Genomic DNA, 42,466 nt, shown 5'->3' on the forward strand with positions numbered 1-42,466 from the left:
GCTCGACCACATCATTATTGGGAAACACAGATTTGTTAGTTTAAGAGAAAAAGGTTATTTAAGATAATAAGGTCATATGTAATATTTTTTTGAGGCTGGTAGATCTAGCCTCAAAAAAATTCCAAAAGGAAGCGACAAAAAAACACATGTCGCTTTGATTAAAAAGCAAGCTGAAGCTTGCAAAATACATAATTCCCAAAATAGATAATAAAGCATGAGTTTATTTTAATCACATAAAATAGGAAAATGAAAAACTAGGTAAATACGCCTATTTTCAGTAAATTTTGTTAATTTATGACTGATTTATGTTATAATTAAATTATGGAAATGAAGGGAGGTGATAAAAGAAAAACTAAGGAAAGGAGGTGTAATCTTGGGGGAGTTGGAGAATCTTTTAAAATTGTTGTTAATGGTTGCAACTATTCTTTCTACAGTAGCAATAGCATTTACCAATATAATTACCGGTATAAAAAACCTACAAGAAATGAGAAAGAATAGTGCCAACAAGAAAAAAGACAAAAATAAAGAGCAACGAAACCGTCCAAAGAAACGTTGCTCCAAATAACCATTTAATTGCAAAGCAGGAGGAAGGTCTTAGGACTTTCTTCCTGTTCTCCAACTTAATTATAACATATGACAATTAAAAGAGGAAAATTCCATACATCTAACTTCCAAATGTTGTTTATATTTTGCATTATATTTGCTGTTGTTGTTGATTTTCAGTCTTTGGGGGCAAAAGATTATATATTCATTGTGTGTTTTGGTGTTTGGATTTTCAGTTTACTTACAAATATACTTTTAAAGAATTGGATCAATGAGAAATGACAATAATTAAGTGTACGGTGCACTTTTCTTGTATCGTACACTTAATAATTATTTATTAATAACGGTAAAATATGCTATTATATTAGATATAGTGAGACGATCACTATTCTTCAATTTATTAATAAATCGGTTAGAGCCCTCTGTTCGGAAAAACAGGGGGTTCTTTTTATACCAAAAATATCATAATTACTATACAATATATGATATTTTTGGTATAATTAAGTTAACGGCAGAGGGAGAAGAAAAGACCAATAAAAAGAGGAATGAAGAGTTTATTTAATTCTTTAACACAATTGGGAGGAATGGAGAATGCGTAATAAAAAGCTAATGGAAAAGGTAATAGAATTAGATACTCAAACTTTAACAACGAGGGAACAGAGTGCGAGAGTAATGGTACAAATTGCAATAATTAGAAAGGCATTTGGTGTAAAAAACGATGAAACCAATAAGCCTGTTAAAGACTATGAGAGAGAAATTGTCTTATCTGATGATGATATTAAAAAAGAATTTAATGAATATGTATCATTTTGGAATAGGACTAAAGAAAGAAATGATATGGACAAAGCCAAGGAATTTGAAAACCTAATTTACTATTTTATTGAAGCTGTAAGATTTTTTAATGATAATTTAGCGGATGTTTACGAAAGAGAATTTGAAGATATTGAGCCAATTTCTTGATATTCATGTAAGGGGTACTTTGTACCCCTTACAAAATAAAAAATGAAGTAGATCAGGAAGAAAAGCCACGCATGGATGCGACATAAAAACACATGTCGCTTTGAAGTAAACGCTGGTATCGAACCAGCGAGGGAATTACTTTTTGCTGAAGCAAAAAGTAATTCCTTGAAGGCCCATTCAGAGAAGAAACCCCATACCTCAAAAAAAGTAAAAAATTCTGATTATTCACTACCATCTTAGACAGATTCATGTTACAATTAAATTGTAAAATACTTTTCTAAGGTGAACATATGAGTAAAAGACAGTATAACTTTTCAATTGATGAGTCGATATTTAACTTATTTAAAGAGAAATGTCCAGCTCGTCTCCAAAACAAAATGATTCAAAAAGCTATTCCAAATTTATTAGCACAAAAGGAAATAGATTTTTGGAATATTAGAAGGGAAGTGAGAAAGCCCGTATCATGCCCTTTTCGCCTTGATATAGAGAATAGCAATACTTTAGATAGGCTAGTTGAAAAGTACGCTGTAAAAGGCAATAAATTAAACCGCTCTGTCATTATGGAATATGTATTATATCAAATTGCTACAAGCGAGATTGAACAGCGTGAAAGCAAAATAAAAACTTATTACATCGAAAAACATGTTCACGAAGAGATACAAAAATATTTAGTAGGTGAGCATCTAAATCATGTAATTGAGGACTTTGTTTTAAATGGTTATACGGAGATACAAAGTGAAACCTCTACATTAAAAACATCCAAGGATTTATTACAGCAACTTAGTACATATTTTGATGTTAGGGTTTCAAATAAATTAAAAGAGATAGCTAACGATCATGTTCCGAAAATCTCAGAAACAATGGTTTTTCGAGATATGACGAGACAGCTTATAACACATTTACAAGAAAAAAAATTGCAGAAATTAAAGAAGAAATTCAACATCAAATATTAATTCTTCAAGATTTAGGTGAAGATCCTAAAGCATTCTTAAAAAAATTAATGGATGAGGAGAGTTTGTAATGTATCAATATCCAATTCAAGAGGAACGCATTATTGTTCCTACAGATAAAGAAGAACGTATTTATGTCGTTTAAGTCAGAAAATTCACCTCTATAGCGACCCCACAGAAAATACTTGAAATGAACTTTTTAAAGGTATTAAGAACTTAAATAACATTAAGGTCAAGAATATTTTAAAAACGAAATGGAGAGATGAGAAATGACAGTATTAGGAGTAGAAACTGTAAATCATAAGATTGAATTAAGCGGTAAGCATAGCGGGAATGTGTTGGTAGGAGGTGCAGCAGGTAGTGGTAAAAGTGTTTCGTATGTTCGGCCAAATATTTTATTAGAACAAGAAAAAAGTTTGCTTATCTTCGACTTGCGGAAGGAAGAGTTCACATATACACATAAGGAAAAATTAAAACAAGGTTATAGAATTCTAGAGTATGATCTTGCCAGTGAGACTATTTTTGAAGATTTTCGTAAAGATTTAATTTCGTATGGTTCTGATAAATTGGCTATATATATCAATAATTCTGATTCATTTTCAGATGGGAAAACAGTGAAAGAACGAGGGTTATTGGTGCAAGAGTTGTTCAAAACTCTTCTGAATGATGAAGTATGGTCACAAAAATTGCATATTATTTTAGATGCTTATGAAGAATATCCTTTACCTAATATGGATGAAATCTTATCTATTGTGAAGAAATATAATATTGAATGTTCAATTATATTACAGATGATTAGTGAACTCGAACATATCTATGATGAAAATTTTGCGTTGAGTATTATTACTAATTGTGAAGCTATTTTATATACTGGTGGTCCTTCAATGCGAGATGCTGAATTTTTAAGCCGTTTAACTGAAGATACAGTTGTATTAACAGCTAATGAAAAGCCTTATATTACTAAAGAAGAAATTTTACGTATGGAGCGCAACGAGGCCTTACTAATTGTACATGGTGAAAAGCCAAGAATCATTACTAAATTGTTTGTAGATTATCTAACAACACAAAAAAAGAACGATTTCTGGGAAGTATTAACTAATCAATTACTTGAAGTATTACACGATTATGTTGTACAAGAAACAAATGTTGCAGCATCTTCTAATGACGCATTATTAAAAGTAAAAGAATTATTAAACACTATAAATAGTGTAGAAGAACTTGAAAAAATAACTTCTGCTCTTGAAAGTTCAAATATCTTTAAAATTGCATGGATTACATGTAAACCAAAGGAAGAGCACTTAATAAAATCAGTAATTGAATCAGCAAAAATTAAAGTTGAATCAATGATTATGTAGCTGTTCTTTGATTTATTATCAATCGGTTATATAGGCTTACGATGTAAATTCGTAAGTCCTTTTTTTATTTGGGCTCATGAACAGTCTGTAAGTCAGCACAAAACGCTGACTAACAGGCTGATAACACCGCTCCACACCTACGCCACCCGCTAACCCGCTCTTGTAGGCAAGGAAGGAAATACAAGGTAGAAACAATAGCTGGGTTCCAGGTTGTCGCTTAACGGCGTGGCCGGAGCGTTTTTCTAAGATCAGTTCGAAGAAGAAAAGACTTGAAAGTAATTCAAGAAGTAATGAAAACCAAACCCGCTCCACAACACTTGCACTTCTTGGCCTGGCTGCCAAATGAGGCTATCATGGGGAAACGCTCGGCAATTCGCTAAACCCATGCGAATTGTTCCACTACGCTTACGCTTCGTTTCGGGCAACGCTAGGTAGTATTTTTTTGAAAACCCCACTCAAAAAAATCTCCACCCGCTAAAAACGCCCCCTTTGCGCACTCTCCCCATGATTCGTTGCCAGTGCGCCAGGACCCCTCCGTTCCAGTGTTATTACGCTCAGTTGAAATCCCTTGATTACAAGTTTTGTCGAAAGTTGTCTATCAAAACATACCAAAAATATCATAAAATACTACAAATAATATGATATTTTTGGTATAATTAAGTTAAGGAAAAGGGGGAAGGGAAATGGCAAATAACGTTTATGAAATCGTAACAAACAAAATTATTGAGAAGTTGGAACAGGGAACAGTGCCTTGGCAAAAACCTTGGATAAACGGAAATGTAGCCGTAAATTGGAAAACACAAAAACCGTATAGAGGTATTAATACAATGCTTTTAGATTCAGGTGAGTATCTCACGTTCAAACAGGTTAAGGAGGCAAAAGGGAAAATCAAAAAGGGGGCAAAATCAGAAATTGTAGTCTTCTGGAAATGGTTAGAGAAAGAAGATAAAGCATCAGGGGAAGTTGAAAAAATTCCGATGTTGAGATATTACAGGGTTTTTAACATAAATCAATGTGAGGGAATTGAAAGTAAGCGGAAAGAGGAGGAGACTTTTCAACATAATCCAATTGAAGAAGCGGAGAACATCGTAAAAGGATATATAAATTCTCCAAGCCTTAGCTGGAACAGTGGAAGGGCATATTATCAGCCAGTTATGGACCATGTAAATGTACCACCAATGAAGGATTTTCCAAGAGTTGAAGAATACTATTGTACTTTATTCCATGAATTAGTTCATTCAACAGGCCATTCCAATAGATTAAAAAGAAGCGGAATTACGTCAGCAACGGCTCATTTTGGCTCAGAAGATTATTCAAAAGAAGAATTGGTTGCTGAAATTGGGGCCAGCATGTTAACTGGGTTATCAGGGTTTGTAGATGTAACATTTGATAATTCAACGGCTTATATACAGTCCTGGTTACGAAACTTAAAAGACGATAAAACATTAATTGTTAAGGCAGCCAGTCAAGCGCAAAAGGCTATAGATTATATTTTAGGAGTTAGCTATAACGAAGAAAATAAAAAATAAATGAGGATATAATGTATAAGGGGATTAAGTCCCCTTATACACTAATAAATTAGTAGATCAGGAAGGAAAAAACACGCATGGATGCGACATAAAAACACATGTCGCTTTGAAATAAACGCTGGTATCGAACCAGCGTGGGAATTACTTTTTGCTTTAGCAAAAAGTAATTCCTTGAGGGCACATTCATAGAAGAAACCCCATCCCTCTTAAAGAAGTGAATGAGCTATAAATAGTGTCGAAGTCCTTGGAAGAAATAATTAATGCTCTTGAAAATTGGAATTCATCTAAAGATACAAAATTTAAAGATGGAACAAAGGTTGTAGTATTAAAATCAGTACTTGCACAATTAAAAACTAAAGTTTCATTAATGAATATGTAGTTTATCATTGATTTATTATCAATCGGTTATATGTAAGTTTGCGATGCAAAATTGTAAGTCTTTTTTTATTTGGGCTCATGAACAGTCTGATAAGCCAGCACAAAAACACTGGCTAACAGACTGATAACACCGCTCCCCACCTACTCCACCCGCTAACCCGCTCTTGTAAGCTAGGAAGTAAAGGCAAGGGAGAAACAATAGCTGGGTTCCAGCCTGTCGCTTAACGGCGTGGCCGGAGCGTTTTTCTAAGATCAGTTCGATGAAGAAAAGACTTGAAAGTCATTCAAGAAGTAATTAAAAGCAAGCCCGCTTCACAACGCTTCCACTTCTTGGCCTGGCTGCCAAACGAGGCTATCATGGGGAAACGCTCGGCAATCCGCATCAAACCCCATGCAGATTGTTCCACTTCGCTAACGCTTCGTTTCGGGCAACGCTGGGTAGTATTTTTTTGAGAACCCCACTCAAAAAAATCTCCACCCGCTAAAAACACCCCCTTCGCGCACTCTCCCCATGATTCATTGCCAGTGCGCCAGGACCCCTCCGTTCCAGTGTTGCTACGCTCAGTTGAAATCCCAAGTTTACGAGTTTTGTCGAAGAGTATCTATCAAAAATACATACTAAAATTAGCTTAAATACTATACATTTTGTGATAATTTTAGTATAATTAAGTTAACGAATCTTTACCTGAAAAATATTAATTTAGGGGGAAGGGTTATGACTGAATATCATTTTGATGATGAAGTATATACAGATTACACAGAATTCAAGAAGGTCCTTGCAAAAGATTGGTATAATCAATATAACAAATACATGATTCAAACCTTTTTTACAGAAGGTAAGGAATTTAAATATGAAGGGCATTTAACAGAAGTAATAGAAAATAACTGTTCAGATCCAAAAGGGTGGTTATATTTAAAAAGTTATTATGGAGGGGATAGAACTGTTTCATTCAGGGTTCATCCTCGTAAAGTACTTAAAGCAGAACCTTTATTAAGAGAGAAGTTAGAACAAATGTTAAAAGATATTGATTTAAATGAAATAGAACTATATGAACAAATAGAGCTATTTTGAGTTTTGTATAAAAGGAGATGTAGAAATTTATGTATGAAAAGGAAATTATTTTTATGTTAAGTCTTTGTGTAGTTTTAATTGCAGTAATAGGAGTAACAGTACTTCTGAAAAAACTATTTAATCCAGGAGAAATACACATGACAGGAAAAGATGTAGATAGGGTTATTGACTATATCAATGATAATGAATTGAAATCATGCAAATTAAGTTTGAGTGAGAATGAAATAGAAATATCTAGCGATGAAACAAGTGAGGTTAGGAAGTTTAACAGAAATTAGTGAGTAAATTGTTGTGCTGAAGAAAATTATAAATGAGGGAAATCTGATTTATGTTGAAAAGGCGATTATAAAAAGTAACAACTGGTACAGTCTTGAGGGCTTATAAAATTAAGAACAAGGGGGATTTATATGTTCATTAATGAAAGATCCAAGAGAATAGTAGTTACAATGGTATTTGGAAGTATATTCTTTTATATAACTCGGATAATGTTTAAGTTTATGTTTTCTACTTTTGAAGTAAGTGATGCACTTCTCACTTTCACTACACAAGCAATGCGAGTACTTGATATTATTGGTGCTTTAGCACTAATTGTACTATCTTTTTTATTCCTGTTGAGTTTATTTGATATTGGAAACACTGTTACAGAAAGTCCAAAAAGAAAACATCAAGTTTCTGAATCCAAGCATATAAATTTGAAAAAAAATGGACTAGAAAAGACTGTTATACATGGTACAGCTTCTATAAATAAAGTACATGGTAATCAGTATCACTCTATTAAAGATAATAATGATTTATTCGATAATATTTTAGAAAGTAGTGTATTTACATCCGTGTACAGTGACGATTCAAGGGGAAGTAGTTGCACTCGTAACAATGATTCGGGAAGTAATTGGGATTTTGATGGTGGTGGAGGGGATTCTGGCGGTTGTGATTAAATTCTAGTCCATAATAAATAAAAGTTGCTTCACAGATTTACTTGTGAAGCAACTTTTTTATTTTACAGGTAGTTATAACCTATCTTCAACAAGATAACCTGAATACCTAAATAAAAAAAGTTCAGTCTCTTAAAGAATAATTTCAAAAACTGAACTGTCCACACTATGCATTCTACAGCATAGTCCTGTATTAAGGAAAAAAGTCGATCGCAAATCCATCGTAGCATAATTTGGAAATAATTCAAATTAACAAAAGATAAATCTTTAGGTCCAAAAATCTGTATAATCTAAGTTTTTACCAGTAAGTTTACGAAGTGCTTTAAGAATTTTACTAGCATTTTTAGCCGTGGGCGATACACTACTTATATTACAAACACGACTAAGAGTCGCTTCCTTTACACCGCTTGCTTTAGCAACTTCATTTTGCTTCAGATCATGTGCATCTAAAAATTTCCCTAATTTTGAACGAGGTTTTTTAAACCAGGACAAATGAGTCACCTACTTTTTCTTTTTTAATAGTAACTTGTCCATTTATTTCATTTTTTAAACTTAAGAAAATGGAATTAAATAAAAATGAGATTCATATACTAATAACAAAAAGACGGAAAATGTAATTTTTTTTAGGAATATAGCATACATATTAATAGCTACAAGCTGCGAATAAACTGAAGTATAAATTGCAACTTGTTGCAATGGATATTCTTATAAAATAAATCAGCCCAAACCATTGATACATAAGGATTTTGCCCTTTATATAAAATGAGCAATTTTAACTCATTAAAAATGAAACTTTAAAATTTCACGTACCACAATAGAAAATAAAAAAGAAAAAACTCGAAATAAGGGATTCTTTTACTTAACCCATAAGTTAGCCGGAAATGGAAGCATATAGTTGCCGAAAATTGCTTGTTTTTAAAGACATTTATTCAATTATTCGAAGGAAATGGAAGCATAAGTTGGCCGTGAATTAATTATTAACCCATAAGTTGGCCGTGAATTTTCCAAAATAATAAATAAAAATACCTATTATAATTGTAGGATATTCAAAATGATGAGCTTTTTCACTAGAATCTTTATGTTTGCTCGTATATTTTCGTTAAAAATGCGAATGGGAACCCTATATATAGTTGGAAGCATAAGTTGGCTGTAAGCAAAAAGAAGGATAAGTTGACCGAAACGGCCAACTTATCCTTCTTTTTGCAGATTCTAAATGGGGTGTTTTTGCCCATTCTCCAAAAAGGGGGAGTAAGACAGAATATACCAATTATTCATTAGGAAAAATAATACTTGGATGGGAGTTCAATATATATTATTAAAATTAAAGTGGTTATCAAGTCGGAGGAAGGCACCTTAGGGTGTTTATTTACTTCAAACTGATTGGTGATATGATATATAAATAGATTAATAAACATAAAGAGGTTATACATAAATTAATGAGATAACAATAGCACTTGAAGAGGTGCTTGCATTATTTAATTTTTGGAGGTTATTATGACAAATACAGAACAATACTTGAAACGTAAAACATCAGGACTTCATACACCTGCTGTAACTGAAATAAAGAGCTTAGCTGAGTATATAGATTTATTCTCGAGTGGGAAATTTACAAATTATTTATTTAGGGGAGAGCCGACCAATTATGACGAAACCCTATCTTCAGGTTTAAGAAATATAACACACCCTGGTCATAGACCAGAACATGGAGTCAAAAACGGAAATACATTTCTTAATATGCAAAAAGAATTTAAAAGAGAAGTTTGGCATAAATTAACTCCCGATGAACGTACACATTTTTCAGCTTTTTCCCAACATCATGGGATTCCGACAAATCTCATCGATATAACTACATCACCCTTAGTGGCACTATATTTCGCATGTCAAGATTATAAAAACCCGAAAAATACAAATGAAGTGCAGCTTGATGAAGAAAAAGGAATTGTGTATTTATTTAAAGATCAATTTGTTGACATTACAAATATTTTAACAAAATTTGAAGACGTAAATATACTAGAACTTTTTGCGACTTTTGAAAATGATATGTTCTTAGATATGTATAATTTATTTTATAAATTTAAAAGAGAACACCCTGAAGAATTTTATAAATACTTCAAAAAACTATATATTGATTTGCATGTATTCTTAAAGTCGCCCCCTTTATCTATTCCTGTGATAGATGTAAATAAGTTCCCTCCTTACGAAGAAGGTAGATATGAATTGAAATTCTTTGGAAATTGGGAAGACTTACTAAAATTTGATACGCAATTATTAAATTTCGATAAAAAGATAAAAAAAATTTCTTATCCGGTATTTATCTACACAGCTTATCTACAAATATTATTAGCAAGTCTGCATTATAATCCAGCGGTAGTTGACAAGAACACATATTTAAATCTATTTCCTAACTTTAAATATGCTCCTATATTATCTTTTGAACGGGGACGAAACCAACAAGGGTTATTTATATATCAAAATTATCTTCAGAGTGATGAATATACAGAAAGCCCTTATATTGAAGGTATACAAAGGATTGTGCCTGATAAAGTAGTTGTCATCAACAACAAAGAAAAAATACTTGAGGAACTTAATTTTATAGGGATTAATGGGAAATTTATTTATGGAGATTATGACAATATAGCGAAATACATAACAAGTAAATTTCAATAAAATATAGATATGAACCACATTTCTCAATGAATAAAACAACTTAACATGGTAAAATAATATTTGGATGGGAGTCCAATACATATTATTAAAATTAAAGTGGTTCAAGTCGGAGGAAGGCACCTTAGGGTGTCTTTTCTTTTGTATATTAATTTGCTATATTTTGTCTTATTCCCCCTTTTCGGGGGATGGGCAAAAACACCCAAATGTAGTTATTGAGTAGTAATAATAAAGTTGTTTAAATCTAAACTTATGAACCTCCATTGCTGGCGATACCCTTGCTACGTCTAAAAATTAGCTACATTAAAAATAAAATCGTTTAAATTTGAATAGAAAACAACAATTGTGTAATAAGAAAAGCCTGCTTATTCAGCAGACTTTCCATCGACTATATCTTTGTATTTTTTAGCTTGTTTTAGTGTCCAAATTGGCGTTGAAGCTAGGATTTGAATTGGTTCAGGTAGTAATGGTCTTACTTTTTTCCCGCCTCGTTGTCGAGAATACTTTGTGCTTAAACGGGCTTTATCCCAGCCGAGTATCTCAGCAAATTCTTTTAAACCAACGAGAGGGGGAATTACTCCCCCAATTCATCACTCCATGTTTGATAAAATCCACCACCAACAGTTTCAAGTACAGCGTCATCCTCTTGGGGGGATACTCCGTACCAATATGCCGTTGTGATAACTTCGCCATCTAAAGTTTCAATTGTGATTTTTTCTTGAGTGTAGGCAATACCTTCTGTGGCAACTTTCTTTACTTCGTTTAAATCATTAACTTCAACTTCTTCTGTGATTCCAGTATGATAGTTCACAATATACTTTTCCATTTATAACATCCCCTTCAAAAGTGATAACTTTGTTATCTCTATTATATCAAAAGTGATAACTTTGTAAACACTTTTGAAAAGGAAAATAAAAATATTTTTATGTGTTAATGTCACATTACGATTATTAAACGATTTTATTATCATTTTTAAACAACAATATTATTTTTTAATCATCTTTATTATTTGTAGACAAAATTAATATGCTATAATTTTAGTGGGTATATTGTAGCTGTTTTTTTAACAACTATAATAAAAAAGAGACAGGGTAACCTTGTCTCTTTTATTTATGCAGATAACACATGCTTTTTCTGAAATGCTGTAAATCCTACATTACTTTTTATTTGGATGTATTTCTTTCATTTGAATTTGGAAAATATCACTGTCTTTTATACCTAGGACCAGCATCTCATCTTTTAATGAACGCCAGGGCTCAATCTTGATGGATTTAGTAGTTCTATCCCGTAAAGTATATTCGTGAATATAATATGATTTTTCATTTTTCTTCATCGTAAATCCTCTTTTATTTTATATCAACTAATTCATCAAATTTAAATTGTATATGTGTATTGAAAGCATCAAGACAATGAATCAATTTGTTTCCTGGATCTATAGAAGCTACTGTTATATATTGGTGATGTATATATCCATTTCTGTAATAAGAGAGGAATATTTCTTCATTACATGTCAGGGATTGTTGTAAAGATCGCTGGATTCGTTCTTTTGTATCTTCAGTAAGTATAGGCTTATTCACTTTGTTTTGGTCGATTATCATCCGATTAATTTCATCGTATTGTTCGATCACAGATTTAAATGGATTCCATTTGACCATACCACGCCCTTTAATCTTTGGTGCTCCCCAATTTTCCATGTGATGTCCTCCTGAAAATGATATATCTATATTATACAAGAACATATGTTCTTTGTAAAATTACCATTAAAATATGTAGCTATATAAAAACTACATATTAACCAACATTAATAACATGATTCTTTTTATTTAACAAGATATTCAGTTTCCTCTAATTCACCTACGCCTTTTACATAGGGCTCAATCCAAATTAATTTACGCTTCAACAGACCTTCTCCATAAGGCTGATTTCTCCAATGGCCTCTAACAATCCATTGCCCGTTAAATTCTTTCCTTTTTCTAGGTTGATCTTTAAGGTAATTAAACTCTCTATATACTTGTTTATGTTTATTATCAATAGTTACTTTTTTTCCAATACGAATATAAGAAGTACCAAGCGATTTCTTATTTCTTTTCTCTTTCTTTTTTACTTTCTTGTTCTTATGATGTTCTGTAGGCTCTCCAACATGTTCCAGAATTGCCTTATCAGATTGTAAGTATAACAGTGTATTTACAATTAAAATTGAAAATTGTTCAGCTATAGCTCTACTGTTTCTATTTAAATAGTAATCAGCAGCATCTACGGTAACAGAATTTTTAGGGAAGTGTTCGTCTAAAACTGTAGTAAGTGAATCAAATATATTTTCATGATCCAATATCGGTAATCTAATCCCTATAGATACTTCACCATGATTAGGGTTTCCAGTTTCCGTCTTTTGGACTTTTAGAAACATTGCAATCCACCAATGCATCTTATTATCTTTTTTTACTTCTGATACATAAGCTCCTTGAGCTATTGTTTGGTATAAGCATTCATCGTTATCATCAACAAATTCAATACCAACTAAATCCTCAGGAACAGTAAAATATACAACTGGAAATGGTAATTTAAGAAAGGAAGAGTTTACTTTATGAATATCTGTTTGAACTAATTTATTTGCAAGATCATCCTCGATATGAAAATGCTTTTTTCCTGATAACCAATATAAATATGCTAATTTGAATTCATTTATCAGTACTTCAAACGGCCTATCACTATTACGTAAAAAGTTTACTTTTGTAATAACTTCAGTACTTTGTATGTTGATCCAATCATTAACATGCTCATGCTCAATCGAAAGAAAATCAACATTTTGAATCCTTTTATCCTTAACATAATTATGAAAACGTTGAAAAGAATTTCTTCCAAATAAAATTTCATATCTTTTTTCTAGACCATCAAAATGAGTATTCATAAAAAGCCCCCCCATGACTTATTTACTCTTTATTTAATTGTTTTCTTTTTTCCCGTTGTAAGGTGCTTACACTAATTCCTGTTTTTCTCTCCACTTTCCTATAAGATTCTGTTTCTAATAAATTTAGAGCGTGTTCCATTTGCTCTTTATTATATTTCTTTGGTCGTCCCTCTTTAAAATTAGGATTCAACTTGGCAATTGCTTTTCCTTCTTGTGTACGTTCTACAATCATATCTCTTTCAAATTCAGCAAATGCACTCATAATATTAAACATCAACCTACCAGTTGGTGTATCTTCCACTATCCCCATATTAAGTATGTGAACTTTAACCCCTTTATCAAATAACATTTTAATCGTTTGGATTGCGTGTTCAGTTGAACGTGCAAAACGATCTAATTTTGTTACAACAAGTGAGTCCCCATTTTCTATTACAGAAAGTAGTTCCTGGAATTTTGGCCGATCAAATTTTGTGCCTGTAAATTTTTCAGAGTAAATTTTCTCACATCCTTCTTTTTCCAACATTTGAATTTGGGATTCCAAATCCTGGTTTAATGTACTCACCCTAGCATAACCATATTTAACCAAAAAATCACCTTTTCTACGTTCGCTTTTGACCATAAGTTTTGATGTATGTCAATGTACTGATTTTATCACATCTCAACATCATGTTCAAAACTTTTAAGTTATGAACATGATGTTATTGAAACTCTACATTTTCTTAATAAGATGTAAATAAAAAATTCAGAAAAAAGAAATAAAACTATTTATATTTTATGATACTTTTGTTATAATTTAATTAAAGGTAAATATTGTAACGTCAAAATTTCAGGAGGGGTAATTTTGAAAAATATATATACATTTGTAGTAAAAAAGGATAATACTATCGTGAATTGTAATAGCTATCTATTAGACAGCGAAGATGATGCTGGTTATATGGCGAATAATCTCTTAGGTAATTATTTAGAGATTAATGAAGATGTTAATAAAATAGAAATTTTTAAATACGATAATGTTAGCTTTAGGTTTATTGGGACTTTTGAAAATGTAGAGGATTAGTATACAATTTGAATTTTATAGAGAACGAGGGGGGAGGAAATGCATGTTTTTTATAGATTGGACACTGATATAAAAGTAAATAGGGAATTAAAAGAACCATATGTAATTTATATTGAAATTCATTATTTTAATGATGAATTTAAGCGGAGAATTCAAAATGTAGTTAAAATGTATGAACCAACCTTTGAAATTAAATATAAAAATTTTATTATGAAATATTTACAGAAAGATCAGTTCAAGATAAAACTTGTGAGTCATAGTGCTAAAGAATATAAGGCTGTTATGACAGGTGATAGCTCTTGTTTATATAATTTAAACTATTTTGATTTTCAAAGCGGTCAGTTTTCATTTTCAGAACGTAATGAAGCCGAAGAAGCAATGTATAAAATAAAAGAGATTATTAGAGAAACTTTAAATAAGGAAGCATTGCTTTTCCAACGGATATTATAATACAGTTTGAAATTTATTAAAAAATGTTTCATCAAATTTGAATCTCATATAAAGGAGATATTTATTATGGGGCTTATTTTTCAATGTGAAAAATGTGGTGAAGAAAAAAAAGATTCCGCTACTAATGGTACATGTAGAAATTGTGGTAGTAACAGCGTTGTACCTTTAATCGTGGTACCTTTATGTGATATTTGCAATGGAAGGATTAGAAATGGAGTATCAACAAGCTTTGGTGAGCATTATTGTAGTTCATGCTACAACAAATTACTGCATGAAAAGAGAGCTAAATAAATCTAAATAAAAGGGGATGTTTAATGTGAAAATTCTTTTTCAGTGTGAAAATTGTAATAACGAAAATGATATTTCAGATATTAATGGTACATGTGGGAGTTGTGATAATAACACATTTGAAAATTTCGAAATCATTATACCTAAAGGAGCGTTGAAAGGCATGAGTGGAATGTACGCTCTGTCTACAGCAGGAGAAATGTTAAAATCTGCATTGAATAAAGCAAAAGTTTTAATAATAGATCCCGAAGATAGTTACAATAATTTGTAGTATTTTATTGTTCCGTACTTATTAATTGAACAAATCGGATTTTCAAAGAATAAAAGTGTTATTTTGTAGAGTTTCATCAAATTTGAATTTTATGAAAAATGGAGGTAGTGAGCATGGGAGTTTTTAAAATTGCGCATTTTTATAATAGAGATCATGATATACAATCTGTTTTTGTTAAAACAAATATAGATAAGCTAACATTAGGTGAAATTATTGCTTGTATTCAATTTAAGTTTGAAGAATTAGTTGATGAATCAGGATGTATAGATGAGCGACATTTATTAGAGGTTTTAACAAGGTTTTATGAGATAGAAGATGTTACAAACGAGTTTCAATTATTTTTACCGTATACACAATTAGAGGATTCGGAATGGGATGTAGTAAACTTGTTTGCTATTTATAATGCATATGACGAAATAAGTGAATTACGTGATACTCCTATTAATCAACGTGAATTGTATATCGTACAGATAGATCAGTATTCCATGAGGGAGTTATGTTGCGGGCAAAATGCGAATGAATTAATGAAGCAAAGGTTACCTGACAGTGAAGATTTTGACAAAGCAATTAAAGATTCAAAATATAAATAGAGTTATTAATTGTTATAAAATCGTTATTTTGTGAAGTTTAATTAAATTTGCGATTGCTGTAATAGAAATAAGGGAGCATATGCTTTTGCATTTTCACCCTATGAAGAAACTAAGTATTATTGTGAAAAATGTCATAACGAGCTAGTATGCAGCAAATAAGTATTCATTCTGGGTGTTAAGTAGGTATTATCCCTGAATGTTATAGAAAGGAATTAGGATAACAATGACTAATTTAGCAGAGTACGCTGGTTTATTAATTACGGTAGTTTTAGTTATATGTGCTTTATATTCATTAACTGGTTCAACAAAAAACCCAATAGTAACGTATGTGGGGTTAGGAGTTATTTTGTCCGGAATACTAGTTTATTACTTAGCATATTAAAATTATGGCTTTAACTTTCAAAAGATGGATTAACGTGGGTTTTACGTCATTTGGTTGGTAGGACCCCTATTGTAAAGATACTAGTGGATTTATGCATGCCGTTCAAATTAAAGAAGGGGATTGGACCCGTAACTTTTATGAAATATAAGGCAAAAGAAGTAATATAAAGAAAAGGGAGAGTTGAATGTATGAAGTATGGAGTATATGGAGATAAAATAGCCAATACTTTGAGTGGCTGGAATTGAAATGAATCTGATATTATATACATTCATAATGGTAACAACTACAATCGTTATAAATGTATTTTGGTTTTATAAAGGTAAAATTCTTACATTATTTAAATTTCAACGAAAATCCAAAAGCAATGAGTGTAAATAAAGTATGGAAATATAAAAGACACAAACAGGAAAAATTGTTTTCGATGTACCAGTAAATATATTCATAGATACTACTAATAATGATTTAGGAGTAAAACATATGAAATTTAATAAGAATTTACATGGTGATGTGGAAATATACCGATTTGATAATAAAGGTTTTTTTTGCAAACCTTATAACTCTGACGCATATGATCATATTTTTGAATTTATAGATGTCGAGGTAACAGATCTCACATTATTTAATCAAGCTATACTGAAAGAAAAAGTCCATAAACCACAGTGTAATGATACTAAATGGTCAGGTTGTTTTTGTTTTCTAGGTGAATATGCGAAAAACATTACCAATGATGATGGCCCATTATCAATGAGAAAAGGCAATAAACTCAATATCGCCCTATTACCTAGAAACACAAAAATTTGGGTTAGAAATTGCAGTTACTTAGGTGAAGCAGATACCTTTTATAACGAATTCACCTATCAAATTGAACATGAAGGAAATTTATTTTGGACCTCCAGCAGTCAAAGTTATAATTGTTATTGTTGGGTGCGGATGAGCGTTGAATTAGCGTTAGAACGAATTAAATTATGGAAAACATATAATGAAGGGTATGAACCACCTGAATGGCTAACGGAATTCTATTTAATGGAGCATCAATTAGAACTACTCTACCCTCTTTCCTTATGGGATAAAATCGCTTTATATGTACAAGACTTTAAAACGTTTATTATAAAAAAGTAGCAATATAGAAAAGATAGGGGCACTATGAAAAATAAATATGGAGTAACTAAATCAACCACCCCCAGCCCCCGCCATCTTGGCAGGGGCTCGCTCGGCGCTAGCCAGGGCAAACGGGTTAAGAAGATCGTTTAACCCATTTGCATGGGTTCTAGCTTCTTTGGATAGATAATGTATCAACTCCTTATCCTCCTGGTCCCTTACGGGCTCAGTCCGGTATCGCTGACACATACCATATTTATGGCCACTTCCTTTTAATCCTGGAAACCGTAATATACGCCGGGGGCGAAAACACATCTATCCATATTTTATAGGCCAAATTTATATACTAAATTTATCATAAAACGCTTTACATTTAATGATATTTTTAGTATAATTTAATTAAAGGGAGGGAGATAAGTTGAAAAAATGTAGATCTTGTGGAGGAGCTGGAATTTGTTTTTCGTGTTCAGGTAGCGGCTTCCTTAAAGGAAAGGAGGAAGAGTGCAAGAGAAAAGAAACTTATACAGTAGTAGCCTGGGATAAAATAGAGGTTTTATCATCTAAAAAGGAATTAGAACAAAAATATGGCAGATTTTATTGCGGAGAAGTTGAAGGCTATTCGGCTCTTGTTAGTTATAAAAGTTGCCTTACTTATTGCTTTGTAAATGCTACAAAAGATTTTATAAATGCAGCATACAAAAGGTATATCCGTGAGCTCCAAAATGTATTAGACGATTACAACGGTATTTCTGAAAAAGACCCGCTATTTATCGCACAGATTCATGAAAAGATAAATACATTTAAGAATTTCTTAAATAAAGAACCTATTAGCATATAACCGATATATTAATAAATTGAAGGGAGTAATGACATGTCAGTATTATCTTGTAACATTGGTAAGTCTTTTCTTGGAGGAAAATTAACATTTCTAACTTTTGATATTTTGGCTAATTATTTAATTAAAGTTGGACGTATCACTAGAAAAGAGGAAGTACTTCATATTCCTTCAAATGAATTAAATAACTTTTTAGATGAATTTGTTTTATATATGGTTCGTTCATTGCAAATACAGAAGTGAAATAAGCGGTTTATAAAACGGGAGGGTGATTATAAATGTTTTGTCGATATTGCGGTATTGAAGCGAAAGTAAATCATGCTGGTGTTTTAGAAGAAGCAAATTGTAATTTCTGTGGAGGAAGCCTTGTTGATGAAGATACTGGACATCCGAAACTTTGTACTATACAAGGAGATCGTTTTGAGTTTCATAAAATGATGCCTAATGTGTTTATTGAGCACGTAGAGCAGCCAGTAGGCGTATTAGAAACATATCATACCTTTGACTTGTACCTTCTCTTAAAAGAAGTTAGAAGCATGCGGAGTACTACGTATTATGGAATGCGAGTGTTAAACAACGCCTCTGAAGTTGATGATGATTTTAAGGACCTTGCTCAAGAGCATGGAAAAGATTATGAATACTGGACACGTCGTAAATTTGTAATTGAAAATATTCTCCTAGAAAGGCAGGGTTATTTTCCTGAAAGGATAACTGTTAAAGTATTAGAATTTATGGCCGATCAAATCAAAAAATCAATGAAACAAAAAATGAAAATTTCTCAAACTAAACAAGCTGTTAAATAAATCAATCCCTTTTCTTATCATAAAAGGAGTGTTGTGTTAATGAAAGAAGGTTATGTAATTGAGATTGAAGATGGTTTCTATAATAAAGATACAGATGGCCCTACTACCCTTTCAAACGCTGAATTCTTTGATAACGAAGGAGATACAGACTTTTATATAGATATACTTACTCAAATGGGGGTTGAAGTCATAGACGTTTCCCATGCAAGGCTAAAAAAGGAACATCTAAATAGGAGGGGAAGAAATGTCCGATTTGGAGTTAATTAATATACTTATTTCATTGTCTGGTGTAATTGGTTTTGGCTTACTCATGAAACATGTTGTGACCACAATAAAAAAGAGTGCTAATACTAATGCGTAATTACTTTCCAATGTAACTGATACAAAAAAGCATTTTCAGAAATATCAAATCTCAGATCTTAGCAAAATAATTAAATACGCAATTACCAACCATGAACCCGACCTCAAAATTGCTAAACAGTTTAAAGCTCAAAAGCAAAATATCAGTAGATAAACGCATCAAGGGATTTTAAGAACCATATCGACTTAAGTCGGTAATATAACTTTAGTTATTTCAGGTAATAATGCAAACGCTTAAATGTATACTGATTAATCTTTTCTTTAGGTTTATATATAAATTATGGTACGTGAAATTATTGCATGAACCGTTTTATTTCCGCTTATTCTTTCTAATCGAAAATTTTAGACATATCATATACAAACGTATGTTAAGAACTTTTAATTAAGGAGGAAGTTACATGATTTTATCTAAATACACTTTGCGCTATATTGTTACTGGTAAAAATCGTTTCTATAAGCATACTTTCCCTGTTATATCTCTATCCGAAGCCGAAGCATTACAGAAAGGAGAAGATGAGTTAAAACGCAGATTTGGGGAGAATTATTACGAAGATCTCCGAATACAAAATGTAGTTCCTTTAAACAATATTAGCCCAAATAATAAAACTATTTCTCGTACAAGTTAGCATAAACATTTACTCAGTGTGATATTTTTAGTATAATTAATTGAAATTATATTGAAAATAAACTCATGTGAAAATGAATTTATATAGAACCTACAAGGAGAATTTTTATGGTAAAAAAATATAATCAAGATCAGTATATGTTTGCTGTTAACAAAGAAGTGGTCAAACGTTTTCAGGAGAACTGTCCGAAGTATTCCAGGAGTCGTGCTATTAGAGATGTACTTGTAGAATCACATAATAATCCAAATCTTAATATACGTAATGAAAGAGAAAATATTAAACCTTATAAGTTAAACCTTGATGATGATTCAATTAATATTGTAAATGATATTGTTCGTTTTTATTCTGTAAAAGAGGGTAAAGCTGTTAATAAATCTCAGGTTGTTGAAGCTATTTTAGATAAGGTTGCAGACCTGGATATTCCTGAAAGAGAAGAAGCAAAAAAAGTGTTTTATGTTGAGAGTCATGTGTTAGATGAAATTAGATCATTAACTGAAGGTAAAATTTTATCTCATGAATTAGAAGATTTTATTTCTGATTACTTCACAAAAATTAACAGTACCATTGATTCTTTAAAAATAGACACAACTGATAAAGATGCATCACCACAATATCGTATTAATATTGATAAAAAAGTATTAGAAAAACTAGAAAAAATTAAAAAAGAAACGGCACATGAACTAAGCGCTTTGAAAATCAAAGGTATTACTCTTCAGATTGTTTTTAGGGAGGTACTACGTCAATTTCTTAGCCACTTAAAAAAACATGATTTCAGTCAAGAGCAGCTTCAAAATGAAATTGATGCAAGAAAAAAGCTGTTGAGTGAACTACAAAAATAAGGAGGCAATTAGTTTCATGGTAAGCGAAAAGTCTTATGCTATTACACAATACTATGTAGAGGCTAAAATAATGGCCGAGATTAATAAGTTTCTTTTAGGAGGGAGTTTGCGGGAAAAGATTGAGTGGTTTGTTACAAATGAATACAATCACGTTCACGACCCTTTGGATAGCTTGCAAATCCCAATAAGCAACCTAGTGGCCCGAACGGTAAACCTTAATCCAAGTGTAATCAACAAATTAGAACAAATGGCGAAAGATACCGGGGAAAACGTTTCACAAAATATGGTGTTCCGTGACATGTTACGGCAGTTGTTGATTAGACTTAAACGAGATGCAATTATTCAATTAGAGCAAGAAATTAAAGATCGTGAAGAAAAAATGCATCTAAGAAAATTACAGATAGAAAGACCCCATAAGACAGATCCCAAAGATGGAGTTGAGTAAAATTACAATTTTACTTACTTCATCTTTTACTTTTAAATAACAAAAACGCACTTATAAGTGCGTTTTATTCCAAGCTCTAAATATGAACTTTTTCTTTTTTCCTACGAATAAACCACCACACGAAAGCTAGAAGTAGTATGAAGAGCGGTATTGCCTCAATAAAGAGAAATCCCTTCCAAAAATCTAGCATAGTGCTATGTGGGGAATCTGTCGCCATCACACCTATAAAAAATGCGACTGGACTTGCAAGTATATTTATCCCTAAACCAATCATTACGAATGACAGATTTTTAGCTTTAATTTTTGGTGAATCAGCCTTAATCATTACGAAAATTGCTGTGCCGATTATAAGGAGAATTGTCCCATAAAATGTAATATAAGATAAGCCAACTTCAAAAGGTCCAGATTCCATATGATTTCTCTACCCTTTCCATACTTGTAAGTGTTTTATATTTCGAGGCTTCCATTAACAGTTGTAAGCATTAGTTTTACGTCTTCTAATTGGTTTGCTTGATTGTTAGATGTGTTTCTTTTTTGCTGATTCTTTGGCTTTCTAAGCGCTTCTAAATACTTATCAATATCAAACCAATATTTTTCCCCGTCGGAATGGAATTTGTATCTTGGATGCTTAGTTAAATCATATTTTTTATCTTTAAATGGCCTTTTGCCGATTATTTGGACAATACACGTATCACGTTCCATTGTTAACAGCTCGTCTTGTGTCATTAATTCTCTACCTAATTTTGAGTAATTTTGCCCGAAACTATCATTGTTGGATCGTGTTTTATTTTCGTTGTAGTCATTGATTGTTTCTTTACCAAGTTCTTCACTTAATGCTTTAATTGTTGTTTTTTCTTTACCCCCTAAGAATATAGACGTATCACAGTTCCCGATTATCGTTTCAGCACTATCTTTATAAATTTGTTTCAACTGTGAGGCTGCTTGTAAAATAGGCATTGCTGAAATATTACGTGAGCGGATTGTCGCAATTAATTTTTCGAAGTTTGGAATCAATCCAATATTGGCGAATTCATCTAATATAAATCGCACATGAGTTGGTAATGAACCTTTGTATTTTTCGTCTGCAATTGTAACCAACATGTTAAACAGTTGTGTATACATTATGGAAACAATAAAATTAAATGTTGCATCTGTGTCTGGTACAATAACGAATAATGCTGTTTTGCGCCCTTTATCTCCAAGTGTATCAAGGTTTAATTCGTCTTTTGAAATCAAATCACGAAATGCAGGAATATTTAATGGAGATAACCTTGCACCACAAGAGATTAAAATACTTTTTGCTGTTTTACCCGCAGCATTTTTATATAATTTATACTGTTTTACAGCAAAGTGATTACTATCCTCTTTTTCTAATTCTTCAAAAAGGTAATCTATAGGATTTTTATAGTCTTCATCATCTTCTTTTACCGTTGAATATGAGATTAAATCAATCAATGTTCCAAGATGTTGTTCTTCTTTAGGAAATTTTGAAACGATTAAACTTAAATACGCTTGATATAGCAATCTTTCCGCTTTTACCCAAAAATCCTCCCCTTTTTTTGCGCCTTCCCCTTCTGTATTCGAAATAATGGTATTAACAAGTTTTAAAATATCTTTTTCATTGTAAACATATTTTAATGGATTGTATCGCATGCTTTTAGAAAAGTTTATGGTATTAAATATCTTAATTTTATACTTACCTACATTTTTTAATGCCATGCCTATTTCATTGACAATCGTCCCTTTCGGATCAGTGACTATAAAACTTGCATTCATTTGCAACATATTTGGTTTAACTACAAAGCGTGTTTTACCACTACCTGAACCACCAATAACAATCACATTTTTATTACGTCTTACATCAAAAGGAGCGTCTTTATCATCTAGTCTAAGCTTTGTATCCTGTGAAAATATAATGTTATTATCTTGATCTTGTTCGTCATACATATTTTTCAAATCTTTTTGAACGCTACCCCATTGCGCTGAACCATGTTCAGCGCCTTTTTTATATTTCTTTTTATTATTTTTCTTGTCAATCATAACAAATACAGCAAATGCTACTGTAAACATTGGAATAAACAAGTCAATAACGTTAAAAGATAAAGGAAAAGCATATAAAAGATATTGCGGTTCTGAAAACAAATAATCGAATGCAGCAATTGTATTACCTTCAAAAGTCACTCTAAAGTAATAAAAAAGGTAATTTAATAGAATAAACAAAATTACACCAAGAATAATATAGGTTTTATTTTCCTTGATTTTATCCATTTTAATACTCCTTTTCTAATTCTTCGAAAAATTCCTTTTCTGCTTCTTCATATATTTCGTGAATCTTATCTACTGTTAAAAATATTTTATTGATTCTTTCTAAAGTTAAATCCTCAATTTGAAATCTTACTTCGTCATCGTCCTCTTCAGGTTCCATTTCTACCCATTCTCCATCATAAGTCATTGGAATAAATCGGATTTCCTCTTCTTTTGATGGAAAAATGAATGAATTTATTTTTTCAAAAAAACTAGATTTTGCAATTTCTATATTTTCCGCTACAATATCAACTGAAAAATCAATGGACCTAGAATGATTCGGATGTTTTTTTTCTGCACGAATTAAGAAACTGTACAGAATTCCTTTTGTCTCTTCTTCATAAGCATCGCCTAAAATGAATAATGCCTCAATGTTTTCTTTTGTCTTGTCATGAATGAAAGATTTATTCAACGTGATTCCTACACATTTTTTCATCTCTCCCCCTGAATTAACACCGTCAATATCATTAACTTTAAAACCTTGTTTCTCAACTAGTTCAAGAATGTTATCTAAACTCATTACCTCTACACCTGTATAAAGTGTTACTGGTCCATCTCCATGAAGCGAAAGCTCTACTTCAAATTCTTTTGCCCCTGGTAAAAGGATATTTAAAGTTTGTTTTAATTCGTTAAGACTTAGGTTTTTGTATGTCATTTTCATATTTTAATAGTCTCCTTTTTTAAAAAATGATTTTACTACCCCACACGCCTTTCCCAGCGTTTTTATCATATATGAATACAATTGCATCACTTTAACTTTTAAAACGCTGTGACGGGCTTAATATGACTTTGAATTTTCTTTGTTTTACTTTTATGATCCTTATATATAAAGGAAGGACGAGTAATTTTACTCGCCCTCTTTTTATTTAACTTTGACTTAACTGAATAAAGATTTTAATTGAGGTACAAGTAACATTGCGATTAGAACAATACCAGCACCACTCATAAACTGTTTCATCCCTTGTGACTTTGCCCCTGGGTTATCATTACCATAGCCTTCTAATAAGTTTACAACTCCCCATACCCCTAAACCTGCACCAATTAAGATAACTAATTTTTGTAATACATCCACACCAGTCGTGAAAAATTGCATTATTCATTCGCCTTCTTTCTTTTCTTTTATTTTGTTTAACTTTGATTTTGACTTAGCTGAATAGAGCTTTTAATTGAGGAACTAGTAACATTGCGATTAAAACAATACCAGCACCACTCATAAACTGTTTCATCCCTTGTGACTTTGCCCCTGGGTTATCATTACCATAGCCTTCTAATAAGTTTACAACTCCCCATACCCCTAAACCTGCACCAATTAAGATAACTAATTTTTGTAATACATCCACACCAGTCGTGAAAAATTGCATTATTGTTTCCCCTTTTCTTTATTAGTATTTGGTAATTCATTTTTTATAAGAATAGATAGTAAAGTATCTATTTTATAGCCCTTTATAAGTTTTAAACCGCCTCTTATTAAAAACACTGAACCTATCACAAGCAAGACTACCTGAATGACAACATATATATCTACCATAGTCTTTACCGCCTTTTACATATTAATATTTTGGTCTTTATTTTTTCTCTTTTTAAGGATTAAAAGAGTTCCTAGAATGATACAGATCACAGCGATTGCAACTAAAGTAATTATAAGAATTTGAGTATTTGAATCTTTCTTTTGGCTAGTTTTTTCATCTTTTTTATATAAAAAACTGTTTGAGTTATTCTTTGCCGTAGTCGGAAATATTTCTGTTATTTCTGCTGAATTTACTTGAATACTTCGTGTATCCAGCCCCAAAAATGTTGAACCCTTATTAACATATCTTTCTGTATCCAAGTTAATTGTAGTATCTTGTCTAACTGCATATTCTTCACGAGGAGCTTCATTTTCATCTAATATTTTAATTGTTCTTCCATAAGGTAGCGTTAAACTGGAAACAAATGCGCCATTTTCATCTAAAAACTTGACCATGTATTTCTCACCAACATTTTTATTCTTAAATACGTACTTTGTTTCAGTGTATACACTAACTTTATTGCTGTTTAAGTTGTTCGAATTGTTCGGATTGTTTGAAGTCACACTATCTTTCAACTTGGTATCGTTTTGTATTGAACCTCCCCACGGATTACTTGTAGGGGGAGTAGTGTTACTGTTATTCGTCTTTGTATTATCTTTAGTATTGTTAGTATCCGATTTTTGATTGTTGTTTGTGGCTGCACCTTTGTTGTCATTGTTGCTGTCTTTAGGTTTTTCAGTTGTTCCAGTTGCTTCTTTATTTGGTACTTCTGTTGTAGTTTCATTAGGTTTTTCTGCGGTGGTTTGGCCGTCTTTTAGTTCTTTAAAACGTTCATTTAAAATCTTTTCAACCTGATCTGAAACATCTTTATCTGTAATTGGTTTTTTTTCAGATTCAGTAATTACTTTTTCAGCATCTTCCCATTTTGCATAAAGAGTAACGGACTCTTTTAAAGTGTCATTGCCAAATTTATTTGTTAACTCAGCATTTGTATACCAACCGATGAAAATCTTGTCTTTATTAGACAATTTTGGAGCTTTAATTTTTTGACCAACATTCAACTTTACCGGTTCAATTTGTTCTTCTATATTTGTTACAAAGTTCACTGTGATTTCTTCTGTTTTATCGTCAATACCATTGTTATTAAAATCAGAGAAGAATTTAGCGTAATATTCGCCTTTAGAATCGGTAATTTTTCTATCATCAATATTTTGTACTTTTTCTTCTACCTTTTTTCCATCGCCTTTATCTACCATTTCAAACCAACCTGCAAATTTATAATTTTTGCCTGGACTTATCTCTGGTAAGACATCTTTTAGCTTTGTATCTTTAGTAGCACTTTTAACTACTTCTTTTATTTGTTCGTGGTTTTCTAATAAATTTCCACCTACATCTTTAACATAGAACTTTACTGAAAACTCTTCTTTAGTTGTTAAAACTGGCTTAATAAATAATTTGCCATCTTTCATTTCAATGGACCAATAACTCAGCATCTTCCCATTACTAACCTTCGGTTTTTCAAGATTCATTTCTTTATCACTAGTTAAAACAGTACTTTCAATTACCTCATTATCTTCATTAAGCACCTGGATTATCGTTTTCGATGGTACTTGTTCATGGAATAAAACTTTATTTTCATAGCTCACTTTCAAATAATTCCGAGCAATATTTTCATTTTCTTGTGTTTGTGTAGGATTATTTACAGCAGCAAGGACTGTTGTGTTACCTATTAAAGTAAGTGATAGAACACTACTGACTAAAACTCGCTTTGATTTTTCCCACATATCATTAATCCCTTCTGTTTAATTCTTTTTGTGCTTTATTTAGCCAATTTAAACTAAACTCAACATTTTCAAAAACGGAAGCCTTCTTGTTTTCGTTTGCTTTTATCATTTGATCCGGCATTTCGATTACTTCAGAAGGCTCCTCTGTATCAGGAGATTTCAAATACTCCATAATGTTTTTTTCTAAATCATCAAAAGGTACATTTTCTAATTTTAAATTTGTTTCTTCTTCTAATCTTGAAATGATAAACCCGTTATTATAATACTCTTGAACTGTAATGTCTTTTTTATTGTGATTTAATACCATAAGCAGTAAGTTGAGTAAGAATATATTGGTACGTTGCTTTTCAATTAAAATATTTTCGTTATCCTCTATTTTTGTAAGGGGATATAGCTTGAAAACTTGCGATTTATCAACTTTTATATTTAAATCCTGCTCAACTTGTGCTTCTAATATCTGATTATCTAAAGTAGGAAGATGAAACATATGTTTTTTTATATAGGCTTTAATTAGCACTATTAATCTTCCTTATCGTGTTTCTTTCTCTCATCTTCGAAATTATCTTCATAAAGGTCATCTTCCATTACTTCTTCATCTTCATTTGATTTATTTTGATTTTTTTTCTTTTTCATAACTAAGAAGTAATATCCAGCAGTCCCGACAATAGCAAGCCCGAGTACAATCAATAAAAACGTGTTATTGCCACCTTCTTCTTTTGGTTGTTCTGCTGTTGGTTTAGTACTTGCTGTTGTTTTTTCAGTTTCTGCTTGTTTCTGATTTGGTACATTCGGTTTAGCACTTGCACCATCTTTACTAGCAGTTGCAGTTGCAGTGCCATCTAATGTTGTCTTTTTAACATCTGATAAAAAATACACATTATTTTGGGTTTTATCTAAATCCACAATCAAGTAAAATACGTTACTATCTTTGTCGGTGATTGTATAAAATGCTTTAGAACCGCTTGTTGTAAAGTCTGTTACTGTTCCTGTACCATCAACTTTTTTCCCGTTAACACTAGCAGGTGTTTGGGCTTCAACTTCTTTCTCTTTCTTTTCAGCTGTAACACCTGGTCCAGAAGGTGGCTCTCCTACTGGTTTATTTTCTGTTACCTTTTGTGTTTCAGCTTTCTTTTCCTCTGCGTATGCAAAGTTGGAAACACCTGCGAATGACAATGAACACATTAATACCGTTGCGAAAAACGATCGTTTAGTAAGTTTTAGCATAACCTTGAGCTCCTTCTCGCATAGTACTGTTATTTGAGTTATCTTCCTTCACTTCAGTTTCAACTTGGTTCTTTTCTCCTCCACTAACAATTGCTTTTAGTGCCTCGTCAGGGCTTACTCCTGTTTCTTGAATCCGTTTAAACACTTCACTATATTCCAGGTTAAACAGTAATTCTTTATCTGTAGCTAATCGGCTTCTTTCGTCTTTCAAATTGTCATTTAATTTTTCAATTCGTTGTTCTCTTTTTGCGATTTTTTCCTTTAATCTTTTGATGCGATCTGACAAAAAAACCACTCCTTAATACTTTTTTAAAACTAATTATCTTTTCACTCTGTGGATTCCAGCAAAATGTTGTTGCCAGTATGGAGTTTTCCAGCTATGATAACCAATCCCAGCATTTTCACTGTCATACATAGTATTTTCATCAATGTAGAATCCAACATGAGAGATATGGTCGGGACTTTGATAAGTACCTTTGAAGAAAATTAAATCCCCTGGTTGCGCTTGACTTGGATCAATTGGTTCAGTTAGCTCATATTGACTCAGGGCGTATGAAGGTAAATCTATGCCAATTTGTTTTAAACCCCAAGATGTTAATCCGCTACAATCGAATCCTTGAGTCGGATTTTTACCGCCCCATACATACGGCCATCCTTGAAACTTCTCAATTTCTGTTAATACTGTTTTGAAATCTCCTGAAATATTTGCACCAGAACCACCAATGTATTCACTGATTAACTCACCGTAATGAAAGTTTCCTCCATCAACATATCTATAGGGTTTACCTACTCGGAGCGATGTTTCGTTGACGTAAGATGTTGTAATCCCAGTAGTATTCCCTAAACTTGGGGCTACTACAGTCCGTGAGTATTCTTCAGCTACCTCAAGGGAATAATCTCCCCCTCTGTTACCAAGCCATGTTGCAAAATAATTACCATAATTGTAGGCTTGTGCTAATGCTTTAACATTATTTTCATAGCCTCTATTAAAGGCTTTTAGGGCAAGTAAACAATCTTTTAAATGTTTTACACCTTGTCGAACTGACTCTTCCTCTGTTTGAAATACATTTGGTCTACCATAACCAGCAGACTCCGAGGATTGCATAATATCCGGAGTGCCGCGCCCTCCTGACTCGATCTGGATGATTGCTAGTAAAAGAGAAATATAGTCTTGCATGCCTTGTGCAGCAGCCTCTTTTTCAACTAACCCTCGCCATCTTTCAACGTCAGGATCTAAGTTTTTCGAACCACCAATGTTTCCACTGATTTGTTCTTGTTGCTTTGCCCCCCCTGCACCCAACATACCCGCTATCAATAAAAGGATAATTCCAACAAGTATTATTGGAAATGCACCAGCAAATCCACCACCAGCTATCGCTGCAACCTTAGTTCCTATTGCCTTTTTGATGGTCTGAAGATTAAATTTACCTAAGCTTTTAAACAAATTAGCTACTCGATCCTTAACGTTAGATGCCATACTAGAAAGTGCTCTTGCCTTATTCTTATCTCGATGTGGAGCGTACATTTTCTTTTTAATAACTTTTTTCTTTAAGATACTCCTAGACTCTACTTTGAGCTTTTTATCTTTAGAGAAAGGTACTAGCTTGCCTTTTTGCTTACCCATTTTCCCTAATTTCGCATTTGCTTTAATTCTATTTTTAACGAGCTTCTTTGTAGCTCTAGCAATTTTCGTAGCACTTTGGCTCGCTAATTTTACGCCCTCGTCACCTTTTTCTAGTTGTTCTTGATACTTTAAAGCACTACTTCCTGCTACATTTACTGTTGTTTTCGCTAACTTTTTTGCTGTTGCTTTTGTTAACTTTTTGTTTCCGTTAACTTTCTTACGCTAATCTTTTTGTTTGGCCCTTTTAATTTTTGGAACCTTTCAATTTTCCCTTTATCAAGTTTTTTTATATAAAGCTTTTCTTGCCTGCTTTTCCTTAATTTTTTTACGCTAGTCTTTTTGTTTGGCCCTTTTAATTTTTGGAACCTTTCAATTTTGGCTATATCAAGTTTTTTTAATTTTTGAAAACCCTTTTTGGCTAATCCAAAACCTTTTCTGGTTAATCTATAACCTTTGGTAACTCCTTGACTGGCTACCTTAACGCCATCATCACCCTGTTCTAATGCTTTTTGATACTTTTTAATACCACCTTTTACAGAATTTTTTGTGGTACCTCCAAGTTTTTTAGTACCATATTTCAAAGTGTTTTTTGCTTCAGTTAAAGAATTTTTAGCTTCAGCTTTTATAGCAATCAAGGAATCTTTACCGAGTTTTCCAATAAACTGTATTCCATTTTGAACTTTTGGATTATCAGTTAATAATTTTTTAGAATTTTTCTCGCTTGCTTTTAAAAATGATTTCTCAGTTTGGCCTAATTGCTTTTGTTGAGATGTTTTTAATGCCTCTGGTTTCTTAACATTTTTGATTAGATCTTGTTGTCGAATATTTTGATTAATATGTTGAGACTGTTTAGAAGTTTGCTTTTGTAATTTCTCTTGCCCTGTTTCTTGTGAGCTTTGGAGAACACTTTTCCCTTGTCTTTTTTCTGGTGGGCTCTCAGTAGCATTTATAGTTTGTGAAACTTGTTTTTGCTCAGCTGTTTCAACTGTCTTATTTAGTACCTTTACGGTACTTTCTGGTTTCTGAAATTCTTGGTTGATGTGCTGTGACAGCTTAGAAGATTGTTTTTGTAACGTTTCCTGGCCTGTATTCTGTTGCGGACTTTGTATAGTACTTGTAGTTTGCGAATACTGTTTTTGCTCAGCTGTTTCAACTGTCTTATTTAGTACCTTTGCGGTACTTTCTGGTTTCTGAAATTCTTGGTTGGTGTGTTGTGACAGCTTAGAAGATTGTTTTTGTAACGTCTCCTGGCCTGTATTCTGTTGTGGGCTTTCTAGAGTGCTTGTCGTTTGTGAATACTGTTTTTGTTCAGCTGTCTCAACTGTCTTATTTAGTACCTTTGCGGTACTTTCTGGCTTCTGAAATTCTTGGTTGGTGTGTTGTGACAGCTTAGAAGATTGTTTTTGTAACGTTTCCCGGCCTGTATTCTGTTGCGGGCTTTCTATGGTGCTTGCCGTTTGCGAATACTGTTTTTGCTCAGCCGTTTCAAATGTCTTATTTAGTACCTTTGCGGTACTTTCTGGTTTCTGAAATTCTTGGTTGGTATGTTGTGACAGCTTAGAAGATTGTTTTTGTAACGTTTCCTGGCCTGTATTCTGTTGCGGGCTTTCTATGGTGCTTGCCGTTTGTGAATACTGTTTTTGCTCGGCTGTTTCGTATTTCCTATCTATTACCTGTACCGCACTTTCTTGTTGCTGAAATTCTTGGTTGATGTGCTGTGACAGCTTAGAAGATTGTTTTTGTAACGTTTCCTGGCCTGTATTCTGTTGCGGGCTTTCTATGGTGCTTGCCGTTTGTGAATACTGTTTTTGTTCGGCTGTTTCGTATTTTCTATCTATTACCTGTACCGCACTTTCTTGTGCTTGAAATTCTTGGTTGGTGTGTTGTGACAGTTTAGAAGATTGTTTTTGTAACGTTTCCTGGCCTGTATTCTGTTGTGGGCTTTCTATGGTGCTTGTCGTTTGCGAATACTGTTTTTGTTCGGCTGTTTCGTATTTCCTATCTATTACCTGTACCGCACTTTCTTGTTGCTGAAATTCTTGGTTGGTGTGTTGTGATTGTTTAAAGGATTCTTTTTGTAATTTCCCTTGATCTGTTTCTTGTTGCGGGCTTTCTATGGCATTTTTAGTTTGTGAGATATTTCTCTGCTCTGCTGTCTCAACATTTTTATCTAATTCCTTCATAGCACTCTCTTGTTGTCGAAAATTGCTATTTGATTGATCAGATGTTTTTTTCCTAATCAAGTTTCAGCAGCCCCCTCATCACTCATTTGCGGTTGCCCTCAAATGCTTAATTTCCTCTGGTTTTGTTGTCATAACCGGATATAAGGAATTATTCTTAGGGAACTTATCCTTAAATGGTAAAATGACACCTGAATAAACAATTAAACCTTCGCCCTCTTTAGAGTTAGTTATATAGTTTGCTTGATAATCACTAATACCGAATTTACTCTGTAAAATTCTTCTATCACTTTGTGCTTGATTTAAAAGGTAAACAAAGTCTGTATTATCAATGATTGTTTCAATCTTTGGACTAGATAATAAATCTTTAACGTTTTGCGTCATACCTGTTGGTATACCGCCCCATTTTCTAAATCTCTTCCAAAACTCTACGCTATAATTTGCTGTTTGTTCTTCTGCTAAAAGTTTGTGGAATTCATCCATGTAATACCATGTCTTCTTATCTTGATTACGGTTTATCGTTACTTTGTTCCAAACGTGGTCCTGTAGGATTAACATGCCTAACTCACGTAAGTTAGAACCCAACTCTTTTATATTGAAACAAATCAAACGATTATTAACGTCTACAGATGTAGGATGATTAAATACATTTAATGAACCATGAACATATAATTCTAATGCATCTGCTAATTCTCGACCTTCAGCTCTATCGTTATTAAGTAAAGCATTATATAAATCCTCTAAGATAGGTATGTTCTTAAGTATTGGTTCTTCAAGATAAGGACGATAAATAATACGGACACATTTATCTACAATTGTTTTTTGTTTTGCTGTTAGTCCCGATTTCCCCCCTGCAATTACTTCCATCATGGTAAGAACGAACTCCGTCTTGTAGGAAATTGGATTTTCTCCTTCTCCGTAATCTAATGAAATATCTAGCGGATTAATAAATTGCTCTGAATTTGGAGATATTTTAATTATTTCCCCGCCTAGCCTGTAAACGAAAGCACTGTACTCGGCTTCTGGATCACAGATCAAAATATCATCTGTAGTTCTCAAGAAGGTATCTATTATTTCTCGTTTTGAAGAAAATGATTTCCCCGAACCAGGTGTACCCAAAACCAATCCATTTGGATTTTTAAGGGCTTTTCGGCTAACTTGAATCAAGTTATTACTTAGAGCATTTAAACCGTAATATACAGGTTCTTTTTCTTCTTGATACAATTCTATTGTTGTAAATGGTACGAATATGGCAGTAGATGATGTTGTTAGTCCACGCTCTAAATCTGTTTCAGTAATATTATCGCCAAACGGTAAGGCACTGATTAGGGCTCTTTCTTGCTGTAGTTTCAGTTTTTTCAATGTACAGTTTTGCTTTTGTGCGACAGAATTCAATCTGAAAATCGCATTATCTAAACTTTTTCGATCATTTTCAAAGACTACAATAGTAAAGGTTAAATAAAAATATCTTTCATTTTCCCTTTGTAAGTCTCTTAAAATTTTTCTACTTTCTTCAACGTGCATATTTAAATCTGTCGGAAGAATATCCATGTCATAACCACTACGTAAAGCCTTTTTTTGCTCCTCGATTTTAATACTATCGAGGTCAGATGCTTTTGATTTAACCATTTTGACAGCCTGTTGTTGCCCAAGACTACGAACGTGCATACTAACAAGTATTTCGAGGTCTAAATCTAAAAAGTCTGCTAAAACTCTATCTGATAACTCCGTTGCTTCAATTTTCAAATGTAAAACAGATGCATGCTTATTATTCACTTTAAATTCATCTGCATAGGACTCAAAATCTATATTTTTAGGTGCAATCAAATCTTTAGTTGTTCCACCACTTAATTGTTCCTTTGATAAATTTTCTAATTCGATATAGTGTTTAGAATTATTATTTAACAGGTAATTAATAACTGATAATCGTTCAATACCGTTTAATTCCTCCACGCCTACGCCCAATGTTTTAAAGTGATCTTTGATATTCTCTTCGATACTTGCTAAACGTCTAACAGCATTATCATAGGATTCATCTGTGATTGAAAAAACCAAGTACTTATTTCGGACAATACCATTATTTCCTTTTTGCCTTTGTTCCTCTAAAAATGAAAAGTATTCTTCTTGCATTGTTTCAAAATCTTCAATATTACTCATACTTTTACTGTAGGCAAGCACTTCCTCATTCTCTTCACCATTCATACGATAATTGATAAAGCAAAATTGAATTTTAATCTTGTCATCGAATGAGTTTAGTAATGTACTATATTGTGCGAAAATCCTTTGTTTTATTTCATCTTGTGATAACTGATACGATATATCCGAAAAACGAATCATTCTGTTATATGTTTTCTGTCCAACATGACAAACCCCATTGGGATACATTTTGTTGTAATTTAATGTATCTTGTGTAGTCTTTCTTATTGGCCGTTTTGAATCAACTAGTTTTTGCAACGCTTGAAACAGATTTAGTTTTTCTAACCTTGCGTTTTTCATTCATCATATTCCTTTCTGCTGCAACTTTAACGTTTCTTTTTGATACTTTAAAGTATCTCTTTTGCGGATTCAGATACTTATATTCTAAATACAGCTTAATCCACGTTTCAGCAGGCATACCATCTTTCGAGAAGATTGTAGCGAAGATCGCTGGGCATGCTGTAAAGAAAAGACCATATAAAGCAACATCCAAGCTGAAGCTTTTTAGTAAGAAAAATACTGGTAAACTTATCGCTAAAGCGATTGAAAATCCTATCAATTGTCTTTTTGTTAATCCTAAAAACAATTTAGATTTTATGGTCTTTAACTCTTTGGGAATAGATACAACGAAATTATTATTCATTCTTATCTAACCCCTTCCTAAGTTCATTAGGCATATCTTTCAGAAATCTGAATTCTTCCATAAATAAGGCTCCTTGTAATGCCTTTTTACTTGGAAAAATGATTTTCATAAAGATAAACATAAATATAAATGTCCAAATAATAAGCAGTGTAATATCAAGCATACCTACTAAACCAACAACCTCTAAATCATCTGAAATAACTTTTGTTTCTGCATATTCCTTTAAACCGTCAGTGTTAGCAGCAATTAAGTTTATTTCAATTAATGTTACTATCCATGTCACGAGTGAAATAACACCAAATGTAATTAATAAAGTTTTATTTTTCTTAATCCATAGTTTCATTTAAATTGCCCCCACTACAGATTTAGCAAGTGAATGTGTTCTTGTTAATGAGACTACTAGAATCGCCATGGAAACGAGCATTAACATTAATCCGAATAATCCATCTTGTTCAGCAGCCATTAAACCACTTGCTTTTTCGAGTAACCCAGCATATATGATTAAACAAACTATCATAAAATATCCTTGGAGCATTAGGGCCAGTAAATTTTTAACATATGCTTGCCCGATACTTCCAACCCAATCACGATTTAAAAATGTAGCAAATGGAATTGGAGCAACTGAAATATAAAGCAAAATTGCAACCATACGACTCCAAGCTACTAAATAGATAATTATACACATTGCAAATGATGCGACTAAAGCTATAGCTGAAATAACCCACATTGATAAAGCAGCACCAACATCCCCTTTTTCCATTGAATTAAGAAGATTATCTGTTATAGTATCAGGTAATTTTAGTGCCGAGGCTGGAATATGATCTGTTATCCATTTACCAAGATCGAATACAGCAAGTGTTATATCAAAAGCGTTAGTCAACAATAAAATCATTGCACTTGTTTTAATGATTAAAAACATTAATTGTCCCGCATCAAAATCGTTACCTCGATTTTTTTCTACAACTAATTGATATAGTTCATAACAAAATACATATGTTAAAATCAGTCCCGCAACGGGCAGTATGGCCGTGTCAGATATTAACCTAAGATTATCAACAATTGTTTGGGAAAACTGTGTTGGTGTTTCCGAAACATTTGCTTGAACTGTATCAACGCTTTTTTGGAACAATCCGGTAATCCAACCAAGCAAGAGTTTTATACCGCCATGGAACATATCAAAAATTTTGTCAAAAATAGCATCAACGATTGCACTCATTATCTGTCCACCTCGTTCAGTTCAAATCAATATAAACGAGTTTATTTGCACCGTCTATTTTTTGAACAAGTTTTAATTGCAAACTTTTGTTTTTGGCGTACTCATTCGGAATCGCTAACAAAATGTTTCCACTATCTTTTGTTGTTCTTCCCACCATATATGCAGTTGTAATATACGTTTGCTGATATTCTAAAAATTGATTCCCACTAGCTAATTCTTTATCGCCTATCACAAGTCCTGAACCTTTATTTAATACAAATCCTTCAAGTGGACTACTTTTTGCTTTTTCGTTTATTTCTTGTTTCATATTAATGATTAGTAGTTTAAAATCATCTTTGAGCTTTAAATTTTTATTACTTACATAACTGTTATATCGATCTCGAAAATCAAGTTCAGATGATTCATCAAAATCTTTTATTTCTACACTAGTAATGTTGCGAGTGAATATAAATTTTTCCATTGCAATATCATAGTTACTATTTTTAAAAATATTGACAGGCAAGTTTACTGATTCATTCTTTTTGACAATTTTTTTTGCTTGTGTCTGTTGTTGTTCTTTTACAACATTTTCACTTTTACCACTACAAGCTGATAACATTGAAACTGATAACATTATGAATAAAGCTTTTTTGTTAACTTCAGTTTAATTTTCTCCTTTCTCAATTAAATTTGGGATTAACATGCATTAACTTTGTGAAATTTTTAATTACAATATAATGTAGGAAGTGTAGTGTAAACATGTTGAGTACATCATAGTGAATAACAATCTTTTATTCTTCTTTTTTTGCACTATACGTATTTGGTTCAAACAGATATTCAAGGGGTTCTTGCAGACACAGGCTGATGGCCTCCGCTCTTTTTGCATTTACTCCACTTTTACCAACCTCGATTCCATACAAAGTGTTCTCAGGCACTTTGGATGAACGAGATACATCTTGAATAGTTAGACCTTTAGCTTCTCTAACCATTCTTATAACTGTTGAACCTTCTTTCGGGATATTGATCAAGTTACCACCCCCTTGTTTATATTTTATTGGATAATTAATCCAAAGTCAACGATTAGTTCATTTTTTTTGAACGTTTATTTGATTTTTTTAATAAGTTAGGTATTAATACTATTTGAAAGGTTGATCTACTTGGAAAACAATACTTTTGGACAGAATCTTAGAAATTTAAGAAAACTAAAAAAGATTAGATTACACGAATTGGGTAAAGAGTTAGACGTAACAGCAAGTGCAATATCTGCATGGGAGCTTGGGAAAAAAGAACCCAGCTTTGATATGTTAAAAAAAGTCGCAAGCTATTTTATCGTTAGTACTGACTATTTACTGAATCATCAAGTTCTGGACAATGAAGAACAAAAAAAGGCAGTTGTTACGCAGTTAGCAGATGAATTGTACGAGAAAAGTCAGGACATTCCCGTATTCAAAGAAGAACTACTTTCTTATATTTCTTATTTAGATTTCAAGAAAAAGTCTGAACAAACAGCATTAGAGAACAATGAAAATGAAATTGAGGATGAGAATACAGAAAAAGATTCTTAAAGCAATCTATAATCACAATTGAAATTTATAGAAATAGAGCATCTGTTAAGATGCTCTCCCCTCTTTACTTTCTATATAATTTAGTACAGTTAATAGTTCATAATAAAATTCCATCGGATTATTTTGGTCATTTAATACTTCTTCAAGTAGAGCTTTAGTTATATTCCCCTTATTTCTTTCCCCTTCATTTGCTCGCATCATCTCTTTACATCCCTTCATATGTTTTCGATAACTCCCCTTACTTGCAAGTGAACGACTGTTAAGTTTCTAATTTGATGTAATTTCTTGATGTTAATTAAATTTAAGGATTGGTACTCGTCTTTGTGTATATGAATATTATATGACTTCATATCGCCGTTGTACAGAACATACATTCGTGTTTATATTGTGAAAAATGAGCATTCGGAATAAATAACCCCTATTTTTAGAAATTTATTCCACCCCTAAAAGTACAAAATGACACTGCAACAGCAGTGTCATTTTTTACATATTATAGAATTATTAAAGTTTTATTCATAATCAACCACCGCCGACACCAGGGCCAGCATGCAAATATTGTACAACCATAACAACAAGAGGACTAGATAAAATAGTATATGTAGTAATTTGAAGAGCCTTTTTAAATCTTCCCATTTTTGTCACCTCCTGTAAAGTTCTATCGCTATTATAACTTATCTTGGGGTAATTTTGCATAATATGGATTTTTCGTACGCAAAAATTCAAAGAGGGATTTTTTTAGCATTTCTCTATCGCCAGTTGCAATCCCCCAATAATACATCCAAAACGATGAAACATTAGGCGAATTTTCTCGTATTTCTTTTAATATTTTAATTGCTTTCTCTTTATCTCCCTTTTGAATGTACAAGTACGCTACTTCCTCTGGATCTGTCGGATTAATTTTATCTAAGTTTACTTTCCAGTGAATGTGTAAAAAATCTAATGTGTTTTTAACTTTTAAATATCTATACTTCATTTTTTCATTACATGGATTTTCAACACATTGTAAACTTCTTTCCAGAAAATGTTTTGATTTTTCAAAGTCGGTTAGTATATATGACTCCCCAATCAGCCCATAAGCTATAGCCTTTGTTAAAGGGAAATGGTTTTTTTCATTATTAATAATTTTTTCGCATAGTTCTCTACATTCTTCCAGCTTATTATCTTTATGTAAACAAGATGCTAGCATTTCATTTTTTCGCAAACATAATGTGAAGTGGAAATTTTTATTTGTCACCTCATTAATGAATGGTTCTAGTCCCTTAGTATATTCGTTTACTATTTCATACTCCTCTAAATCAAAAAATGCATAAATTAACGCAAATTCTAATAGAATTTTGATCTCTGCATTCACTTTATTTGTATTTGTATTTTTGACTATACTTCGTACTTCTTGAAGATACTCTTCTTTAGACTTTTTTTCAGTATTACGTAAGTATAATAATTCGTATACTCTACAAAAATCTCTATTAGTTTTATTATCGGATATCTTACCTTTTTCAATTAGAATTTTCATTAATTCTAATTCACCAGTTAAGTTTGTATATTCTAACTCTAACGGGAGATTGTTCTTTCGTTTCGTTGTATCGCAAAAATTATAAACTTCAGTTTTTATTAATTGATGATTATCAGGATATAATAAGTTAAGAATTCCTGTGTATATAGAGAAATCAAACTCTCTTTTCCCTGACAACATATCATTAATTGTTGAATGACTAATATTAAACATATCGGCAAGTTTTCTATTACTTATTCCCTTGGAATAAAGATCTTTATGAATTTTTTCTAAAATCATAATTGAATTTCTCCCCCCTTAAATACACAGTCAATCTAATATTTTGAAAATCAGAATATTTAGATATCTTTTCATGTTTTATTCTATTAGTCCAATTATACATGAGATTAATAAATGCTCTATAATTTTTTCTCAAAATTATCCATATAAAAATCTTGAGAAAAAATATACTGAATTTTCTGCATTTTATTTATATTAATACGCAGCATCATTCTCTCTTTCTATATCTTTATACATATCTTTTTAAAATATATTTTATCAAAGTTAAAGAAAACTCTGTTTAAATATGCATATTTGCATTTTTTAAGCGCATTTCAGAATGTTATCACGCTACATTTACATTATTAAGGAGGATTTAATCTAATTGTGAAATACATATTTTCATTTGGTTGATATTTCAAGAGAAAAAATATAAAATATATAACTAAGCAGTATACAATTTTGTGGTATAGTTGTTTCATAGAAGAATTATAACGAAGAAAAACAAAAAAGATTTCAGTTAATATAAAAAAAGACAAAAAAAAACTCCACCCTCAGTTTTTAATTGGTCTAGGTCGGCAAACTTTGAACCAATTAAAAACTCCCATTAGCGGAGTTTTTACTCACAAAAATTATTTATTGATATTAAATTACTTACAAAAGTTATTTATAAGTGAATTATATCATAAGTAATTGTATTTTGTGAATAAAAACCTCTCTAATTTTCCGATATTCGGGTGGAAAAAATAGGGAGGTTTTTTTAATGGTATCAAGTTATGAAAATATAACAGCTGCTGATTTCATTAGTGGCATTCAAGTAAACTCACAAACTCCAAAAACAAATATGAATCTTTATAAAAAGATGACAAAACAAAAGTTCCTCATGCGTGGTCCAAAGTTTTTTTATGGACTCCTCAAACTTCTAAAAAGAGAAGATGAACTCTCAGAGCTTCCAGCATCCGCATTAGCTGTATATGTTGGTATGCACTACATGGTAGATGATATTGGACTATTACCAAGTGATTTTACTATTGCTCAAATTGCTGAAAAAATCCAACTACCTTATACGACTGCACATACAGGATTTGAGATCCTTTTACAACGTAAACTCATTCAAGAAAGAATTACGGAAAAGGGATTACCAGTGTACGAGATTTGTCATTATGCGTTAAACAATCGTACAAAGAGTGAAGGTAATCAAGAATGCAAAGAAATATCCTATTTCCGTATTCCAAACTCACTACTGGATACAAATATCTTACGTGAGTTAGTTAGACATCGTAACCGTAAAGGTATTTATTTATTATTAGACCTATGCATTAACTTTACACACAAGCTCTATCAACTCGGTCATGATGATGTACAACTATACACTGTTGAAAGAACAATGAAAACATTAAAAATCTATTTTAATAAGAACGCCAAAAAAGTACGAGAATATGCAGACTTACTATCACCAATTTTTTCTTTTGTTCCTACACATAAAAAGGTACGAGAAGCAAAAGAATCACGCATTACACGTATTCGTAAAGCTGTAAACCAAATTTTAGTTCCTAAATTTGAAATCCATATGGCTGCATCATGTGTAGTGGAGAATACTGATACTGATGTGAAACAAAATGAAGCAAAAATGAGAAAAGAAGCGGTATCACGTTTGAAATCTATAGGGTATCCACTTACTAATAAAGACCGTAAAGATCTTGTAGTTGCATTCCAAAGCGAAATTTCTAAGATTGCGTATTTATTAGAAAATAAGACTGCTAGAACGCAACTAATGACCTATACAATGTGCTATGCGCTAGATGCATTAGAAAAGTACGTGAATACTACTAATCAAAAAGTGAAATCTATTGGTGCTTTTGTTCGTACAAAATTACGTGAGTCACTTCCATCTTGGCGTATTACATATTTAAGTGAGCACGACCGTTACGAATTGTTTATTGCTTTTAGTAATAAACAATTCGATATTCCAGAATGGTTATATATGGACTACAAACCAGATTTGGTTACAGCTGTATAAGTTAAAAATTTAAAAACAAAATACTTATTTTAGCTTTGTTCAAAAAAAATTAAGTGAACAAGGCTATTTGTCATATAAATAAACGAGTATCGCAAGTTGTTCTGTATTCCTGAATGAAAAACAGTAGGTTTTTAACTCGAAATCTACTGTTTTTTTATTTTGTCTGGATACGATACTAAACTTGTGAATTTGTTGATACTATGTATCACATCTTGTGGAATATAGAATAATTGGTTTCTTAACTTGTGAATTGTTATTTTTTTGTTATTTCACTTGTAGATATGTGAGTTTTACATTTTATGAATTATTAAATCTTTCAAATCCCTTGCGCCCCAAGAAGTTCAGCGATTCTCTTTTTGCTTATATATATATTTGGTTCTTGTATATATTTCTTTGATTAATTTATATATGTATTTGAAAATTGATACTTAATGTATGTTATTTATACTTAAAAAATGAAAAATAATAATAAATAGAATCTCTTCAATAACAATTCAATTCTTCAAGCAATTTAGGGAATCTTGATATTCTTTGTAAATACGCATGATTTTTTTAGGGAGGATTGACTTCTTTTAGCGAAGTACAAGGGTTTTCTTAAACTTCCTAGAATTGCTACAGCAACTCACGTAATCTTTAAATCTTATTTTAGGAGTTGATTGTATGAGTCAAGTTATCCACTTAGAACGTTTACAACGTCCATTAAACAGTTCGGACGTTGCAAACACACTAAACATACCTCCTAGTACATTACGGACGTATACAGGGCATTTCAGACGTCTAGGGCATCCGTTTGAAAAAAAGAATGGCCGTATAGTGTATTCAATCCGTGATGTAGAACTATTTAAAGAAATGCTAAAGCTACATGAACAAGGTTTTGGAACAATTCGTGAATGTGTTTTAAACGTTGTAAACGTCCAAAACAACGGTGTAAACGTTGAGGACACCCAGGACAGCGTGGACAAACAAAACAAACAATGTAAACAAGCTCAGGACACCTCTTCGCCAATTGAAACAGCAAATGAGATAGCAAGGATCAGGCAAGAAATGGAGGAATTACGGAAATATGTCGATGAAAGTATAAAAAAACGAGATGAATTGTTGCTGCAAACATTACGAG

51 protein-coding genes and 1 pseudogene are annotated in these 42,466 nt (G+C 32.1%); 26 read left to right on the forward strand and 26 right to left on the reverse strand.

What is annotated here, in order from left to right; all coding sequences use genetic code 11:
• Nucleotides 1-373: 373 nt before the first annotated feature.
• The 9 genes from CDB3_RS30660 (at nucleotide 374) to CDB3_RS30695 (ending at nucleotide 7,722) form a co-directional block, all read left to right on the forward strand.
• Entirely contained in the window at nucleotides 374-565 is a 192-nt protein-coding gene (locus tag CDB3_RS30660; protein WP_000504239.1) for a hypothetical protein, read from the forward strand.
• Nucleotides 566-1,134: 569 nt separating this feature from the next.
• Entirely contained in the window at nucleotides 1,135-1,503 is a 369-nt protein-coding gene (locus tag CDB3_RS30665) for a hypothetical protein (protein ID WP_128857079.1), read from the forward strand.
• Nucleotides 1,504-1,793: 290 nt separating this feature from the next.
• Complete coding sequence (locus tag CDB3_RS30670; protein WP_256869990.1) at nucleotides 1,794-2,456, forward strand: hypothetical protein; 663 nt, start codon at nucleotides 1,794-1,796, stop codon at nucleotides 2,454-2,456.
• Between the two features lie 266 nt (nucleotides 2,457-2,722).
• On the forward strand, nucleotides 2,723-3,808 hold the full coding sequence (locus CDB3_RS30675) for a type IV secretory system conjugative DNA transfer family protein (protein ID WP_128857080.1): 1,086 nt from the start codon (nucleotides 2,723-2,725) through the stop codon (nucleotides 3,806-3,808).
• A 683-nt stretch (nucleotides 3,809-4,491) separates the two neighbouring features.
• Nucleotides 4,492-5,337, forward strand: a complete 846-nt coding sequence (locus tag CDB3_RS30680) for an ArdC family protein (RefSeq protein WP_128857081.1) — start codon at nucleotides 4,492-4,494, stop codon at nucleotides 5,335-5,337.
• 232 nt (nucleotides 5,338-5,569) lie between these two features.
• Complete coding sequence (locus CDB3_RS31955; RefSeq protein ID WP_179139790.1) at nucleotides 5,570-5,716, forward strand: hypothetical protein; 147 nt, start codon at nucleotides 5,570-5,572, stop codon at nucleotides 5,714-5,716.
• A gap of 714 nt (nucleotides 5,717-6,430) precedes the next feature.
• Nucleotides 6,431-6,787: a hypothetical protein gene (locus CDB3_RS30685; RefSeq protein WP_128857082.1), complete on the forward strand. Its 357-nt coding sequence runs from the start codon at nucleotides 6,431-6,433 to the stop codon at nucleotides 6,785-6,787.
• A 29-nt stretch (nucleotides 6,788-6,816) separates the two neighbouring features.
• Nucleotides 6,817-7,065 carry a hypothetical protein gene (locus CDB3_RS30690; RefSeq protein WP_128857083.1) on the forward strand — a complete coding sequence of 83 codons (249 nt, stop codon included), beginning with the start codon at nucleotides 6,817-6,819 and terminating at the stop codon, nucleotides 7,063-7,065.
• A gap of 129 nt (nucleotides 7,066-7,194) precedes the next feature.
• Nucleotides 7,195-7,722, forward strand: a complete 528-nt coding sequence (locus CDB3_RS30695; RefSeq protein ID WP_128857084.1) for a hypothetical protein — start codon at nucleotides 7,195-7,197, stop codon at nucleotides 7,720-7,722.
• 264 nt (nucleotides 7,723-7,986) lie between these two features.
• Here the strand turns inward: CDB3_RS30695 and CDB3_RS30700 are convergent, their stop codons facing one another.
• Entirely contained in the window at nucleotides 7,987-8,211 is a 225-nt protein-coding gene (locus tag CDB3_RS30700) for a helix-turn-helix domain-containing protein (RefSeq protein WP_128857085.1), read from the reverse strand.
• A 1,002-nt stretch (nucleotides 8,212-9,213) separates the two neighbouring features.
• Between CDB3_RS30700 and CDB3_RS30705 the strand changes: the two genes are divergently transcribed.
• Nucleotides 9,214-10,386, forward strand: a complete 1,173-nt coding sequence (locus CDB3_RS30705) for an FRG domain-containing protein (protein ID WP_128857086.1) — start codon at nucleotides 9,214-9,216, stop codon at nucleotides 10,384-10,386.
• 571 nt (nucleotides 10,387-10,957) lie between these two features.
• Here CDB3_RS30705 and CDB3_RS30715 read toward each other — a convergent pair.
• The 5 genes from CDB3_RS30715 to CDB3_RS30730 all read right to left on the reverse strand — a co-directional run bounded on the left by CDB3_RS30715 (nucleotide 10,958) and on the right by CDB3_RS30730 (nucleotide 13,910).
• The gene (locus CDB3_RS30715; protein WP_128857087.1) at nucleotides 10,958-11,209 is read right to left on the reverse strand and encodes a hypothetical protein; all 252 of its coding nucleotides are present in this window, start codon (nucleotides 11,207-11,209) and stop codon (nucleotides 10,958-10,960) included.
• A gap of 330 nt (nucleotides 11,210-11,539) precedes the next feature.
• Nucleotides 11,540-11,716, reverse strand: a complete 177-nt coding sequence (locus tag CDB3_RS31960) for a hypothetical protein (protein WP_179139791.1) — start codon at nucleotides 11,714-11,716, stop codon at nucleotides 11,540-11,542.
• A 13-nt stretch (nucleotides 11,717-11,729) separates the two neighbouring features.
• Entirely contained in the window at nucleotides 11,730-12,077 is a 348-nt protein-coding gene (locus tag CDB3_RS30720) for a YolD-like family protein (protein WP_128857088.1), read from the reverse strand.
• Nucleotides 12,078-12,202: 125 nt separating this feature from the next.
• The gene (locus tag CDB3_RS30725) at nucleotides 12,203-13,291 is read right to left on the reverse strand and encodes an AcrVA2 family anti-CRISPR protein (RefSeq protein ID WP_128857089.1); all 1,089 of its coding nucleotides are present in this window, start codon (nucleotides 13,289-13,291) and stop codon (nucleotides 12,203-12,205) included.
• Between the two features lie 22 nt (nucleotides 13,292-13,313).
• Entirely contained in the window at nucleotides 13,314-13,910 is a 597-nt protein-coding gene (locus CDB3_RS30730) for a recombinase family protein (protein WP_179139792.1), read from the reverse strand.
• Nucleotides 13,911-14,132: 222 nt separating this feature from the next.
• Here CDB3_RS30730 and CDB3_RS30735 point away from each other — a divergent pair, with 222 nt between their 5' ends.
• The 13 genes from CDB3_RS30735 (at nucleotide 14,133) to CDB3_RS30805 (ending at nucleotide 21,335) form a co-directional block, all read left to right on the forward strand.
• Nucleotides 14,133-14,348 (forward strand): hypothetical protein, encoded by a 216-nt coding sequence (locus CDB3_RS30735; RefSeq protein WP_128857091.1) that lies wholly within the window; start codon nucleotides 14,133-14,135, stop codon nucleotides 14,346-14,348.
• A 39-nt stretch (nucleotides 14,349-14,387) separates the two neighbouring features.
• Nucleotides 14,388-14,798, forward strand: coding sequence for a hypothetical protein (locus tag CDB3_RS30740; RefSeq protein ID WP_128857092.1), 411 nt, complete (start codon nucleotides 14,388-14,390; stop codon nucleotides 14,796-14,798).
• 66 nt (nucleotides 14,799-14,864) lie between these two features.
• The gene (locus CDB3_RS30745) at nucleotides 14,865-15,089 is read left to right on the forward strand and encodes a hypothetical protein (protein WP_128857093.1); all 225 of its coding nucleotides are present in this window, start codon (nucleotides 14,865-14,867) and stop codon (nucleotides 15,087-15,089) included.
• Between the two features lie 16 nt (nucleotides 15,090-15,105).
• Nucleotides 15,106-15,357 (forward strand): hypothetical protein, encoded by a 252-nt coding sequence (locus CDB3_RS30750; protein ID WP_256869991.1) that lies wholly within the window; start codon nucleotides 15,106-15,108, stop codon nucleotides 15,355-15,357.
• 113 nt (nucleotides 15,358-15,470) lie between these two features.
• Nucleotides 15,471-15,947, forward strand: coding sequence for a hypothetical protein (locus tag CDB3_RS30755; protein WP_128857095.1), 477 nt, complete (start codon nucleotides 15,471-15,473; stop codon nucleotides 15,945-15,947).
• Nucleotides 15,948-16,806: 859 nt separating this feature from the next.
• Complete coding sequence (locus tag CDB3_RS30765; RefSeq protein ID WP_128857097.1) at nucleotides 16,807-17,448, forward strand: hypothetical protein; 642 nt, start codon at nucleotides 16,807-16,809, stop codon at nucleotides 17,446-17,448.
• 397 nt (nucleotides 17,449-17,845) lie between these two features.
• Nucleotides 17,846-18,265, forward strand: coding sequence for a hypothetical protein (locus CDB3_RS30770; protein WP_256869992.1), 420 nt, complete (start codon nucleotides 17,846-17,848; stop codon nucleotides 18,263-18,265).
• 33 nt (nucleotides 18,266-18,298) lie between these two features.
• Nucleotides 18,299-18,505, forward strand: a complete 207-nt coding sequence (locus CDB3_RS30775) for a hypothetical protein (RefSeq protein ID WP_016084234.1) — start codon at nucleotides 18,299-18,301, stop codon at nucleotides 18,503-18,505.
• A 35-nt stretch (nucleotides 18,506-18,540) separates the two neighbouring features.
• The gene (locus tag CDB3_RS30780) at nucleotides 18,541-19,065 is read left to right on the forward strand and encodes a hypothetical protein (RefSeq protein ID WP_128857098.1); all 525 of its coding nucleotides are present in this window, start codon (nucleotides 18,541-18,543) and stop codon (nucleotides 19,063-19,065) included.
• Between the two features lie 39 nt (nucleotides 19,066-19,104).
• Nucleotides 19,105-19,332: a hypothetical protein gene (locus tag CDB3_RS30785; protein WP_128857099.1), complete on the forward strand. Its 228-nt coding sequence runs from the start codon at nucleotides 19,105-19,107 to the stop codon at nucleotides 19,330-19,332.
• A 491-nt stretch (nucleotides 19,333-19,823) separates the two neighbouring features.
• Nucleotides 19,824-20,051 (forward strand): hypothetical protein, encoded by a 228-nt coding sequence (locus CDB3_RS30795; RefSeq protein ID WP_128857100.1) that lies wholly within the window; start codon nucleotides 19,824-19,826, stop codon nucleotides 20,049-20,051.
• Between the two features lie 107 nt (nucleotides 20,052-20,158).
• Nucleotides 20,159-20,890 carry a hypothetical protein gene (locus CDB3_RS30800; RefSeq protein WP_128857101.1) on the forward strand — a complete coding sequence of 244 codons (732 nt, stop codon included), beginning with the start codon at nucleotides 20,159-20,161 and terminating at the stop codon, nucleotides 20,888-20,890.
• A 16-nt stretch (nucleotides 20,891-20,906) separates the two neighbouring features.
• Nucleotides 20,907-21,335, forward strand: coding sequence for a hypothetical protein (locus tag CDB3_RS30805; protein WP_128857102.1), 429 nt, complete (start codon nucleotides 20,907-20,909; stop codon nucleotides 21,333-21,335).
• An 85-nt stretch (nucleotides 21,336-21,420) separates the two neighbouring features.
• Here CDB3_RS30805 and CDB3_RS30810 read toward each other — a convergent pair.
• The 18 genes and pseudogenes from CDB3_RS30810 to CDB3_RS30885 all read right to left on the reverse strand — a co-directional run.
• A pseudogene (locus CDB3_RS30810) lies at nucleotides 21,421-21,747 on the reverse strand (hypothetical protein); the annotation flags it as partial.
• A gap of 35 nt (nucleotides 21,748-21,782) precedes the next feature.
• Nucleotides 21,783-23,603, reverse strand: a complete 1,821-nt coding sequence (locus CDB3_RS30815) for a VirD4-like conjugal transfer protein, CD1115 family (RefSeq protein ID WP_128857104.1) — start codon at nucleotides 23,601-23,603, stop codon at nucleotides 21,783-21,785.
• A gap of 1 nt (nucleotide 23,604) precedes the next feature.
• The gene (locus tag CDB3_RS30820) at nucleotides 23,605-24,300 is read right to left on the reverse strand and encodes a hypothetical protein (protein ID WP_128857105.1); all 696 of its coding nucleotides are present in this window, start codon (nucleotides 24,298-24,300) and stop codon (nucleotides 23,605-23,607) included.
• A gap of 216 nt (nucleotides 24,301-24,516) precedes the next feature.
• Nucleotides 24,517-24,732, reverse strand: a complete 216-nt coding sequence (locus tag CDB3_RS30825) for a Maff2 family mobile element protein (RefSeq protein ID WP_128857106.1) — start codon at nucleotides 24,730-24,732, stop codon at nucleotides 24,517-24,519.
• 52 nt (nucleotides 24,733-24,784) lie between these two features.
• The gene (locus tag CDB3_RS30830) at nucleotides 24,785-25,000 is read right to left on the reverse strand and encodes a Maff2 family mobile element protein (RefSeq protein WP_107888255.1); all 216 of its coding nucleotides are present in this window, start codon (nucleotides 24,998-25,000) and stop codon (nucleotides 24,785-24,787) included.
• Complete coding sequence (locus tag CDB3_RS31965) at nucleotides 25,000-25,167, reverse strand: hypothetical protein (protein WP_179139793.1); 168 nt, start codon at nucleotides 25,165-25,167, stop codon at nucleotides 25,000-25,002. Before CDB3_RS31965 ends, CDB3_RS30830 begins: the two co-directional genes overlap by 1 nt.
• 15 nt (nucleotides 25,168-25,182) lie before the next feature.
• Nucleotides 25,183-26,931 (reverse strand): InlB B-repeat-containing protein, encoded by a 1,749-nt coding sequence (locus CDB3_RS30835; protein ID WP_128857107.1) that lies wholly within the window; start codon nucleotides 26,929-26,931, stop codon nucleotides 25,183-25,185.
• A gap of 4 nt (nucleotides 26,932-26,935) precedes the next feature.
• On the reverse strand, nucleotides 26,936-27,448 hold the full coding sequence (locus CDB3_RS30840) for a hypothetical protein (RefSeq protein WP_128857108.1): 513 nt from the start codon (nucleotides 27,446-27,448) through the stop codon (nucleotides 26,936-26,938).
• 2 nt (nucleotides 27,449-27,450) lie between these two features.
• Nucleotides 27,451-28,155 carry a CD1107 family mobile element protein gene (locus tag CDB3_RS30845; RefSeq protein ID WP_128857109.1) on the reverse strand — a complete coding sequence of 235 codons (705 nt, stop codon included), beginning with the start codon at nucleotides 28,153-28,155 and terminating at the stop codon, nucleotides 27,451-27,453.
• A complete protein-coding gene (locus tag CDB3_RS30850) occupies nucleotides 28,139-28,441 on the reverse strand; it encodes a hypothetical protein (RefSeq protein ID WP_128857110.1) in 303 nt (100 codons plus the stop codon). The genes CDB3_RS30845 and CDB3_RS30850 overlap by 17 nt, the downstream gene beginning before the upstream one ends.
• A 33-nt stretch (nucleotides 28,442-28,474) precedes the next feature.
• Nucleotides 28,475-29,680 (reverse strand): bifunctional lytic transglycosylase/C40 family peptidase, encoded by a 1,206-nt coding sequence (locus CDB3_RS32840; RefSeq protein ID WP_256869993.1) that lies wholly within the window; start codon nucleotides 29,678-29,680, stop codon nucleotides 28,475-28,477.
• A 290-nt stretch (nucleotides 29,681-29,970) separates the two neighbouring features.
• On the reverse strand, nucleotides 29,971-32,022 hold the full coding sequence (locus tag CDB3_RS32845; RefSeq protein WP_256869994.1) for a hypothetical protein: 2,052 nt from the start codon (nucleotides 32,020-32,022) through the stop codon (nucleotides 29,971-29,973).
• 18 nt (nucleotides 32,023-32,040) lie between these two features.
• Entirely contained in the window at nucleotides 32,041-34,455 is a 2,415-nt protein-coding gene (locus CDB3_RS30860; RefSeq protein WP_128857111.1) for a VirB4-like conjugal transfer ATPase, CD1110 family, read from the reverse strand.
• Nucleotides 34,397-34,798, reverse strand: a complete 402-nt coding sequence (locus CDB3_RS30865; protein WP_128857112.1) for a PrgI family protein — start codon at nucleotides 34,796-34,798, stop codon at nucleotides 34,397-34,399. The genes CDB3_RS30860 and CDB3_RS30865 overlap by 59 nt, the downstream gene beginning before the upstream one ends.
• A complete protein-coding gene (locus tag CDB3_RS30870; protein ID WP_128857113.1) occupies nucleotides 34,791-35,141 on the reverse strand; it encodes a hypothetical protein in 351 nt (116 codons plus the stop codon). The genes CDB3_RS30865 and CDB3_RS30870 overlap by 8 nt, the downstream gene beginning before the upstream one ends.
• Nucleotides 35,142-36,014 carry a VirB6/TrbL-like conjugal transfer protein, CD1112 family gene (locus CDB3_RS30875; protein WP_128857114.1) on the reverse strand — a complete coding sequence of 291 codons (873 nt, stop codon included), beginning with the start codon at nucleotides 36,012-36,014 and terminating at the stop codon, nucleotides 35,142-35,144.
• A gap of 16 nt (nucleotides 36,015-36,030) precedes the next feature.
• Nucleotides 36,031-36,627 carry a hypothetical protein gene (locus CDB3_RS30880; protein WP_128857115.1) on the reverse strand — a complete coding sequence of 199 codons (597 nt, stop codon included), beginning with the start codon at nucleotides 36,625-36,627 and terminating at the stop codon, nucleotides 36,031-36,033.
• A 157-nt stretch (nucleotides 36,628-36,784) separates the two neighbouring features.
• Nucleotides 36,785-37,021: a helix-turn-helix domain-containing protein gene (locus CDB3_RS30885; RefSeq protein WP_128857116.1), complete on the reverse strand. Its 237-nt coding sequence runs from the start codon at nucleotides 37,019-37,021 to the stop codon at nucleotides 36,785-36,787.
• A 129-nt stretch (nucleotides 37,022-37,150) separates the two neighbouring features.
• Between CDB3_RS30885 and CDB3_RS30890 the strand changes: the two genes are divergently transcribed.
• A complete protein-coding gene (locus CDB3_RS30890) occupies nucleotides 37,151-37,558 on the forward strand; it encodes a helix-turn-helix domain-containing protein (RefSeq protein WP_128857117.1) in 408 nt (135 codons plus the stop codon).
• Nucleotides 37,559-37,603: 45 nt separating this feature from the next.
• On the opposite strand, the gene CDB3_RS31970 is transcribed toward CDB3_RS30890, so the two are convergent.
• Together CDB3_RS31970 and CDB3_RS30895 are read right to left on the reverse strand one after the other, a co-directional pair.
• A complete protein-coding gene (locus CDB3_RS31970) occupies nucleotides 37,604-37,777 on the reverse strand; it encodes a hypothetical protein (protein WP_179139789.1) in 174 nt (57 codons plus the stop codon).
• Nucleotides 37,778-38,222: 445 nt separating this feature from the next.
• The gene (locus CDB3_RS30895; RefSeq protein WP_128857118.1) at nucleotides 38,223-39,350 is read right to left on the reverse strand and encodes an AimR family lysis-lysogeny pheromone receptor; all 1,128 of its coding nucleotides are present in this window, start codon (nucleotides 39,348-39,350) and stop codon (nucleotides 38,223-38,225) included.
• Between the two features lie 742 nt (nucleotides 39,351-40,092).
• Between CDB3_RS30895 and CDB3_RS30900 the strand changes: the two genes are divergently transcribed.
• Both CDB3_RS30900 and CDB3_RS30905 read left to right on the forward strand, forming a co-directional pair.
• Entirely contained in the window at nucleotides 40,093-41,349 is a 1,257-nt protein-coding gene (locus CDB3_RS30900) for a hypothetical protein (protein WP_128857119.1), read from the forward strand.
• Between the two features lie 660 nt (nucleotides 41,350-42,009).
• Nucleotides 42,010-42,466: MerR family transcriptional regulator (locus CDB3_RS30905; protein ID WP_128857120.1), on the forward strand; the 457-nt coding region annotated here is incomplete at its 3' end.

Source organism: Bacillus sp. CDB3 (assembly GCF_002081505.1).
Taxonomy (GTDB): Bacteria; Bacillota; Bacilli; order Bacillales; family Bacillaceae_G; genus Bacillus_A; species Bacillus_A cereus_AT.

What these genes read in the sequence shown, in the direction of transcription:
- CDB3_RS30895 (WP_128857118.1), bottom strand. Translation starts at nt 39,350, where the DNA reads ATGATTTTAGAAAAAATTCATAAAGATCTTTATTCCAAGGGAATAAGT.
- CDB3_RS30690 (WP_128857083.1), top strand. Translation starts at nt 6,817, where the DNA reads ATGTATGAAAAGGAAATTATTTTTATGTTAAGTCTTTGTGTAGTTTTA.
- CDB3_RS30815 (WP_128857104.1), bottom strand. Translation starts at nt 23,603, where the DNA reads ATGGATAAAATCAAGGAAAATAAAACCTATATTATTCTTGGTGTAATT.
- CDB3_RS30680 (WP_128857081.1), top strand. Translation starts at nt 4,492, where the DNA reads ATGGCAAATAACGTTTATGAAATCGTAACAAACAAAATTATTGAGAAG.
- CDB3_RS30785 (WP_128857099.1), top strand. Translation starts at nt 19,105, where the DNA reads ATGAAAGAAGGTTATGTAATTGAGATTGAAGATGGTTTCTATAATAAA.
- CDB3_RS31970 (WP_179139789.1), bottom strand. Translation starts at nt 37,777, where the DNA reads ATGAAGGGATGTAAAGAGATGATGCGAGCAAATGAAGGGGAAAGAAAT.
- CDB3_RS30670 (WP_256869990.1), top strand. Translation starts at nt 1,794, where the DNA reads ATGAGTAAAAGACAGTATAACTTTTCAATTGATGAGTCGATATTTAAC.
- CDB3_RS30845 (WP_128857109.1), bottom strand. Translation starts at nt 28,155, where the DNA reads ATGCTAAAACTTACTAAACGATCGTTTTTCGCAACGGTATTAATGTGT.
- CDB3_RS30860 (WP_128857111.1), bottom strand. Translation starts at nt 34,455, where the DNA reads ATGAAAAACGCAAGGTTAGAAAAACTAAATCTGTTTCAAGCGTTGCAA.
- CDB3_RS30730 (WP_179139792.1), bottom strand. Translation starts at nt 13,910, where the DNA reads ATGGTCAAAAGCGAACGTAGAAAAGGTGATTTTTTGGTTAAATATGGT.
- CDB3_RS30745 (WP_128857093.1), top strand. Translation starts at nt 14,865, where the DNA reads ATGGGGCTTATTTTTCAATGTGAAAAATGTGGTGAAGAAAAAAAAGAT.
- CDB3_RS30740 (WP_128857092.1), top strand. Translation starts at nt 14,388, where the DNA reads ATGCATGTTTTTTATAGATTGGACACTGATATAAAAGTAAATAGGGAA.
- CDB3_RS30880 (WP_128857115.1), bottom strand. Translation starts at nt 36,627, where the DNA reads ATGTTATCAGTTTCAATGTTATCAGCTTGTAGTGGTAAAAGTGAAAAT.
- CDB3_RS31965 (WP_179139793.1), bottom strand. Translation starts at nt 25,167, where the DNA reads ATGGTAGATATATATGTTGTCATTCAGGTAGTCTTGCTTGTGATAGGT.
- CDB3_RS32840 (WP_256869993.1), bottom strand. Translation starts at nt 29,680, where the DNA reads ATGTACGCTCCACATCGAGATAAGAATAAGGCAAGAGCACTTTCTAGT.
- CDB3_RS30900 (WP_128857119.1), top strand. Translation starts at nt 40,093, where the DNA reads ATGGTATCAAGTTATGAAAATATAACAGCTGCTGATTTCATTAGTGGC.
- CDB3_RS30705 (WP_128857086.1), top strand. Translation starts at nt 9,214, where the DNA reads ATGACAAATACAGAACAATACTTGAAACGTAAAACATCAGGACTTCAT.
- CDB3_RS30835 (WP_128857107.1), bottom strand. Translation starts at nt 26,931, where the DNA reads ATGTGGGAAAAATCAAAGCGAGTTTTAGTCAGTAGTGTTCTATCACTT.
- CDB3_RS30825 (WP_128857106.1), bottom strand. Translation starts at nt 24,732, where the DNA reads ATGCAATTTTTCACGACTGGTGTGGATGTATTACAAAAATTAGTTATC.
- CDB3_RS30865 (WP_128857112.1), bottom strand. Translation starts at nt 34,798, where the DNA reads ATGAATAATAATTTCGTTGTATCTATTCCCAAAGAGTTAAAGACCATA.
- CDB3_RS30715 (WP_128857087.1), bottom strand. Translation starts at nt 11,209, where the DNA reads ATGGAAAAGTATATTGTGAACTATCATACTGGAATCACAGAAGAAGTT.
- CDB3_RS30830 (WP_107888255.1), bottom strand. Translation starts at nt 25,000, where the DNA reads ATGCAATTTTTCACGACTGGTGTGGATGTATTACAAAAATTAGTTATC.
- CDB3_RS30750 (WP_256869991.1), top strand. Translation starts at nt 15,106, where the DNA reads ATGTTTAATGTGAAAATTCTTTTTCAGTGTGAAAATTGTAATAACGAA.
- CDB3_RS30775 (WP_016084234.1), top strand. Translation starts at nt 18,299, where the DNA reads ATGTCAGTATTATCTTGTAACATTGGTAAGTCTTTTCTTGGAGGAAAA.
- CDB3_RS30725 (WP_128857089.1), bottom strand. Translation starts at nt 13,291, where the DNA reads ATGAATACTCATTTTGATGGTCTAGAAAAAAGATATGAAATTTTATTT.
- CDB3_RS30875 (WP_128857114.1), bottom strand. Translation starts at nt 36,014, where the DNA reads ATGAGTGCAATCGTTGATGCTATTTTTGACAAAATTTTTGATATGTTC.
- CDB3_RS30820 (WP_128857105.1), bottom strand. Translation starts at nt 24,300, where the DNA reads ATGAAAATGACATACAAAAACCTAAGTCTTAACGAATTAAAACAAACT.
- CDB3_RS31960 (WP_179139791.1), bottom strand. Translation starts at nt 11,716, where the DNA reads ATGAAGAAAAATGAAAAATCATATTATATTCACGAATATACTTTACGG.
- CDB3_RS30720 (WP_128857088.1), bottom strand. Translation starts at nt 12,077, where the DNA reads ATGGAAAATTGGGGAGCACCAAAGATTAAAGGGCGTGGTATGGTCAAA.
- CDB3_RS30755 (WP_128857095.1), top strand. Translation starts at nt 15,471, where the DNA reads ATGGGAGTTTTTAAAATTGCGCATTTTTATAATAGAGATCATGATATA.
- CDB3_RS30675 (WP_128857080.1), top strand. Translation starts at nt 2,723, where the DNA reads ATGACAGTATTAGGAGTAGAAACTGTAAATCATAAGATTGAATTAAGC.
- CDB3_RS30795 (WP_128857100.1), top strand. Translation starts at nt 19,824, where the DNA reads ATGATTTTATCTAAATACACTTTGCGCTATATTGTTACTGGTAAAAAT.
- CDB3_RS30685 (WP_128857082.1), top strand. Translation starts at nt 6,431, where the DNA reads ATGACTGAATATCATTTTGATGATGAAGTATATACAGATTACACAGAA.
- CDB3_RS30765 (WP_128857097.1), top strand. Translation starts at nt 16,807, where the DNA reads ATGAAATTTAATAAGAATTTACATGGTGATGTGGAAATATACCGATTT.
- CDB3_RS30780 (WP_128857098.1), top strand. Translation starts at nt 18,541, where the DNA reads ATGTTTTGTCGATATTGCGGTATTGAAGCGAAAGTAAATCATGCTGGT.
- CDB3_RS30870 (WP_128857113.1), bottom strand. Translation starts at nt 35,141, where the DNA reads ATGAAACTATGGATTAAGAAAAATAAAACTTTATTAATTACATTTGGT.
- CDB3_RS30695 (WP_128857084.1), top strand. Translation starts at nt 7,195, where the DNA reads ATGTTCATTAATGAAAGATCCAAGAGAATAGTAGTTACAATGGTATTT.
- CDB3_RS30805 (WP_128857102.1), top strand. Translation starts at nt 20,907, where the DNA reads ATGGTAAGCGAAAAGTCTTATGCTATTACACAATACTATGTAGAGGCT.
- CDB3_RS30665 (WP_128857079.1), top strand. Translation starts at nt 1,135, where the DNA reads ATGCGTAATAAAAAGCTAATGGAAAAGGTAATAGAATTAGATACTCAA.
- CDB3_RS30800 (WP_128857101.1), top strand. Translation starts at nt 20,159, where the DNA reads ATGGTAAAAAAATATAATCAAGATCAGTATATGTTTGCTGTTAACAAA.